Annotated in this window: 57 protein-coding genes and 5 tRNA genes (2 of these 62 only partly in view); 24 read left to right on the top strand and 38 right to left on the bottom strand. The window is 54.6% G+C overall.

Translation table 11 applies throughout. The features are described from left to right. The 15 genes from HF679_RS24345 to HF679_RS24275 all read right to left on the bottom strand — a co-directional run. Positions 1–86 carry the 5' end (the start) of a galactitol-1-phosphate 5-dehydrogenase gene (locus HF679_RS24345; RefSeq protein ID WP_222618213.1) on the bottom strand. It extends 961 nt beyond the left edge of the window, so 86 of the gene's 1,047 nt are visible here — the first part of the coding sequence; the start codon lies at positions 84–86; its stop codon lies beyond the left edge, outside the window. A gap of 77 nt (positions 87–163) precedes the next feature. Further along, entirely contained in the window at positions 164–958 is a 795-nt protein-coding gene (gene surE / locus HF679_RS24340) for a 5'/3'-nucleotidase SurE (RefSeq protein ID WP_261802972.1), read from the bottom strand. Positions 959–1,030: 72 nt separating this feature from the next. Next, a complete protein-coding gene (locus HF679_RS24335; protein ID WP_187042461.1) occupies positions 1,031–1,303 on the bottom strand; it encodes an HPr family phosphocarrier protein in 273 nt (90 codons plus the stop codon). Positions 1,304–1,347: 44 nt separating this feature from the next. Further along, a complete protein-coding gene (locus tag HF679_RS24330) occupies positions 1,348–2,187 on the bottom strand; it encodes a class II aldolase (RefSeq protein WP_187042460.1) in 840 nt (279 codons plus the stop codon). Between the two features lie 5 nt (positions 2,188–2,192). Continuing rightward, positions 2,193–2,936, bottom strand: coding sequence for a GntR family transcriptional regulator (locus tag HF679_RS24325; protein ID WP_187042459.1), 744 nt, complete (start codon positions 2,934–2,936; stop codon positions 2,193–2,195). A gap of 180 nt (positions 2,937–3,116) precedes the next feature. After that, a complete protein-coding gene (locus tag HF679_RS24320) occupies positions 3,117–4,151 on the bottom strand; it encodes a zinc-dependent dehydrogenase (protein WP_187042458.1) in 1,035 nt (344 codons plus the stop codon). Then, the gene (locus tag HF679_RS24315) at positions 4,151–5,662 is read right to left on the bottom strand and encodes an FGGY-family carbohydrate kinase (RefSeq protein ID WP_187042457.1); all 1,512 of its coding nucleotides are present in this window, start codon (positions 5,660–5,662) and stop codon (positions 4,151–4,153) included. Before HF679_RS24315 ends, HF679_RS24320 begins: the two co-directional genes overlap by 1 nt. Positions 5,663–5,741: 79 nt before the next feature. Then, entirely contained in the window at positions 5,742–7,136 is a 1,395-nt protein-coding gene (locus HF679_RS24310; protein ID WP_410003351.1) for a PTS galactitol transporter subunit IIC, read from the bottom strand. An 8-nt stretch (positions 7,137–7,144) separates the two neighbouring features. After that, a complete protein-coding gene (locus tag HF679_RS24305) occupies positions 7,145–7,426 on the bottom strand; it encodes a PTS sugar transporter subunit IIB (RefSeq protein ID WP_064372026.1) in 282 nt (93 codons plus the stop codon). A gap of 61 nt (positions 7,427–7,487) precedes the next feature. Further along, complete coding sequence (locus HF679_RS24300; RefSeq protein WP_187042456.1) at positions 7,488–7,952, bottom strand: PTS sugar transporter subunit IIA; 465 nt, start codon at positions 7,950–7,952, stop codon at positions 7,488–7,490. A 1,068-nt stretch (positions 7,953–9,020) separates the two neighbouring features. Then, positions 9,021–10,124, bottom strand: coding sequence for a fimbrial protein (locus tag HF679_RS24295; protein WP_154145252.1), 1,104 nt, complete (start codon positions 10,122–10,124; stop codon positions 9,021–9,023). Between the two features lie 17 nt (positions 10,125–10,141). After that, positions 10,142–12,607: a fimbria/pilus outer membrane usher protein gene (locus HF679_RS24290; protein ID WP_227540145.1), complete on the bottom strand. Its 2,466-nt coding sequence runs from the start codon at positions 12,605–12,607 to the stop codon at positions 10,142–10,144. 107 nt (positions 12,608–12,714) lie between these two features. Beyond that, a complete protein-coding gene (locus HF679_RS24285) occupies positions 12,715–13,383 on the bottom strand; it encodes a molecular chaperone (protein ID WP_187043085.1) in 669 nt (222 codons plus the stop codon). Between the two features lie 97 nt (positions 13,384–13,480). Further along, complete coding sequence (locus HF679_RS24280; RefSeq protein ID WP_123756836.1) at positions 13,481–14,077, bottom strand: fimbrial protein; 597 nt, start codon at positions 14,075–14,077, stop codon at positions 13,481–13,483. A gap of 741 nt (positions 14,078–14,818) precedes the next feature. Continuing rightward, the gene (locus HF679_RS24275) at positions 14,819–16,339 is read right to left on the bottom strand and encodes an aldehyde dehydrogenase family protein (RefSeq protein ID WP_123756835.1); all 1,521 of its coding nucleotides are present in this window, start codon (positions 16,337–16,339) and stop codon (positions 14,819–14,821) included. A 250-nt stretch (positions 16,340–16,589) separates the two neighbouring features. Between HF679_RS24275 and HF679_RS24270 the strand changes: the two genes are divergently transcribed. From HF679_RS24270 to HF679_RS24255, 4 genes are all read left to right on the top strand, one after another. Then, positions 16,590–18,389: a sigma-54-dependent Fis family transcriptional regulator gene (locus HF679_RS24270; RefSeq protein WP_187042454.1), complete on the top strand. Its 1,800-nt coding sequence runs from the start codon at positions 16,590–16,592 to the stop codon at positions 18,387–18,389. Between the two features lie 98 nt (positions 18,390–18,487). Continuing rightward, positions 18,488–18,787, top strand: coding sequence for an ArsR/SmtB family transcription factor (locus HF679_RS24265; RefSeq protein ID WP_123756833.1), 300 nt, complete (start codon positions 18,488–18,490; stop codon positions 18,785–18,787). Between the two features lie 9 nt (positions 18,788–18,796). Then, positions 18,797–19,324: a rhodanese family protein gene (locus tag HF679_RS24260; protein ID WP_123756832.1), complete on the top strand. Its 528-nt coding sequence runs from the start codon at positions 18,797–18,799 to the stop codon at positions 19,322–19,324. A 39-nt stretch (positions 19,325–19,363) separates the two neighbouring features. Beyond that, entirely contained in the window at positions 19,364–19,543 is a 180-nt protein-coding gene (locus HF679_RS24255) for a hypothetical protein (RefSeq protein ID WP_123756831.1), read from the top strand. Between the two features lie 93 nt (positions 19,544–19,636). On the opposite strand, the gene stpA is transcribed toward HF679_RS24255, so the two are convergent. Next, the gene (stpA, locus tag HF679_RS24250) at positions 19,637–20,038 is read right to left on the bottom strand and encodes a DNA-binding protein StpA (protein WP_123756830.1); all 402 of its coding nucleotides are present in this window, start codon (positions 20,036–20,038) and stop codon (positions 19,637–19,639) included. 716 nt (positions 20,039–20,754) lie between these two features. Between stpA and alaE the strand changes: the two genes are divergently transcribed. Beyond that, positions 20,755–21,204: an L-alanine exporter AlaE gene (gene alaE, locus HF679_RS24245; RefSeq protein WP_123756828.1), complete on the top strand. Its 450-nt coding sequence runs from the start codon at positions 20,755–20,757 to the stop codon at positions 21,202–21,204. A 78-nt stretch (positions 21,205–21,282) separates the two neighbouring features. On the opposite strand, the gene HF679_RS24240 is transcribed toward alaE, so the two are convergent. Next, on the bottom strand, positions 21,283–21,645 hold the full coding sequence (locus HF679_RS24240; RefSeq protein WP_123756827.1) for a DUF2002 family protein: 363 nt from the start codon (positions 21,643–21,645) through the stop codon (positions 21,283–21,285). Between the two features lie 151 nt (positions 21,646–21,796). Between HF679_RS24240 and HF679_RS24235 the strand changes: the two genes are divergently transcribed. Further along, complete coding sequence (locus HF679_RS24235; protein ID WP_123756826.1) at positions 21,797–22,123, top strand: DUF883 family protein; 327 nt, start codon at positions 21,797–21,799, stop codon at positions 22,121–22,123. A gap of 620 nt (positions 22,124–22,743) precedes the next feature. Here the strand turns inward: HF679_RS24235 and HF679_RS24230 are convergent. After that, entirely contained in the window at positions 22,744–24,099 is a 1,356-nt protein-coding gene (locus tag HF679_RS24230) for a PLP-dependent aminotransferase family protein (RefSeq protein ID WP_123756824.1), read from the bottom strand. Between the two features lie 89 nt (positions 24,100–24,188). On the opposite strand from HF679_RS24230, the gene HF679_RS24225 reads away from it, so the two are divergent. The 14 genes from HF679_RS24225 (at position 24,189) to leuA (ending at position 38,857) form a co-directional block, all read left to right on the top strand. Continuing rightward, on the top strand, positions 24,189–24,620 hold the full coding sequence (locus HF679_RS24225; RefSeq protein WP_123756823.1) for a carboxymuconolactone decarboxylase family protein: 432 nt from the start codon (positions 24,189–24,191) through the stop codon (positions 24,618–24,620). A gap of 183 nt (positions 24,621–24,803) precedes the next feature. Then, a complete protein-coding gene (nrdH, locus tag HF679_RS24220; protein WP_123756822.1) occupies positions 24,804–25,046 on the top strand; it encodes a glutaredoxin-like protein NrdH in 243 nt (80 codons plus the stop codon). Continuing rightward, positions 25,043–25,444: a class Ib ribonucleoside-diphosphate reductase assembly flavoprotein NrdI gene (gene nrdI, locus HF679_RS24215; RefSeq protein ID WP_123756821.1), complete on the top strand. Its 402-nt coding sequence runs from the start codon at positions 25,043–25,045 to the stop codon at positions 25,442–25,444. The genes nrdH and nrdI overlap by 4 nt, the downstream gene beginning before the upstream one ends. After that, the gene (nrdE, locus tag HF679_RS24210; RefSeq protein WP_187042453.1) at positions 25,426–27,570 is read left to right on the top strand and encodes a class 1b ribonucleoside-diphosphate reductase subunit alpha; all 2,145 of its coding nucleotides are present in this window, start codon (positions 25,426–25,428) and stop codon (positions 27,568–27,570) included. Before nrdI ends, nrdE begins: the two co-directional genes overlap by 19 nt. 10 nt (positions 27,571–27,580) lie before the next feature. Further along, on the top strand, positions 27,581–28,543 hold the full coding sequence (nrdF, locus tag HF679_RS24205) for a class 1b ribonucleoside-diphosphate reductase subunit beta (RefSeq protein ID WP_187042452.1): 963 nt from the start codon (positions 27,581–27,583) through the stop codon (positions 28,541–28,543). Positions 28,544–28,898: 355 nt separating this feature from the next. After that, positions 28,899–30,101 carry a glycine betaine/L-proline ABC transporter ATP-binding protein ProV gene (gene proV / locus HF679_RS24200; protein ID WP_123756818.1) on the top strand — a complete coding sequence of 401 codons (1,203 nt, stop codon included), beginning with the start codon at positions 28,899–28,901 and terminating at the stop codon, positions 30,099–30,101. Beyond that, positions 30,094–31,158 carry a glycine betaine/L-proline ABC transporter permease ProW gene (proW, locus tag HF679_RS24195; protein WP_123756817.1) on the top strand — a complete coding sequence of 355 codons (1,065 nt, stop codon included), beginning with the start codon at positions 30,094–30,096 and terminating at the stop codon, positions 31,156–31,158. The genes proV and proW overlap by 8 nt, the downstream gene beginning before the upstream one ends. 81 nt (positions 31,159–31,239) lie before the next feature. Further along, positions 31,240–32,238, top strand: a complete 999-nt coding sequence (gene proX, locus HF679_RS24190) for a glycine betaine/L-proline ABC transporter substrate-binding protein ProX (protein WP_123756816.1) — start codon at positions 31,240–31,242, stop codon at positions 32,236–32,238. Between the two features lie 236 nt (positions 32,239–32,474). Beyond that, positions 32,475–33,221, top strand: a complete 747-nt coding sequence (locus HF679_RS24185; RefSeq protein WP_123756815.1) for an AzlC family ABC transporter permease — start codon at positions 32,475–32,477, stop codon at positions 33,219–33,221. Then, complete coding sequence (gene ygaH / locus HF679_RS24180) at positions 33,211–33,546, top strand: L-valine transporter subunit YgaH (RefSeq protein WP_187042451.1); 336 nt, start codon at positions 33,211–33,213, stop codon at positions 33,544–33,546. The genes HF679_RS24185 and ygaH overlap by 11 nt, the downstream gene beginning before the upstream one ends. 90 nt (positions 33,547–33,636) lie before the next feature. Continuing rightward, positions 33,637–34,167 carry a transcriptional repressor MprA gene (mprA, locus tag HF679_RS24175; protein WP_123756813.1) on the top strand — a complete coding sequence of 177 codons (531 nt, stop codon included), beginning with the start codon at positions 33,637–33,639 and terminating at the stop codon, positions 34,165–34,167. 130 nt (positions 34,168–34,297) lie between these two features. After that, positions 34,298–35,470: a multidrug efflux MFS transporter periplasmic adaptor subunit EmrA gene (gene emrA / locus HF679_RS24170; RefSeq protein ID WP_123756812.1), complete on the top strand. Its 1,173-nt coding sequence runs from the start codon at positions 34,298–34,300 to the stop codon at positions 35,468–35,470. A gap of 15 nt (positions 35,471–35,485) precedes the next feature. Beyond that, positions 35,486–37,024 carry a multidrug efflux MFS transporter permease subunit EmrB gene (gene emrB / locus HF679_RS24165; protein ID WP_123756811.1) on the top strand — a complete coding sequence of 513 codons (1,539 nt, stop codon included), beginning with the start codon at positions 35,486–35,488 and terminating at the stop codon, positions 37,022–37,024. Positions 37,025–37,180: 156 nt separating this feature from the next. Continuing rightward, positions 37,181–38,857, top strand: coding sequence for a 2-isopropylmalate synthase (gene leuA / locus HF679_RS24160; protein WP_187042450.1), 1,677 nt, complete (start codon positions 37,181–37,183; stop codon positions 38,855–38,857). On the opposite strand, the gene HF679_RS24155 is transcribed toward leuA, so the two are convergent. The 20 genes from HF679_RS24155 to mltB form a co-directional block, all read right to left on the bottom strand. Further along, positions 38,836–39,603: an AraC family transcriptional regulator gene (locus HF679_RS24155; protein WP_123756809.1), complete on the bottom strand. Its 768-nt coding sequence runs from the start codon at positions 39,601–39,603 to the stop codon at positions 38,836–38,838. The genes leuA and HF679_RS24155 overlap by 22 nt on opposite strands. A gap of 56 nt (positions 39,604–39,659) precedes the next feature. Then, the gene (gene luxS, locus HF679_RS24150; RefSeq protein WP_123756808.1) at positions 39,660–40,175 is read right to left on the bottom strand and encodes an S-ribosylhomocysteine lyase; all 516 of its coding nucleotides are present in this window, start codon (positions 40,173–40,175) and stop codon (positions 39,660–39,662) included. Positions 40,176–40,339: 164 nt separating this feature from the next. Beyond that, positions 40,340–41,896, bottom strand: a complete 1,557-nt coding sequence (gene gshA / locus HF679_RS24145; protein ID WP_187042449.1) for a glutamate--cysteine ligase — start codon at positions 41,894–41,896, stop codon at positions 40,340–40,342. Positions 41,897–42,083: 187 nt separating this feature from the next. Next, a complete protein-coding gene (locus tag HF679_RS24140; protein WP_123756807.1) occupies positions 42,084–42,512 on the bottom strand; it encodes a YqaA family protein in 429 nt (142 codons plus the stop codon). Beyond that, entirely contained in the window at positions 42,509–43,075 is a 567-nt protein-coding gene (gene yqaB, locus HF679_RS24135) for a fructose-1-phosphate/6-phosphogluconate phosphatase (protein ID WP_123756946.1), read from the bottom strand. The genes HF679_RS24140 and yqaB overlap by 4 nt, the downstream gene beginning before the upstream one ends. Before the next feature lie 120 nt (positions 43,076–43,195). Next, positions 43,196–43,510 (bottom strand): BON domain-containing protein, encoded by a 315-nt coding sequence (locus HF679_RS24130; protein WP_123756806.1) that lies wholly within the window; start codon positions 43,508–43,510, stop codon positions 43,196–43,198. A 366-nt stretch (positions 43,511–43,876) separates the two neighbouring features. Further along, a tRNA-Arg gene (locus tag HF679_RS24125) sits at positions 43,877–43,953 on the bottom strand. A gap of 223 nt (positions 43,954–44,176) precedes the next feature. After that, positions 44,177–44,253 (bottom strand) — tRNA-Arg (locus HF679_RS24120). A gap of 227 nt (positions 44,254–44,480) precedes the next feature. Next, positions 44,481–44,557 (bottom strand) — tRNA-Arg (locus HF679_RS24115). 195 nt (positions 44,558–44,752) lie between these two features. Continuing rightward, positions 44,753–44,829: transfer RNA gene (locus HF679_RS24110), tRNA-Arg, on the bottom strand. 4 nt (positions 44,830–44,833) lie between these two features. After that, positions 44,834–44,926 (bottom strand) — tRNA-Ser (locus HF679_RS24105). Positions 44,927–45,267: 341 nt separating this feature from the next. Further along, positions 45,268–45,453 (bottom strand): carbon storage regulator CsrA, encoded by a 186-nt coding sequence (csrA, locus tag HF679_RS24100; protein ID WP_000906486.1) that lies wholly within the window; start codon positions 45,451–45,453, stop codon positions 45,268–45,270. 362 nt (positions 45,454–45,815) lie between these two features. Beyond that, positions 45,816–48,443, bottom strand: coding sequence for an alanine--tRNA ligase (gene alaS, locus HF679_RS24095; protein ID WP_123756805.1), 2,628 nt, complete (start codon positions 48,441–48,443; stop codon positions 45,816–45,818). A gap of 254 nt (positions 48,444–48,697) precedes the next feature. Then, on the bottom strand, positions 48,698–49,198 hold the full coding sequence (recX, locus tag HF679_RS24090; RefSeq protein WP_123756945.1) for a recombination regulator RecX: 501 nt from the start codon (positions 49,196–49,198) through the stop codon (positions 48,698–48,700). 125 nt (positions 49,199–49,323) lie between these two features. Continuing rightward, positions 49,324–50,388: a recombinase RecA gene (gene recA, locus HF679_RS24085; protein WP_123756804.1), complete on the bottom strand. Its 1,065-nt coding sequence runs from the start codon at positions 50,386–50,388 to the stop codon at positions 49,324–49,326. An 80-nt stretch (positions 50,389–50,468) separates the two neighbouring features. Next, positions 50,469–50,966, bottom strand: coding sequence for a nicotinamide-nucleotide amidase (gene pncC / locus HF679_RS24080; RefSeq protein WP_123756803.1), 498 nt, complete (start codon positions 50,964–50,966; stop codon positions 50,469–50,471). 138 nt (positions 50,967–51,104) lie between these two features. After that, a complete protein-coding gene (locus HF679_RS24075) occupies positions 51,105–51,986 on the bottom strand; it encodes a metal ABC transporter substrate-binding protein (protein WP_187042448.1) in 882 nt (293 codons plus the stop codon). Between the two features lie 7 nt (positions 51,987–51,993). Beyond that, entirely contained in the window at positions 51,994–52,857 is an 864-nt protein-coding gene (locus HF679_RS24070; protein ID WP_187042447.1) for a metal ABC transporter permease, read from the bottom strand. Then, complete coding sequence (locus tag HF679_RS24065) at positions 52,854–53,564, bottom strand: metal ABC transporter ATP-binding protein (protein WP_187042446.1); 711 nt, start codon at positions 53,562–53,564, stop codon at positions 52,854–52,856. Before HF679_RS24065 ends, HF679_RS24070 begins: the two co-directional genes overlap by 4 nt. Positions 53,565–53,765: 201 nt before the next feature. Continuing rightward, positions 53,766–54,842, bottom strand: coding sequence for a lytic murein transglycosylase B (mltB, locus tag HF679_RS24060; RefSeq protein ID WP_174509803.1), 1,077 nt, complete (start codon positions 54,840–54,842; stop codon positions 53,766–53,768). 298 nt (positions 54,843–55,140) lie between these two features. Here mltB and srlA point away from each other — a divergent pair, with 298 nt between their 5' ends. The 4 genes in view from srlA to srlD are tightly spaced (at most 17 nt apart) and all read left to right on the top strand, a layout consistent with a single transcriptional unit that may run on beyond the window. Continuing rightward, positions 55,141–55,704: a PTS glucitol/sorbitol transporter subunit IIC gene (gene srlA / locus HF679_RS24055; RefSeq protein WP_154143960.1), complete on the top strand. Its 564-nt coding sequence runs from the start codon at positions 55,141–55,143 to the stop codon at positions 55,702–55,704. After that, positions 55,701–56,678 carry a PTS glucitol/sorbitol transporter subunit IIB gene (locus HF679_RS24050; protein WP_123756797.1) on the top strand — a complete coding sequence of 326 codons (978 nt, stop codon included), beginning with the start codon at positions 55,701–55,703 and terminating at the stop codon, positions 56,676–56,678. The genes srlA and HF679_RS24050 overlap by 4 nt, the downstream gene beginning before the upstream one ends. 13 nt (positions 56,679–56,691) lie before the next feature. Next, the gene (gene srlB / locus HF679_RS24045; protein WP_123756796.1) at positions 56,692–57,054 is read left to right on the top strand and encodes a PTS glucitol/sorbitol transporter subunit IIA; all 363 of its coding nucleotides are present in this window, start codon (positions 56,692–56,694) and stop codon (positions 57,052–57,054) included. A gap of 17 nt (positions 57,055–57,071) precedes the next feature. Continuing rightward, positions 57,072–57,481, top strand: partial view of a sorbitol-6-phosphate dehydrogenase gene (gene srlD, locus HF679_RS24040; protein ID WP_123756795.1) — the 5' portion only. The gene runs 370 nt beyond the window's last position; only the first 410 of its 780 coding nucleotides appear in the window; it begins with the start codon at positions 57,072–57,074; its stop codon lies beyond the right edge, outside the window.

The following is a 57,481-nucleotide window of genomic DNA, read 5'->3' as shown; positions in this document are numbered from 1 at the left end:
ACATCAGTGGTGTTTTCAATTTCAGGTTTCCGCACGTCTTCATAGCGGACATCCTGTACACCATACAAATTCAATGCCTTCATCATGACCTCACTCATTGGTCTAAGGGTAAAACACGTAAATCTAAAAAATGCCGCCCTCACAAGGGCGACAACCGTATCTACTATGTCAAAGACTCGTGTGGCGAATTCAGGATCACGGAAAGCTGGTGCCAGCTTTCCGTGGCCGTTCTTTCAAACATTAAAGGCGTGACAGAGATATATCCTTCAGAAACCGCCCCAGCCTCACTGTACGAGGGAAATGCTGTGAGTCCATGCTCTACCCGGATCCAGAAGTAATTTTCTCCGTGTGGATCTGTCGTGGGAACAACCTGTAATCCTTTCACTTTGCCGATACCCTGGCGTGTGGCTTTAATTCCCCTGACCTTTTCCGCAGGCAGGTCTGGGAAATTAATGCTCAGGAAACAGTCCGCTGGCAATCCCCGGCTAAGTAACGTTTCCAGAACAGGGAAACAAAAGGCAGCTGCAGTACGCCAGTTAATAACATCCTCAGGTCGTTTGTCCTGACTTAATGCGATCGACGGAACGCCGAACAGAAGGCCTGTAGTGGCCGCACCGACCGTGCCGGAAAGTACGGTTTCAAAACCGATATTGGAGCCATTGTTAATACCTGATAGCAACAGTTGCGGAGGCTGTTCTTTCATCAACTGCCGGACAGCCACCGTGACACAATCAGCCGGAGTACCATGTACGGCAAACCGGTGCTCTCCACGTTGCTCTACTCGGACAGGCTCCCTCAGACTGACAGAGTTAGCCACACCGCTTTTATCGGTTGCAGGCGCCACGACCCAGACTTCATCCGCAAACTGTTCTGCCACACCTTCAAGCAATTTAATTCCCGGCGCATCAATACCGTCATCATTGACAAGTAAGATACGTTGTAAGCATTTTTGAGCCACAGCATTACCTCCCATTCAGGGATAAATAGAGATCAGTCTGGGATATAAAAACTTCCCCGGGAATAAAATATATTACTCTTCTTTCTCGCCAAATCCGCTGGCAAATAATCCTTTAATTTCATCCATCAGAGCCTGCTCATCAGGTCCTTCACAGATTATCTCGATGCTGGATTTACCTTTCACACCCGCACCTAATACGCTCATGAGCCCTTTGATAGCCGTTTCCTTTCCGTTATTTACCAGAGTCACTGAAGACTCATATTTCTTCAGTGTTTTGACAATGGTCGCTGCCGGACGTGCGTGTAGGCCCGTGCTGTTAACAACACGAATATTTTCTCTGATCATGATTTACTTCCAACTCTGCTAGCTAAATTCAGAATAATTATTTATCAGGAAGCACGATTCATCATCAGTATTTTGCTATAAACATCAGCTTCTACAGCTACTTTAGCCCCTGACATCACTTTAGCAAGATTCGCTTCGTTATTATTTTGCGTCCAGGCCTGACCCACGGTAGTAATAAATGCCTTACGCAAATCGCTAGCAATATTCAACTTAACAACATTATATTTTACAAAACTACGGATGATATCTTCATCAATCCCAGAACCACCATGAATAACCAGTGGACACGGGCAAACTGCGGCAATTTGTTGTAGCAGTGGAATATCGATACGCGGAATATCTTCCAGACCATGAACGTTACCGACTGAAACTGCCAGCATGCTGCATCCGGTTTCTTCTACAAAGCGAACAACCTGATTAACATCCGTCTTGCAGTCTGCTTCACTGACGTGGTCATCTTCTTTACCCAGAATCGCGCCGAGTTCCGCTTCAACAGGTACGCCAAAAGATTTACAGAAATCCACGGCTTCTTTAGTAAACGCAATATTGTCTTCATACGGCAGTTCCGCCCCGTCAATCATCACGGAGGTAAAGCCTGCGCGGACGGCCTGCTTAACATCATTCAGCTCTTTACCATGGTCAAGGTGAAGACTAACCGGTACATCCATGGTCGCAGCCCGTTTTCTCACGATTTCATAGATATAGTCATAGCCCGACAATTTTGCGTTTGTCGGTGCAATCTGAATAAAGTTAGGTAACCCTGAACGCTCAATTGCGTCCAGGATGGAAATGGTGGTTTCCAGGTTGGTGGTATTGAATGCACCCGCCAGGATACGCTTTTCACGGATACGATCGAGCAGGATATTACCGTTTACTAATGGCATGATATTTACCTCTTTCTTCGTTGAAGTACAGTACCTAAATAATATTTATCTGATTTTAACCAGACATTTCCGAAATCAAATGGCATGTGATTATCAAGGAAAACAAGCTGTTCCAGATGAAGAACTGGTGCTTCTTCATTCACTTCCAGATAGTGTCCTCTTTCGCTACCCACTATTTTTGCTGCGTAGCGACTTTCAGAATATTCAATTTTTCGGCCCGTCATAGCCTCGACAGTCTCAAACAGGTTTTGTTTATTGAAATCAACATCAGTTATTGCTGGGCACAGCGAAATATTGATCCTGTTTTCAATTAACATAACCCTTTCCCCATCCACGCTACGGATCCGTTTAAGATAGAAAATAGGGGTACCTGGCTCTATTTGTAGTTTAGCTGCCACGCCTTTTGAGGCCTTCTCTATGTACGAGTCAATGACCTCGGTTGTAAAAGATAAATGTTGGCTTTCGAGCGATTCTGCGAACGAGAGCAATCCTTCGCCCAGAGAGTAGGAGATATTTTCTTTCTTAACGAATGTCCCCTTTCCCTGTACCTGAACCAGTAAACCTTCATTTACCAGCATAGTGACACCTTTCTTTACCGTGCCCCGACTGACCTGAAGTATTTCCATGATCTGATTTTCGGATGGGATCCGATCCCCCTTACCCAGCTCACCCTTATAAATTTTTCCGCGGATCCATTCAGAAACCTGCATATACAATGGAATTTCAGAGTCTTGCAGTATGGTACTCATGTGGTGTTTCTCCTGTGTAGATCGTCTGTATACAAGTATGAACAACTACTGATAATACAGCGTTTTTTAAAATTTAACTACATGACCGACTTCACAGTTTCAACCCAACATAAATATACTGGTACGACTATGCCTCCCATTCTATGGGTGCCCCCGCATATGATCGCGGGGGCACACCTGTCATGCGTCTGCTTTAATAATGACTTTCAGCACGTCATTATTAGGATTGGAAGCAAACTCAATCGCTTCAGGTATACGTGAAAGCGGCCAGGTATGGGTGATCATATCCTTCGTATTGATTTTGTCTTTTTCCACAATCTCAATCGCTTCTTTCATGTCGTAAGGTGTCAGCGAATAGGTACCAACGATTGAAATTTCATCCCGGAACAACCTGCCGGCATCAATCTCGACGACCGGATTCTTATCAAATGGTGAGAACACGACAATTCTTCCCCCACGGCGTACTACATCGACTGCCTGAGAAACCAGAGAAGACACCCCAGCAGCGATGATCACCACATCCGGACCTTTTCCCTGAGTAATTTCTGCCACACGGGCTTCAACATCTTCGTTTGCCGGGTCGATCGCATGAGTTACCCCCACCTTTAGCGCCAGTTCACGTTTGAAACGAGAAAGGTCGGAAACAATGACGGTAGAGGCGCCTTTCAACGCTGCCAGTTGTGCGCTGACAAGGCCTATCGTGCCTGAGCCCAAAACCAGAACAGTATCTTTTGGATGGATATTGGAAGATTTCAGCCCATGCAAACAGCACGCGACAGGCTCAATCATCGCCGCACGATCCCAGTCAAGACTGTCGATAATCCGGTGAGTCAGGTGTTCAACGTGTTGGCGCGGAATACGAATAAACTCGCTGAATCCACCGGGTTCCAGATTCGTTTTCTTGAACTGGTCGCACAGTGTAAAAAAGCCCCTGTCACAGTAATGACAGTTAAAGCAGGGAACATGAATAGCGGTCACCACGCGCTCTCCAACGCGGTAGCGTGTGACATCTTTGCCAACTTTCACCACTTCACCCGATACTTCATGACCGAGGATCACCGGGCCGGTAACTGTCTGGTGTTGCGCTTTATGAATGTCTGTTCCACACAGGCCGCAGGAATGCATTTTAATGAGCATATCGCCGTCACCAATTTCTGGTACATCGACATCTTCATATCGGATATCATTTTTACTGTAGTAAACGCTGGCTTTCATTAGTTAACTCCATTACAGAGACGCTCAGTAAGCATCTTGGATTCATAAAGCGGCTTGTAAACCTGGGTGTAAATTGTCTGATAGTGGGCCACCGCATCACTTTCCGGCAGATAACGTCGGGCCTGTTCCTCACCAGCCCATGACAGGCACTCCACTTCCACACCTGCAGCTTTAGCTGCCAGTATGGCCGCCCCTTTACTGACGGCCTCATTGACATTACAGGCCACAATTTCCCGGTTAAGAATGTTAGCCTTAAGCTGCAACCAGTATGGATTCTTGCAGGCAGCCCCAATAACATTCACGACGTGATAATTTTTTCCGGTCAGAGTTTCGTATAGATCGAGCAGGTTTCGGAGTTCAAAACACAGCCCCTGAAACACAAAACGCAGCACATCTTCAGGTCGTGATTTATCATCAAGACCGTAAATTAATGCCCGAGACCAGGTGTTTCTGTCCGGAGGACCGCTGCCACGCAAATGAGGAATAAAAATACCGTCAAGTGCGCCAGCCATAGCCATGTCCTGCTCGTTGCGTAGCGTTTCCACCATTCTCAGGAAGGCAGGCATATCGAGTTCGAAGAGGTTTTTGAACCATTCAATGGCATATCCGGCAGAAGGTAGTGAGGCATACAGGGAATGAAGCCCCGGAAGCACATGCACACCATTAGACACCCGGGCACGGAAGAAACGGCCGGTGTTATTGACCGCTTCGGTCACAACCAGTAATCCCTCTGTCGTTCCTGTGGAATTCAGAATCTGGTCTTCACTGGTTAAACCGACAGCCACGGAACCACACATATGATCATGCCCGGCGATGGCTACACGGGTTTTCGTCGACAACCCAATCAGATCAGAAACCTCAGACGTGACCGTGCCAATTGCCACCCCGGCATGGACTAGCGGACTGAATAAAGAAGATGAAAGTTCAGCTGCATTAATGAGCTGTTCATCCCAGTTCATCTCGGAGATATTTAATGCCATCGTTCTTGATGCCAGGGAATATTCCGAACGTTTCACACCTGATAATTTGAAGGCAATATATTCCGCCAGGCATAGCCATTTACGACCGTCCAGGGCACTGCTGACATTATCCTGCAGCCACTTAATCTTATTGATACTGTAATTTGAATGTGCAGGAATACCAGTTATTTCATAGATATGTTCAATATCCATTGCTGAAATAATTTTTTCCAGTTGCCGTTTTGGCCGGGTGTCATACCAGGTTAATGTAGGCCCAACTACATTGTCACTTTCATCAAGCAACACGCCTGCCTCACCTACACTGGCAACCGCAACTGCACTGATCTCTTCTGTTGTATTCAGGGTGTTTGTTATTGTTTTAAGGCCGTGTAATACACCTTCCCAGATAAGACGAACATCAAAATCAGTATTTTCTCCATCAACAATTTTTGGTGTTCTGAAACTGTACTGATTAACTAATTCGAGAGAAGGAATTTGAAACAAACACACCTTACAATTTGTCGTACCAACATCGATTCCGATCGTATACATCACTCTCCCCTTTTATTTGCAAGGGACATCGTTTGTTTTCATTCTGAAGCAGGTTCCCTCTGCTTCAGAATAGGCAGGTTTATTTTGTTACCGGAATGCCGTCAGAAGATGCTTCATTTTCTGCCACTTCCTCTGCTTTCAGCTGTTTTTTAGTAACACGATATAACCACAAGCACAGCAGGAAAATAACGGGAATGAGTACCAAGGCAATGGTATTCCCTTCGAAGATTTTGACCGCCCAGAAACGATATGGGTTACCGCCATCCAGCAGACTGGAGATTTCACCATCCGTTTTCATCGGGAAATTCATATCCCGGGCAATTTTGGTCAGGATTGGCGCGGCTGCCGATGCAACATACAGGTTTACCGCCAGGCATGGGATGCCAATAATAAACGCCCTGACAATATTCCCGCGACAGGCTAGCACCACCATAGAAATCGGTACCCAAATATTCGCGAGGTCACCCAGTGGCAACAATCGGTTACCCGGTAGAACTACCGCCAGCAATACCCCTACCGGAATCAGCAGCAGCGCGGTTGAGAGTACTGACGGATGCCCGACGGCCACTGCAATATCAAGCCCGATATACAAGTCATGACGGTCAGGGTAACGTTTCTTAAGAAAACTACGCACTGCATCTGACAACGGTAGCAGGCCTTCCATAAGCAACTTAACCATACGGGGCATAATCAACATTACTGCACCGAGGCTCATTGCCAGATTAAGGACACCTTTTACATCATATTCTGCCAGCAGGCCAATACCTGCCCCCAGAATCACCCCTAACATCATCGGCTCGCCAAAGACGCCAAAGCGTTTCTGGATCTGATCCGGATCGGCGTTAAGTTTGTTAATACCCGGGATTTTATCGAGCACCATATTCCCCAGCACGCCAATCGGAAAGAAAATCACCGATGACAGTGTTGGTAGTGAAATGCCCGGCAAATTAAAATACTTCTGAATCATCGGTGCACACCAGTCAGCCATCACGAACGTAATAGCTGCTGTGACGCCGGCAATAAGCAGGCCAAAGAAGAAGCTACCGGTCACCCCATAAACCATCGCGCCAACCATCGAGAAATGCCAAAAGTTCCAGACATCGATATCGACCGTTTTGGTCCAGTTCAGGGTCAGCATCAAAACGTTAATACCAATAGTCATTGGTACAACGAATGGTGCAACCTGAGAAGCCCATGCGATCGCTGCCAACGGAGTCCAGCCCAGGTCAACAACCGGTAAATCGATCCCGGTGTGGCTGACCATTTCTTTGGCTGCCGGCCCCAGACTGTCGACCAGTAATCCGAAAACCAGAAAAATACCGATGAAGCCCATGCCGATGGTCAGCGCCGAGCGTAATGCCCGGCTAAAACCGGTCTGAAGACACATTGCCATGATAAATATAATTATTGGCAACATGACTGTCGGACCAAGCCCCAGAATATACTGGACGGCGGAAAATACTTTATCCATCATGCTCACCTTTACTGTTTAAGGATGGCTACGATTTTTTCCAGTAATTCTTCTTCGCCAAATCCGGTCAGCAAAGGAAGGCCATTCAGGACCGGGGTCTTCAGTTCCGTCTTAACTGCTGATGTCACGATAATTAAATCAGCCATACCATCTTGTTTGCCAATGGTGCCAATATTGGACTGTATGGGTTCAACGTTAATGCCCTGGCTTTTGCAGTACTGAACCACTTTTTCAGTTGCTACCGCAGATGTCGCAATACCGCTGGTACAGGCGAAGATAATTTTCTTGTTCATTTCAGACTCCAGATATAGTAATAAGAATAACGAGGTAATAAGAACAAATGATTAAGACGATTTAATACAGATTTTTTGCCAGAAGCTCCATAACATCATCCTTTGATTTCGCCCAAAGGATCTGATCCATTTCATTGCTGCGCTGAAAAAGCGAAATTAGCTTCATCAGGAATTCGAGATGTGCATCTTTTTCCTTCAGCAGTAAAAAGAAAATAACATTCACCTTCATGGTAGAGTCCGGGTCCTCTGCCTGATTAAACACGATCCCCTCAGGGCACGTGACTACCACCAGTTTCTCTTCCCTAATATGCTCGGTATCGACATGAGGGATAGCGACCCCCATCCTTTCCAGTTGCATTGCCGTCGGATGATCCTCTTCCCTGGCAATCAATGCGCCCGGATAGCTTGACTCAACAAACCCATTTGAAAGCAATATGTTACTAACAAATCCGAACAGGTTGTTTCTGTCCTGGGGGGGCTCATTCAGGATGATGAGCTCGGGTTCAAGTCTGGAATTTAAAGACATATCGCTTGGCCTCATAATGACGATCATTGTTTCAGAGTTCAGAACAATGACAGGTATACTTGTCTATGTACAACTATGTTCAACCTGCTCAAACGTTAATCCGGCAACGTCAACCACGCAATAGTAGTTGTTTATATTTGTGTATTAGTTCACAAAAAATCAGTAGCCTCGGATACAAAAACCCGACAACACAAAGTAACAAATTGATATTTAAAGAAATTATATCATTGAGCGTTTCATTTTTTAGAAGAACAGCGACTTCTTCCTTATCTCCGTAGCCAGGTTTAGGTGAACATCGTCGTTTAAGAAAACGAATCAAAAATTAGTGAGCAAGTGCGCGTTTAAATAGCCTGCTATATCAACACAGGACGATGTTTTCATATTCAACATAACATCCTGAAATATCAGTGAAAGCGGGGATGGCGATGTCAGCTATACATTATCGTTCGGTAGACAAAAGTGCATATTCAGTTCGGTACGGACTACAAGCTGCTGACATTAGTTATGTCGGCCGGGTACTACTGTAGCCAGTTTAAAAAAGGTCAGGCATGTCATTGGGATACATTCTCTGATGTCTTATGGTGGATGCCAGAAACTACCATACACGCGCTTTTCTTCATTTGACCAACCGAAGATAAGTTAAAGAGCTTCATACCGTTGCAGGTGACGGATGTGTTCTGACTAAAGTTCTTGCTGCAGATACAGAATCTGCTGGAAAATTTTCTGATGGAAATTCAAAGTGCGGCTGGGGTGCGAATGGTGCGAAGTTGCTTTGTACTGTCCATCTTTTTAGAGTGATGGCCGTCTCCTGACTGAATAACTGGCTGGACAATTCAATCATATTTATTATTGCCATTTCGAAATAAGATGCGCAGAAATGGTTACCTAAGAATAAGTCCGAGAAAACCATCCCTACCTGAGAAAAATAGAACTATTGCATACTCTTTTTCGATATTTACGACAAAGCGTCTGACCGAAGTTTTTTCAAGCCTGCGTGCACCTCCGTACTGGTCTGTAGCAATGTCCCCTCAGCTGCAAGGACTGACACTGGATTGACCATGACATTATTTAGTTATATTCGATCGCGAAAGTGACCTGGCCGTTCGCCCGTCCGGGGGTGACGACAGTGCTGGTCTGCACGTACTGGGCGGTGTAATTGATGTTCTCCGCGCCGGCGGCATTGCTGGCAGGCATATGTTTGAGCACCGGCAGGTTGCTGGACTCATTGATTTTTACCGCGGTCCCGGCAGAGGGCGCCGGCGCCGGATTATTGCCGTAGCTCAGTTTGATGCCGACGCCGCTGGCAGCCCCGTCAACCTTTGCCAGCGCCAGGGTATCGTTGAGACTGGGGTCGGCGGTGACGCCAAAAAAGCCAATGCGGATATCGGTCGGGGTGGTGCAATAGACCGGAATACTGAAGGTCTGCGCCGTTCCGGCGGTGGTGGTCTGGCCTTTGAACGCCGCTTTATTCACGGTCCCCAGATTCACGTTGATGGTCGGGCGGGTCACCTGGCAGCTGCCGCTGGAGCCAATGTCAACGTTGAGCGCGCCAAGGTCGATACTCACCGGCGCGCTGGCGGTGTGGCTCCCGCCGCTGACGTCCTGCTTCTCGATGGTTAAATTACCGACCTGCGGCTGCGCCGGGACGCTGGCATGGTTGCCGCTCACCAGCGCCACATCGCCGGTTTTGTAAAAAGTAATATAGGCTTTGACCACGGTTTCGCGTTGGTTCAGCAACGCCGACAGTTGTGAACTGTCGCAGACCGTCATGGACTCGCTGCCGGCTGGCGCATTGCTGCCGTCGATGTAGCGCACCGGGCCGCCGCTGCACTGGAATCCCAGCGAATAACCGATACCGCTGAGCGCCGTGGGATAGACATGCTGGCCGTTAATCACCAGCGGCGTCCCGGTGCTGTTTTGCCGATAGACAATCTGTTTCCAGACCGCGGTGGGCAGTTGCAGATCGCAGACAAAATGAATGCCGCTACCGTTATCCGCCATGGCGTTGGTCATCTGCGTGTTGGCGGGCATAGTGGGCAGATAGCGAATATTCGGCACGTTAATGGTCATCTGCCCGACGCTGCCGCTGCAGCTCTCACTCCAGCCATAGTGGCTGTAAATCCCCGCCATCAGCAGGAACACAAACTGCATTATTCGAAGGCCGCGATGCATGGCTGCTACTCCTCAACTCACTGGCAAAAACCGCTGAAGGTTTTTACGCTGTTCTGCTGTTGCTCACTGGAAAGATGGAAATGCAGGGTGCATTTCCGCGCGAGGTTGTCCTGGGTCCAGCTCGCCTCAAGCGTGCCTTCATCCGGGATACCGCTGAGGTACACCTGGCCGCTATCGGCGACCATCCCCTGCGGCGCCGCGCCCGTGTCGTCCTGCTCCTGGCGCAGCTGGACGCTGGCGCCAAACGGGATCGCCCCGTCGTGATTGCGCAGGGTGAACAGCACGCGATTGCCGATGTGCGTCTGGTAGTTCGCCATCACCACCGCGCCACCGCCGGGGATCACCGTCTGTCCCTGTAATTCGACATCGGTGTCGTTGGTCATCGATTCGGTATCCAGGGTGATGGTGTTTTTGCGATAGACCGTTAACGTCGGCACGACCGCATAACCACGCCCGTCGGTATGGACGTTGCTGCCGTTCTGAATCGCCACATCCGCAGCGCCAGGTGCCCGCACGATGGCAAAGCTGTCGCCGACGGGTTGCCCCAACGTGACGCCATGGGGGTGCGCCACGATAGAACCGGAAGCGCCCCAGGTCAGCTGATTGCTTTCACTGTCATGGCGATAGCCCAGCTGGGCGCTGCCGTAGCCGCCGTGGTAATCCAGCGCGGCGCTGCTGTTACTCCCCTGCCCGGCGTTGGCGTAGCCTTGCTGCACCGAGTAATAGAGGTTCTGACTGTGCGGCATCACGCCGTACATCGAAACCTGCTGCGAGGAGTGACCATTGTTGTCGGAGGTGGTGCTGTAGCTCACCGAACTTTCCGCCAGCCAGCCGCTGAGTGGAATATTCAGGTTTAATGACCAGGAGCGGTCCGCGCGCTCCCGGTCGGAAGATTGGGTGTAGTAGTAGCCGACGCCCCAGGAGATGCCTTTCCAGGCGCTATAGAAACCGAGATGTATCGTTTCATCGCGGCTGTTGCTGTGCCAGTAATCCTGCGAATAGGCGGACAACGCCAGACTGCTGGCGGTACCAAAGGACTGGGCAATCGAGAGCTCTTCCCGGCTGCGTTTGTTATCGACCATCTGGCTCTGGCTTTCGAGCGCATTCGCTTCGCTGAAGTCGTAATAGCCGCTCGAAGAGTAACGATAGCTGGCGAGGCTGAACGAGGTTCCGGTGCGGGCAAAATCTTTCTGGTACTGCACGCGGAACGAATGGCCGGCAAAATGTTTATCCGACGGCGTGGCGGTGTTGGCCCAGGTCAGGTCGCCGCCGAGCGATCCCAGTTCGCCAAAGCCGCGCCCGATACCCATCGCCCAGGCCTGATAATCCTGCGCCAGCTGCGTGCCGCCGTACAGGGTGACCGACGCGGGCAGCCCATAGAACAACGTGCCCTGAATAAACTCCGGTGAGCGAACGTCGTTCTGGTCGGAGTGATAGCGCCCGCCGCTGAGGCTGAATTTGGCCCGCCCTTCACGCAGCATAAACGGCACCGCGGAATAGGGTTGGGTAAACGAGCGCACCGAGCCATCGCTCTCTTTCACCTGCACTTCAAGGTCGCCGCTTTGTGCCGTCGGGTAGAGATCTTTAATCGCAAAGGCCCCCGGCGAGACGAAGGTTTCGTAGATCACATAACCATGCTGCAATACCGTCACTTTGGCGTTGCTGTGCGCCATCCCGCGGATCACCGGGGCAAAGCCGCGCTGGCTGTCCGGCAACATTTCGTCATCGGACATCAGTTGCACGCCACGAAACGGCACGCTATCGAAGACTTCGCCGGTCGTGAAGGTATCGCCCATGCGCAGCAGGCTTTTGAGCGGCGCCACGTCGCGCTGCACATAGGTACTTTGTGAATGCCAGCGGTAATGCTGGTCATACTGCATTGAGGAGATATTGCGCAGTCGCCAGGCGCCAAAATTAGCCCCGCTGCGTAAATTCAGATAGCTGGAGCGGCTTTGTTCTTCAGACTGCCGGGTCTGCGCCCCGGTCAGGTTATAGTTGACGAACGCCGCCGGCACGCCCTCATCCCAACGTGACGGGTCGACATAGCCGCGACTCTGGGTGTTCATCGCCGCCTGCGGAATGCTTAAATTCAGCCGCTGGGTGGCAAAATCAAACTGGCTGCTGGCATTCGGAATGTAGTGTTCAATCCGGGTGAAGGTCTCACCTTCATGCAAGGTGTTAAAGGATGAGAAAGCGCTGACGTTGACCCCGAAATCTGCCAGCTGCGCCGGGGTCAATACCGGTTGCAAGGCCCCGTGGTCTTCAACAAAGGTGACCGACCCCTGGCCGATTTCCTGATTGTTGACCCAGATACTCACCGGATAGGTTCCGGGCTGCTGCCCGCCGGATTTGGCGAAATAGTGTAAGTCCGCCATTTTTTGCTGCGGATTGGCAAACTCGAGGGCCGCGGGGTCGAAATAATCATCGGCCCAAACCACCGCGCTGTGGCACAACAAACACAGCAGCGGCGGCACGCTGGCGATGAACCGGGCATCCCCACACGGGGACGCCTTCACAGCATCGCCGTGAACGGTAACAAAGGATTTTTTTTTCACAATAGCTGACCTGGCGATGCTAAGCGCAAAAATGACTACTGGGCGTAATCCGTAATCCCGCCAAAATCATTAATGGCGCGCCATTTCACGACTCCGGAACCGCTAACCGGCCACGTTTTGCTGGCTAACGGGGCAATCATTCCCGGTTCTTCGATCTCTTTGCCACCCACCGAAATCGTAAAAAAGGAGACAAAGTATGGCGTCGGGTTCTGCGCCACCAGTCGGTTACCGATCACTTTAAAAATCAACGATTGCCAGGCTTTGGCCGGATCGCCCACCAGGCCATTTGGTCGATAGAAAATTTTAAACTTCGACTTAATATTGACCTGTAATTTATTGCTGTCCCCTTGCTGCGTCGGGGAAATACTTTTCACATTTAACCAAAATACCGATTCGCGATCGCGGGGCAGCGTTTTGCCAATGAAATTAATTCGCAATACGTTTTCTTGTTCAGGGTCGAGGCGAAATAATGGCGGCGTCACGATAAAAGGCACCGGGCTGGTATCTTTTGCCGCATAGTTTTCCACCCACGATTGCACCAGATAAGGTGAATGGGTATCAGCATTCGTCACGGACAGTGAGGCTTCGCGCTTTCCTTCTGGATAAATAACCCGCGTCCCTCCCATCACAATACCGGCCTGAGCCGTGGTGGAGACCAACAGAATAAAAGCAGCGGTGATGCCAGCCAGAGTATATTTCATCATCACAATCATCAAATAACGGTTTAAATACAACCGCAAAACACAACAAACAGCCAAAATACAAAAAGAAAATGAGCAGGTATTCCTGCTCATTGCTTTCTTAGTTGTACACCATATTGAAGTTAGCGGTTCCGTTTGCCGCACCGGCGGTCACCGCACTGGTGGAGATATAATCGGCAAAGAATTCCAGATCGGCCGTACCGGTGCTGGCGCCGCTGGTCCCGGCAACCACGTTCTGGTCACGAGAGACGGTGCCGAGATTAATCGGCGTGGATTTGTCATCTTCGTACAGTTTGATCGCTACACCCTGCGCGCCGCCGTTCACCGCCAGCAGGTCGCTGTTGTTGGTATCCCGGGTGCCATCGAACAGCACCGAGACTTTGGTGACCGAGGTCGGGCAATCTTTGACTTTAATATGGAAGGCGGTTTTGGTGGTTTCAGAGCCGGCGCCAGCAAAGTAACTGCTCGCCCACTTGCCCAGGTCGACGACCTGATTGGCGCTGGTGCTCTCAATATTACAGGAGGTGTCGGTAATGGAGCCGGTGAACTCGACCTGACCACCCGTACCTTGCGTACCGCTATTTGAGCCCGGATTGACGGTCACTGCGGAACGTGCAGGCTGTGCGGGACTTGCCATTACAACGCCGGATACCAGAGCACCAACCATCGTTGCCATAATACAAAATTTGGTTTTCATTTTTTATCTCATTGCTAACAGATCTTTATGACAGATACAGCTCAGAAACAGTATGTTTGAGCAACTCTGCTTTCCGTTTCTCCATGTTAAGAATATGCGCGTTCCATCAGCGGGATATTAAACGCTCGACAACAGGTCCCGTTCGATTTATTGCACCAGAATGGCGAAATAGACCGCAAACAGGAAAAATAAAACCAGGCATTTAATATTAAGAGAAATACTATTCTTGCGATAAATAAAACGCAATATTTTGTTATGTTAATGAAATGATGTTTTATTTTACCAATGAAATAAAAATCCTATAGCTCATCAGGATTGTTAATTTTAGAACCCAAAAAACCCAACAGCATAACAGGACAATGCAACAACTTGCCGCGTCAGTTAACAACATCAACAAAAAGAGGCCCTGTTTTGCTGCGTTATTTCTGTGAACCCGCAGGAGACAATCGCTGTTTTAAGATTATTCTTAGTTACAGTCACCTTCTCATATTTGTCACATTGGCAATCATAATTGCACTAATAAATACCTGTTATAACTATCCTGAAGCCTTATATTTCATATGAAACTTCAAACTGAATAAATCTCATTCATTAGCCTTGATATTATTTCAGTGTGCTTAATTCTCAAGCGCCGTGAAATAAAGAAAAACGGCGTCTCCCGATAAAAAAACCCGCCACGGCAAACGCCGGTGACGGGTTGTATCGAACATCAGGTGGGTAAATGCGCGGTTAAATTCTCAATTAAAACAGTCCTAACGGCGCGGTACCGTAGCTGACCAGCAGGTTTTTGGTCTGCTGATAGGCTTCAAGCGCCATTTTGTGAGTTTCGCGGCCAACCCCTGACTGCTTGTACCCGCCGAACGCCGCATGCGCCGGATAGACGTGATAGCAGTTGGTCCAGACGCGACCGGCCTTGATCCCGCGCCCCATGCGGTAAGCCAGGTTGGTGTCCCGGGTCCAGACGCCGGCGCCGAGGCCAAACTGGGTCTGGTTAGCGATGGCCAGCGCTTCCGCTTCATCTTTAAAGGTGGTCACGCCAATCACCGGGCCAAAAATTTCTTCCTGGAAGCTGCGCATCTCATTGCGCCCCTTAATCAGGGTCGGCTGGATGTAGTAGCCATTGTCCAGCTCGGCGGCAATGCTGGCGCGCTCGCCACCGGTCAGGATCTGGCCGCCCTCGTCACGGGCAATCTTGATGTACGACAGGATCTTATCGAACTGCTGACGAGACGCCTGCGCGCCAATCATTGTATCGGTGTCAAAGGGGTCGCCGCGACGGATCTGCGCCACTTTGGCCATCACCCGCTCCATGAACGGCTCGTAGATCGATTCATGGATCAGCGCCCGCGACGGACAGGTACAGACTTCGCCCTGGTTAAAGAAGCCCAGAACCAGCCCTTCCACCGCCTTCTCAATAAACTCTTCTTCGCCATCCATCACGTCGGCGAAGTAGATATTCGGCGACTTGCCGCCCAGTTCAACGGTACACGGAATAATATTCTCCGCCGCGCAGGCCAGAATATGCCGCCCGACCGGAGTGGAGCCGGTAAAGGCGATCTTGGCAATGCGCTTGCTGGTCGCCAGCGCTTCACCGGCTTCTTTACCGAAGCCCTGCACCACGTTCAGCACGCCCGCCGGGAAGATATCGCCAATCAGCTCCATCAGCAGGGTGATGCTCAGCGGCGTTTGCTCTGCCGGTTTGAGGACCACGCAGTTACCGGCCGCCAGCGCCGGCGCCAGCTTCCACGCCGCCATCAGCAGCGGGAAGTTCCACGGAATAATTTGCCCGACCACCCCCAGCGGCTCATGGAAATGGTAGGCCACGGTCGTTTCATCGATCTCCGCGGTGCTCCCTTCCTGCGCGCGCAGGCAGCCAGCAAAATAGCGGAAGTGGTCGACCGCCAGCGGCAGGTCGGCATTCAGCGTTTCACGCACCGGCTTACCGTTGTCCCAGCTCTCGGCAATCGCCAGATACTCGAGGTTTTGCTGGATGCGATCGGCCACCTGCAGCAGCAGATTCGAACGCTGCTGGACCGAGGTTTTGCCCCAGGCTTCTGCGGCGCGGTGCGCGGCATCGAGTGCAAAGTCGATATCTTTGGCATCCGAGCGGGGGAATTGTGCAATGTCGCTCCCGTCCACCGGCGAGGTATTCATAAAGAATTCGCCGCCGATCGGCTCGACAAATTTGCCGTCTATATAGTTACCGTAAGCGGACTTAAATGACACTAAGGCGCCCGGCTTGCCAGGATGTGCATAACGCATTGCAATCTCCTTCTGTAGGGTTGAGGCGCAGCGGCGTATTGGTTTTGTGCTGTTGCCTGCTGCATGAGGAGTAATGCAGGGGTTATGCCAGAGTTTTATGACTATGAAATCATCATGTTATTCATTGAGTTACACGAATACCTTTGGCGGGTGTCGCACTGATTTCTGCTTCTGTGTCGCAAATCGCAACACATGAGAAACCATAAAGCTACAATGTTGCAACATTACTTAAGCGGCCATGAGGTGCTCCGTGCAAGGCAATTCGTTTACCCTCGACCCCGAGGCGAAAACCAACCCGTTGCTCAGCGATTCCTGGTTTCGTAGCCAGCAGTATGGTCTGGAGCCGACGACGGATGATTTTCCGCGCCTGCGATCCAACGAGCTGGCGGATGTGCTGGCCAGCCATACCCGGCTACAGCAGCTCACTCAGCCGGTGGTGAACACGCTGTCGCGAAAAGTGGCTGACCTGCAGTCGGTGGTGATCCTCTCTGACGCCAGCGGCCTGGTGCTGCAAACCTTCGGCAACCTGCACGCCATGGAGAAAGCGCAGAGCTTCGCCCTTGCGCCGGGAAATTTGTGGAGTGAAAGCGGTCGCGGGACTAACGCCATCGGCACCGCGCTGGCCATCGACGACAGTTGTGAAATCGATGGTCGCCAGCACTTTCTCACCAGCAACCAGGACCTCTATTGTGCCGCCATGCCGGTGCAGAGCCCCGACGGAAAAATAGCCGGAGTGCTGGATATTTCCGGCCCGGCGCAGGTGCCGCATCCGCATACCCTGGCGTGGGTGAAAGCGGCGGCCAAACAGATTGAGTACCTGTGGGTTAAGCAGAGTCTGCACCCGCAGCAGTGGCTGATGAGCCTGCATGCCGATCCCCACAAGCTCGATAGTGTCGAAGAGCTGCTGCTGGTCTTCTCCGATAACGTGCTGACCGCCGGCAATCGCCTGGCGATGCGCGATCTGGGCCTCGATCCCGAGCAGTTCGGCCAGGTCACCTTCCAGCAGCTGTTCCCGCAGCTGACGCAAACCGCCGTGAGCATCCCGCTGCCGGTCACCCTCCAGCAGCACACCTGTTATTACCGTTTACGCGCCCCGGCCCGCAGCGGCGTGGCGGTGGTGGCCCCGCCCCCGGCACCTGAGCCTGAACCTCTCCATCTGCCATTCACCAGCCCGCAGGAAGGGGAAAAGCTGTTACGTCTGCTGAATGCCGGTATTGCGTTATGCATTGAAGGGGAAACAGGATGCGGGAAAGAGTTTGTCAGCCGGACGCTGCACCAGCATAGCCGCTGGCGCAACGGTAAATTCGTCGCCATCAACTGCGCCGCCATTCCCGAATCGCTGATTGAATCTGAACTGTTTGGCTACCAGCCGGGGGCCTTTACCGGCGCCAGTAAAAACGGCTATATCGGTAAAATCCGCGAGGCCGACGGCGGGGTGCTGTTCCTCGATGAGATTGGCGATATGCCGATGCTGCTCCAGACCCGCCTGCTGCGGGTGCTGCAAGAAAAAGAGGTGACTCCGCTCGGCGCCAGCCGGAGCGCGGCGGTCAGCTTTGCGGTGATTTGCGCCACCCACCGCAACCTGGCGCAGCACGTGACCGAAGGGACTTTCCGCGAAGACCTGCTGTATCGCCTGCGTGAATTTGCCCTCACCATCCCCCCTTTGCGCGAGTGGACGACGCTGCCGGCCTTTATCCAGCAGCTCTGGCACGACCTCGGCGCCACGGCCCGCCATGTGCAACTCTCACCGCCGTTGCTGACGCATCTGGCGAGCCTCCCCTGGCCGGGTAACGTCCGCCAGTTGCAAAGCCTGATGAAAGTGTTGCTGGCGCTGGCTGACGAGGGAGATGAGCTGACGGTGGCGGATCTGCCCGCCGAGTACCAGACTGCACCGCCGCCGCTGCCATCGCGTGGGCTTCAGCAGCACGATGCCCAGCTGATCGCCCAGACGCTGAGCACCTTCAACGGTAACGTCAGTAAAGCGGCGCAGGCGCTGGGCGTTGCCCGCAGCACGCTCTATCGCCGCGCGGCGCGTCACGGAAAAAATTAACCCGCTGCGGGGCGGGCTGCCCCGCGACCGCACTTTCTCACTGGCGTCATGCGTTTGTTTATTTTAGAATTATCTAAATTTAGAAAAAGCTAAAATAGATGAATACACCCGAACAGTTACAGTCAGCCGCCGGCGAGGCCGCCGCTCTGCTCAAAGCGATGAGCCACCCCAAGCGGCTGGTGATCCTCTGCATGCTCTGCGAAACGCCGCGCGCCAGCGCCGGCGAACTGGCCCGCATCACCGGCCTGAGTCCTTCTGCCACTTCGCAACATCTGGCACGCATGCGTGAAGAAGGCCTCATCGGCTGCGAGCGCGAGGCGCAGCGTATCCATTACTTCATCACTCATCCTGCGGTTCAGCAAATTATCTCCACGCTGAAGACCCTCTATTGCCCTTAAGGAACAATCATGACTATCGCCACCCTTTCCCCCGAAGACGTCCGGGCTCAGATTGCACAAGGCGCCAGATTAATCGATATTCGCGATGCCGATGAATATGCCCGCGAGCATATTCCTGATGCCGAACTGGTACCGCTGGCGACGCTCACCAACGGCGCCACGCTGCGTACCACGGCGGACGACACGGTTATCTTCCATTGCCAGGCGGGCTCGCGGACGCAAAATAACGCCATTCGACTGGTCGCCGCCGCGGCCCCCGCGCAGGTGAAGCTGATGAGCGGCGGTATTCAGGCGTGGAAAGCGGCAGGTCTGCCGGTCATAGAGGACAAAACGCAGCCTCTGCCGCTGATGCGTCAGGTGCAAATCGCCGCTGGCGGACTCATTTTGCTGGGGGTAGTGCTAGGATATAGCGTGAGTAGCGGATTTTTCCTGCTCAGCGCGTTCGTCGGAGCCGGGCTAACCCTGGCCGGCCTAACCGGATTTTGCGGGATGGCGCGTCTGCTGGCTGTGATGCCATGGAACCGACGTGCGCAGTGAACCTGAGCACAATGTTGATCGACAGATGAGGAGAACGCGATGTATTCAGTGGGTGATCTGGTACAGCCACGCATGGGCGGGCCAAAACTGAAAATTGTAGCCGTCAACGAAGAGCATATCGTTGCCGTGCAGGCCAGTAACGAACAGGGCGAGCAATATACGCTGAAGCCTGCTGACGTTTCGCCTTATACCGAAGAGGGTGATTTTGGCGTTTGTTAATATTAACGGTGGGTCACCCCACCGTTATTTCTGCTGGTTCCGCTCCCATCCCACCCGCGTTTATCGCCGGTCGAACGTCGTTAGCCATAACGATTAGATCAGAAAACTTTCCAGGGTTTCACCTGCGGCGATGGCGTTAGCAATCGGCTTCGGCATACGTCCCTGACCAGTCCATGTTTTCTGCTCGCCATTAAGGTCGGTAAAACGATATTTTTCCGGACGCGGCTGACGTTTTTTGCTGCCTTGCTGGGGAGCGACATCCAGTGAAACCAGCTCGTCAGGGGTAATACCGTCGGCGATCATCAGCTCCAGCCAGGTCTGTACTTTTTCCTGGTATTCAGCGTGTTGCTCGCTGGCAGCCAGCTGCTCTGCCCGTTTTTCTTCAGTGACGACCCTGAGTTTTTCCAGCATTTCTTCAAGCACGTCAATGGAGAATTCACGCGACATCGCCCGCAGCGAACGGATATTATTCAATTTCTGTAACATTAAAGACATAAATTACCAAACAATCCTAAATTTCAAATAAGACAATACTACCGGGATACTTTAATATATTGGGCTATTTATTACCACCTTTAATCCCTGCGAATAAATATATCCCGAAGACACTTGCTCAATTCAATTTTAAACGGCAGGGATTATTGCCAAATTAAAAAATAAGCGGATGATGTCACCCCGCTGAATAGAATAAAAAAGCCACACTGATAGCACCAGTAGATATATTATCTGGCGTCTCAGCAGGTTATCCGCATCAATACGGCGACTGTCTTATACAACTTCAGCTCGCCAGTGAATAAGTATGCTTTAAATCAGAATGAAAATCGCAATTAACAAACAGAACACCATGCCATAAATTACGGCACGAATGAGAGAATTACTCCAAAAGTGATAGCCATCACACTGAAACGTGACATCAGGCGCCATCCGGGCCGTTCGTCTCCCCACACGCGCAACGCCCCTTCAGCCAGTAAAAAACCAACCATTTGATATTAATACAAAAAATACAAACCCAGGACAAAAGTAGCGCAACGCTTATAAAACGAACTCTTACAGAGTATTTTATCGACAAAACGCCACTAAATAAAAATTTATAGCTAGTTGCCAGTTTTAAGGCAGAGAGATAATCTACGCACACAAAACGACACAACCCAAAACGCTGCAAATGAACGCGTTTTGTGGCGTAACAGACTTCATTTTCGAGGAGCACCCCGATGTTCTCTGCGCAGTCCCGCTTGCGTCATGCGGTAGCAGACACCTTTGCGATGGTGGTGTACTGCACCGTTGTAAACATGATGATCGAAATATTCCTCTCTGGAATGACTTTTGAGCAGTCGCTTTCCTCACGACTGGTCGCCATTCCGGTGAACATTATTATTGCGGTACCTTATGGCTTTTATCGTGACCGCGCCATGCGTCTGGCACGCCATATCAGCCCCTCAGGCTGGATGAAGAATATTGCCGATGTCGTGGCATATGTGACCTTTCAGTCACCGGTATACGTCGCGATTTTATTTGCGGTCGGTGCGGACTGGCATCAGATTGCGGCAGCAGTGAGTTCAAACATTGCGGTATCGATGATGATGGGGGCGGTTTACGGTTACTTTCTCGATTACTGCCGCCGCCTGTTCCGCGTCAGCGCGTACCAACAGATTAAGGCCTGATCCTTTCAGTTCAACGACTCAGCGACTGACCTTTGTCAGTCGCTTCCCGGATACATCCCCACCCTTGCTGCTCTGTGCTTAGCTGTGAGACAGGCTCGGCGTCACTTCGCCAAATAACCCACTGATAAAGCGCTCAAGCGCCATTCGCGAACTGAACCCGTGTGGAATACCATAATGCTGCTGCACTTCCCCGGCCAAATACAGCGGGAACTGCTCATAATGATCGCAGGTTTTGATATCCGACGCGGGCTCCGCCAGCGAATTACTGCGTTCTTTTAACGCAGGGTGAATAATTAAAGCCGTGCGTCCCATGCGCGCTTCGCGGTTCACATAGACATAATTATCACCGCGGCGATAGCCATACGCTTTTTGGGTTACCGCATCCATGGTGAAGCCGGCCTTTTCAAGAACGCGCGCCACCTCATCGGGTCTTAAATACATACTCATTCCTCATTATCTTTTACCGCACATTGAACCTTACCTTATTCAGCATTGATAACGCTTTCGGAAAATTCCAGAAACCGAACACTATCAGCATAATTCAAAATCTTGTTCTACACTTAATCACTCAACGGAATTAAGGGAGAACGCAATGGCGAACCGAGCAAACCGCAACAATATCGATGAAAGCGCTGAGGATATTCATAGCGATGTCAGCCAATTAGCGGATACGCTGGAAGAAGTGCTGAAATCATGGGGCAGCGATGCCAAAGATGAAGCAGACGCCGCGCGGAAAAAAGCACAGGCATTGCTGAAAGAGACACGTGCCCGCCTGAATGGCAATAACCGTGTGCAGCAGGCTGCCCGCGATGCCGCAGGCTGTGCCGATACCTACGTGCGGGATAAACCCTGGCAGAGTGTGGGTGCCGCCGCCGCCGTTGGGTTATTTATTGGCGTATTATTGAATTTGCGTCGATAATATAAACGATAAATGAAGATAACAAATACGCGTCCGCCCCTGCGAGCCTCTGGTCCGCAGGGGCTTTTTGTTGTCTGATTGCTTGCCATCCGATGTGGACATGATTGTCGTTACAGGGTGGTTTGGGTGAAAGTGGTTTTTAGCGTGGGCTCCGTGGACAATTCCGTTTGCTTTCGTGGAATGTTCCGTTCACGGTGAATCCAGTACTTTTCTCACGCCCTCAGCGGGTGAACGGCATGGGGGGCGTTTCGCTCGCCCCCCATGACCCCCGGCATTGCGCTGAAAACGGCCGCTGCGCGGTATGCTCCACTCCGGCTTCATCTGGCGGACCGGGCCGGACTCAACATCCCTGTCTCGACCTGCCCTCTGACGGCCGTCCAGGCCGTCAGTCCTGGATGCGCGCCTGCGTTCCCGCCCGTTTTCTTGATGCGCCTTAACCCCCGCGCTGCCATCCCGAGGCTGTCCCGTCGCAATATCATGGCTGAAGGTTTTTTCAGCGACCAAAATGCAAGCATGGAATATAGCGACATGCTGCAAGGAAGTTGGAGCGGCTAAAAACCACTTTCGCGCAAACCACCGTTTACCTGAATCCTCCTGAGCCTCAATAACCAGCGTTACCCCTAAGAAGAAAACAGCGCCTGCCTGAGCCGCCGCACCACCTCTGTCGCCATCTCCATCGACGTCACATTCGTAAAACTCACCAACAGCCCTCCCGCCCCGCGGCTTACCATTCGCCAGTCGCTTAACGCCTGGGCGGCCAGCCCGGCCTGCTGCGCTTTGCGAGCCAGCGCCCGGTCGTCACCGCTTACCGTTATCACCAGCTGAATCCCTCCCAGCTGCGGCACCACGCCAAACCCCTGCTGCTGCAGCGCCGACTCCAGCCACTGCCGACGCTGGGCGTAGCTGGCGCGCATCTTCTTCAGGTGCCGCCAGAAATGGCCCTCAAGGATAAAATCGGCCAGCGTCTGCTGCCACAGCGTCGGGACGCTACAGCTCAACATCTGCGCCTGCTCGCGAAATGCAGCCACCTGCGGCAGCGGCACCACCAGCCAGGCAGCATGCAACGCCGGGAACAGCGATTTACTGAAGGTGCCGGCATAAATCACCCGCTGCGGGGCATCGAGGCTTTTCAGCGGCGGCAGCGGCTTCCCCTGGTAGCGAAATTCACTATCGTAATCATCTTCGATGATCCAGGCATCGCGCTGTGCCGCCCAGGCCAGCAGCTGCCGGCGTCGGCTCAGCGACAACGCCACGCCCAGCGGGCTCTGATGCGCCGGCGTCAATAGCGCGAAATGGGCTTCCGGGTAGTCTTGCTGCGCCTGGGTTACATCCATCCCTTCGTCATCGACCGCCACCGGGTCGATAATCACCCCGTGGCGGGTAATCACCGGTCGAATCAACGGAAAGCCGGGGTCTTCCATCCACATATGCTGGCCGGGTTGCGCCAGAGTGCGGAGGAGCAACTGCATCGAGGCGGCGTAGCTCCCGGTCACCAGCACCTGTTCAGGCAGGCATTCAATACTGCGGGAAAGCCGCAAATAATCGGCGATCGCGCGGCGCAGGATCGCCTCCCCGCACGGATCTCCCGGCGCCAAATCAAACCGCGTTTGGGTGCGCAGCCGACGCCCCATCACCCGTGCCCACAGGCCGCGAGGAAAGAGATCCAGCGCCGGCAGCCCCATCTGAAACGGCTGCGGCGCCGTCGGTTCACTGCTGAGCGGCTCACGCGCCGGGGCTTGCTGCTGCGGGCTTAGCCTGTCGCTGACGAACGTCCCGGCCTGCCCCCGTCGCTCGAGCCAGCCCTGAGCCACCAGCTCGCCCCAGGCATTTTCCACGGTGGCCCGGGAGACGCCGAGCGCCTGGGCATACACCCGGCTGGCGGGCAGGCGGCTGCCGGGCGCCAGTTCGCCACCTTCGATCGCCGATTTAAGCTGGCGGGCAATGCGCTGATAGTGCGGTACTTTTTTGACGTCCATTATGGTCTGCTTTTTTGATTACAATATGGCTATCTTTTGCAGTCCATTATAGTGCTATTTTGCAGCGGTTCTTAATTGAGGAAAACACCATGAGCCAACTACGTCAGCCCTACAATCAACTGAGCCCGGAAGTCTATAACGGTCTGCTGCAAGCCAAGATGGCGCTGGATAAAAGCGAACTGGACAGCACCCTGGTGGAGCTGGTGTACCTGCGGGTGTCACAAATTAACGGCTGTGCCTTCTGCCTGGAAATGCACAGTAAGGCGCTGCGTCACTCCGGCGTAGCGCAGAATAAGCTGGATGCACTGGCAGGCTGGCGAGTCAGCGGGCATTTCAGCGCTGCGGAACAGGCGGCGCTGGCATGGGCGGAATCCGTGACCGATATCGCCACCAGCCATGCGGAAGATGATGTTTACCTGCCGCTGCTGGACCATTTCAGCGCGCGCCAGATCAGCGATTTGACCTTCGCCATCAGCCTGATGAACGCCTTTAACCGCCTGGCCGTCAGCATGCGTCAGTAATTTCAGAGCACACGTCCCCACCCTCGCGGGTTCCACACGCGAGGGCACCTCTTATCTAAAAACGCTATATATTGCGTGGTTGAACTTTTAGATAACTACATCTAGTATTTCCTGAACAGTTAACCGATACCGAACATCACGCCTTTTTGCGCCGTTCTGTTATCATAAATGGAAATACGAATCATGCGCATTACTATTTACACTAAAGATGACTGCGTCCAGTGCCACGCCACCAAACGCGCGATGGAAAGCCGCGGCGTCACCTTCGAGATGGTGAATGTCGAGCATCACCCGGATGCCGCCGATATGCTGCGCGAGCAGGGTTTTCGCCAGCTGCCGGTGGTGATGGCCGGCGAAACCCAGTGGTCCGGATTCCGCCCGGATATGATTAACCGCCTGCGCCCGCAACCGGTAGCCAGCGCATGAGCCTGATCGTCTACTTCTCCAGCAGTTCCGAAAATACGCACCGGTTCGTCCAGCGTCTGGGGCTGCCCGCGGTGCGCATTCCGCTGAACGAGCGCCAGCGCATCCAGGTAGACGAGCCCTACATTCTGATTGTCCCCAGCTATGGCGGCGGCGGTACGGCGGGCGCGGTGCCCCGCCAGGCGATCCGCTTTCTCAACGATCCCCATAACCGCCAGCAGATACGCGGCGTGATTGCCGCGGGCAACCGCAACTTCGGCGATGCCTACGGCCGGGCCGGCGATGTCATCGCCCAAAAGTGTGGCGTCCCGTACCTGTATCGCTTTGAGCTGATGGGCACCCCAACCGATGTCGATAACGTGCGTAAAGGAGTGAGCGAATTTTGGCAACGACAACCGTAGAAGCGAAAACGACCGGGGCATCCGATTTCCATGCCCTCAATGCCATGCTGAATCTATACGACAGCAATGGCCGCATTCCCTTTGACAAGGACCGCCAGGCGGTGGACGCCTTTATGGCAACCCACGTGCAGCCCAATACGGTCAGCTTCGTCTCGCAGAACGACAAGCTGGAGTGGCTTATCGCCGAAGGCTATTACGATGCCAGCGTACTGGCCCGCTACGATCGCCAGTTTGTGCTGGCGCTGTTTGCCGAGGCCCAGGGTTATGGCTTTCGCTTTCAGACCTTCCTCGGCGCGTGGAAGTTTTATACCAGCTATACGCTGAAGACCTTCGACGGCAAACGCTATCTCGAACATTTCACCGACCGGACCTGCATGGTCGCCCTGAACCTGGCGCAAGGCGATGAAAACCTCGCCCGTCAGTTGACCGAGGAGATCCTCAGCGGGCGCTTCCAGCCGGCAACGCCCACCTTCCTCAACGCCGGAAAACAGCAGCGCGGCGAGCTGGTGTCCTGCTTCCTGTTGCGTATTGAGGACAACATGGAGTCGATTGGCCGGGCGGTGAATTCAGCCCTGCAGCTCTCCAAACGCGGCGGCGGCGTGGCGTTTTTGCTCTCCAACCTGCGTGAAGCCGGCGCGCCGATTAAGCGTATTGAAAACCAGTCCTCCGGCGTGGTGCCGGTGATGAAAATGCTGGAAGATGCGTTCTCCTACGCCAATCAGCTCGGCGCTCGCCAGGGAGCCGGAGCGGTCTATCTGCACGCCCATCACCCGGATATTCTGCGTTTCCTGGATACCAAACGGGAAAACGCCGACGAAAAAATCCGCATCAAAACCTTATCCCTTGGCGTGGTGATCGCCGATATCACCTTCCAGCTGGCGAAAGAGGATGCGCAGATGGCGCTGTTCTCGCCTTATGACGTTGAGCGTCTGTACGGCAAGCCGTTTGGCGATATCGCCATCAGCGAAATGTACGCCGAGCTGGTTGCCGACGAGCGGGTCAGCAAGCGCTGGATCCGAGCCCGGGATCTGTTCCAGCGGCTGGCGGAGATCCAGTTTGAGTCTGGTTACCCGTACATCATGTTCGAAGATACCGTGAACCGGGCCAACCCGATTGCCGGGCGCATTAACATGAGCAACCTGTGCTCGGAAATTTTGCAGGTCAACACCCCGTCAACCTTTGATGAAAACCTCGATTACGCCCACGTGGGCCACGATATCTCCTGTAATCTGGGGTCGCTTAACATCGCCCACACCATGGACTCACCGGATTTCGCCCGGACCATCGCCGTCGCGGTTCGTGGCCTGACGGCGGTATCAGATATGAGCGATATCCGTTCGGTGCCATCGGTAGCGGCGGGCAATGCCGCTTCCCATGCCATCGGTCTTGGGCAGATGAACCTGCATGGCTACCTGGCCCGGGAAGGCATCGCCTACGGCAGTCCGGAAGGGCTGGACTTTACCAACTTCTATTTCTATACCGTCACCTGGCACGCGCTGCACACCTCGATGCAGATGGCCCGCGAGCGCGGTCAGCATTTTGCCGGGTTTGCCCAATCGCGTTACGCCAGCGGCGAGTACTTCGGGCAGTATCTCGAGGGCGACTGGCAGCCGAAAACCGCCACCGTCCGTCACCTGTTCGCCCGTGCCGGCATCACGCTGCCCGACCGCGCCATGTGGCAGCAGCTGCGTGACGATGTGATGCGCTATGGCATCTACAACCGCAATTTGCAGGCGGTGCCGCCAACCGGTTCAATCTCCTATATCAACCATGCGACCTCGAGCATCCACCCGATCGTCTCGAAGATAGAGATCCGCAAAGAGGGCAAAACCGGCCGGGTTTATTACCCCGCGCCGTTTATGACCAATGAAAATCTGGCGCTTTATCAGGACGCCTGGGAAATTGGCCCGCAGAAGATTATCGACACCTATGCCGAAGCGACGCGGCACGTCGACCAGGGGCTGTCGCTGACGCTCTTTTTCCCCGATACCGCCACCACGCGCGATATCAACAAAGCGCAAATCTACGCGTGGAAAAAAGGCATCAAGACGCTGTATTACATCCGCCTGCGCCAGCTGGCGCTGGAAGGCACTGAAATCGAAGGCTGCGTATCCTGCGCGCTATAAGGAGAACAGGATGACCCATTTATCGCGTATTCGCGCCATTAACTGGAACAACATCGAGGACGATAAGGACCTGGAGGTTTGGAACCGCTTGACCAGCAACTTCTGGCTGCCGGAAAAGGTGCCGCTGTCCAACGATATTCCCGCCTGGCAGGGGCTGACGGCGGTGGAGCAGCAGCTGACCATTCGCGTGTTCACCGGGCTGACGCTGCTCGATACGATCCAGAACACCACCGGCGCGCCGGCGCTGATGGCAGATGCGATCACCCCGCATGAAGAGGCGGTGCTCTCTAACATCAGCTTTATGGAAGCGGTGCATGCCCGCTCCTACAGCTCGATTTTCTCGACCTTATGCCAGACCAAAGATGTTGATGCCGCCTACGCCTGGAGCGAAGAAAGCGTTTCGCTCCAGCATAAAGCCCGCCTGATGCTCGAGTACTATCAGGCGGATAACCCGCTGAAGAAAAAAATCGCCAGCGTGTTTCTCGAATCGTTCCTCTTCTATTCCGGTTTCTGGCTGCCGATGTACTTTTCCAGCCGCGGCAAGATGACCAATACCGCCGACCTGATTCGCTTAATTATTCGCGATGAGGCGGTACACGGGTATTACATCGGCTATAAGTACCAAAAAGGGCTGGAGAGCGTCGATGCGCAAACCCGCGAGCAGCTGAAGCAGTTCGCCCTCGACCTGCTGATGGATTTGTATGAAAACGAGCTGGCCTATACCCAGGAGCTGTACGCCGACAGCGGCTGGGGCGAGGAGGTCAACGCCTTCCTGTGCTACAACGCCAATAAAGCGCTGATGAACCTCGGCTATGAGGCGTTATTCCCGGCGGAGATGGCCGCAGTTAACCCGGCAATTCTGGCGGCCCTTTCGCCAAACGCCGATGAAAACCACGACTTTTTCTCCGGTTCCGGCTCCTCCTATGTCATGGGAAAAACCGAAGAAACCGCCGACGACGATTGGGATTTTTAACCTTTATTTCACCAGGGAATTAGCGTTTATTCCCTGGTGATCTATTTCACATAATTACCTTTCATCACACAAAATAATCCACGTGATATTTGACTGAAACATTGCCGCAATATTCAGCAGGAATCATGTGGTTTACCAATTATTATCCAGCCATCGTCAAAAAATATTACCTTTTGTGAATCAACGCTCAGCCCTTATGTCACGGGGAATTCGCGGAACTCTGCCCGCCCAATTTCAGCCTCCGCGGGACATTGAGGGTTGTCACAGAATCTGAGTATGTTAGGGTGTAAAAAGGTCATCATCTCCATCAGGTACTATATTGATATAATACAAATAACAGGAAACTCTTTATTGCATGGCAATTAAATTAGAAATTAAGAATCTCTATAAGATATTTGGCGAGCACCCACAGCGAGCGTTCAAATATATTGAAAAAGGATTTACCAAAGAGCAACTACTGGAAAAAACGGGACTTTCGCTTGGCGTAAAAGACGCCAGTCTGACCATTGAAGAAGGCGAGATATTCGTCATCATGGGGCTTTCCGGCTCAGGAAAATCCACCATGGTTCGCCTTCTCAATCGCCTGATTGAACCTACCCGCGGACAGGTGCTGATTGACGGCGTCGATATCGCCAAAATCTCAGAAGCCGAACTTCGCGAGGTGCGCAGAAAAAAGATCGCTATGGTATTTCAGTCATTTGCGCTGATGCCGCACATGACGGTTCTGGACAATGCCGCCTTCGGCATGGAGCTGGCCGGGGTTCCAACCCAGCAACGCCAGCAGAACGCGCTGGACGCGCTGCGCCAGGTCGGTCTGGAAAACTATGCTCACGCCTACCCGGATGAACTGTCCGGCGGGATGCGCCAGCGCGTCGGTCTCGCCCGCGCCCTGGCTATCAACCCCGATATACTATTAATGGATGAAGCCTTCTCGGCTCTCGACCCATTAATTCGTACTGAAATGCAGGATGAGCTGACAAAATTACAGGCGAAACATCAACGTACCGTGGTCTTTATTTCCCACGATCTTGATGAGGCTATGCGCATTGGCGATCGTATTGCCATCATGCAAAATGGCGAAGTGATTCAGGTCGGTACCCCGGATGAAATTCTCAATAATCCTGCCAATGATTATGTGAAAACCTTCTTCCGTGGCGTCGATATTAGCCAGGTATTTAGCGCCAAAGATATTGCACGTCGTAGCCCCGTCGGATTAATTCGTAAAACGCCGGGCATCGGTCCTCGCTCTGCAATGAAATTATTGCAGGACCAGGACCGTGAATATGGTTATGTGATTGAACGCGGTAATAAGTTTGTCGGCATTGTCTCTATTGATTCACTGAAATCCGCATTGAGCGAAGGTCAGGGAATTGACGCGGCGTTACTCGAATCCCCGCAGGCGGTGGATGCACAAACGTCGCTGAGCGACCTGCTCTCCCACGTCGGCCAGGCACCGTGCGCGGTTCCGGTGGTGGATGAAGGGCAACAGTACATCGGCATTATTTCGAAAGGAATGTTGCTGAAAGCTTTAGATCGCGAGGGGGCAAACAATGGCTGATCAATCGAATCCGTGGGACACCACACCGGCGGCGGACAGCGCCGCACAATCTGCCGATGCCTGGGGCACGCCGGCAGCCGCACCGACCGATGGCGGCGGTGCAGACTGGCTCAATAGCGCACCCGCGCCGCAGCCGGAACACTTTAATATTATGGACCCGTTCCACCATACCCTGATCCCGCTCGACAGCTGGGTCACCCACGGGATTGACTGGATCGTGGTCCACTTCCGCCCGGTATTCCAGGGCATCCGCGTACCGGTGGACTATATCCTCAGCGCCTTCCAGCAACTGCTGTTAGGGATGCCGGCACCGGTAGCCATCGTGCTGTTCGCCCTGATCGCCTGGCAAATCTCCAGCGTCGGCATGGGCGTGGCAACGCTGATTTCCCTGGTGGCGATCGGCGCTATCGGTGCCTGGTCGCAGGCCATGGTAACGCTGGCGCTGGTTCTGACCGCCCTGCTGTTCTGTATGCTGATAGGACTCCCGTTGGGGATCTGGCTGGCGCGCAGCCCGCGGGCGGCCAAAATTATCCGCCCCATGCTGGATGCCATGCAGACCACGCCGGCGTTCGTCTACCTGGTGCCGATTGTCATGCTGTTCGGTATCGGCAACGTGCCGGGAGTGGTGGTGACGATTATCTTCGCCCTGCCGCCGATCGTCCGTTTGACGATCCTCGGGATTAACCAGGTGCCTGCCGACCTGATTGAAGCGTCACGCTCGTTCGGTGCCAGCCCGCGCCAGCTGCTGTTCAAGGTCCAGCTGCCGCTGGCCATGCCGACCATTATGGCCGGGGTTAACCAGACCCTGATGCTGGCGCTGTCGATGGTGGTTATCGCCTCGATGATCGCCGTCGGGGGCCTGGGCCAGATGGTACTGCGCGGGATCGGCCGTCTTGATATGGGACTGGCGAGCGTCGGCGGCGTTGGGATCGTCATTCTGGCGATTATTCTCGACCGCCTGACCCAGGCCGTAGGCCGCGATTCCCGTAGCCGGGGCAACCGCCGCTGGTACGCGACCGGTCCTCTGGGGCTGATTACTCGTCCTTTCCGTCAGTAACTTCTGATTGAACTTCTCATTGCCCGGCCGTATCACGCCGGCCGGGCCTGCAGTTTTCCTCTCTTTAAATAAGGAATAACGATGCGACATAACACGATTATTACTACCGCACTTGCCACTCTGCTTGCCACCAGCGCCGCCTGGGCGGCCGACCTGCCGGGGAAAGGCATCACCGTTAAACCGATCCAGAGCACCATTTCGGAAGAGACCTTCCAGACGCTGTTAGTCAGCCGTGCCCTGGAAAAACTGGGCTACACCGTCGATAAGCCGAGCGAAGTTGACTATAACGTTGGCTACACCTCACTTGCCTCCGGGGATGCGACCTTTACCGCCGTTAACTGGCAGCCGCTGCATGACGACATGTACGCCGCCGCTGGCGGTGACAAAAGCTTCTATCGCGAAGGCGTGTATGTGAACGGTGCGGCACAGGGCTACCTGATCGATAAAAAGACCGCCGAGCAGTACCACATCAAATCTATCGATCAGCTCAAAGACCCGAAAATCGCCAAACTGTTTGATACCAACGGCGATGGCAAAGCCGATCTCACCGGCTGTACTCCTGGCTGGGGCTGCGAAGCGGTGATCAACCACCAGATTGATGCCTATGGTCTGAGCAAGACGGTGGTACACAATCAGGGGAACTACGCGGCGATGATGGCCGACACCATCGCCCGCTATAAAGAAGGGAAACCGGTCATCTACTACACCTGGACGCCGTACTGGGTCAGCGACGTGCTGAAACCGGGTAAAGATGTGGTCTGGCTGCAGGTGCCGTTCTCTTCCCTGCCGGGCGTGCAGAAAAATATCGACACCAAGCTGGCGAACGGTGCCAACTACGGCTTCCCGGTCAGCACCATGCATATCGTAGCCAATAAAGCCTGGGCTGAGAAAAACCCGGCGGCGGCGAAACTGTTCAGCATCATGAAGCTGCCGATTAGCGACATTAACGCCGAAAACGCGATGATGCATGAAGGTCACTCGTCAGAAGCCGATATCCAGGGTCACGTTGACGGCTGGATCAAAGCCCACCAGCAGCAGTTTGACGGCTGGGTAAAAGAAGCGCTGGCAGCGCAGAAGTAATCACGATCCTGACCCGGAGCGCCACACGCGCTTCGGGTCTGTCGTCACGTCACGCGATTGCCCCCGCCCATCAAGGTATATACCCCAAAAAATTCGCGTTGAGCCGAATAACGGGTACAGCCAACACCCAAACAACTTGAAGGATGAAGGGTATAAATGCACCCAGCTCTCTGCTAAGGTAGTCCGACCTGTTCAATCATGTGACATTCACGTGAGTTATCAATAAATAACGCTAAATGGAAAAACCCGCCGCAGTGACGCCCGCCTCCACGGCCAGCGAAGCCACGCTTTCTGAAGGGATTAAAGACAGCCTGCCGATCGTGATCAGCTATATTCCTGTCGCTTTTGCCTTTGGTCTGAATGCCACCCGACTCGGCTTTACGCCGCTGGAAAGCCTGTTCTTTTCCTGCATTATCTACGCTGGCGCCAGCCAGTTTGTCATCACCGCAATGATTGCCGCCGGCAGTTCGCTCTGGGTGGCCGCCCTTACCGTGATGGCGATGGATGTGCGCCATGTCCTGTACGGTCCTTCTCTGCGTAGCCGCATTCACCGCGCGCTCGATAAGCGGAAAACCGCGCTTTGGGCCTTTGGTCTGACGGATGAGGTTTTCGCCGCCGCCACCGCGAAGCTGGTGCGCGACAACCGTCGCTGGAGCGAAAACTGGATGCTGGGGATCGCCTTCACCTCCTGGATATCCTGGGTATTCGGCACGCTGCTCGGGGCTTACTCCGGTAGCGGCCTGCTGGCTGGTTATCCGGCGGTAGAAGCGGCGCTCGGCTTTATGCTCCCGGCGCTGTTTTTGAGCTTCCTGCTCGCCTCCTTCCAGCGCAAACAGTCCCTCAGCGTGCTGGCGGCACTGGTGGGTGCGATGGGCGGCATTATTCTGTTTTCTATTCCGGCGGCTATCCTCGCCGGGATCGTCTGCGGCTGTCTGGTCGCGCTGATTCAGGCCAGTATTCAGGGGATGCCCGATGAACAGTGACGTCCTGATTATCGGCATCGTGGTCGGCTGCGTGAACTATCTGTTCCGCTACCTGCCCCTACGCCTGCGGGCGAATAACGCACGGCCTACGCGCCGTGGTCCGGTCAGCGTCCTGCTCGATACCATCGGTATCGCCTCTATCTGCGCCCTGCTGGTCGTCTCCAGCGTCCCGGAGATCCTCAGCGACGCCCGGCGGTTGCTGCCGACCCTGGTGGGATTTGCGGTGCTGGGGCTGGCGTTCTGGAAGACGCGAAGCATCATTTTTCCGACGCTGCTCAGCGCGTTAGCCTACGGAATAGCATGGAAAATCACGACGTTGATTTGAGTTTAACGTATCAATTTTAGTCAATAATTCATTTGATTTATTTGTCACAATAGTTATTATATCGGCTGTAATTAATGAGGTCATACCCTAATGGATAGTTCGTTTACTCCCATTGAGCAAATGCTCAAGTTCCGCGCCAGCCGCCACGAAGATTTCCCCTTCCAGGAGATTTTACTCACTCGCCTCTGCATGCACATGCAAGGTAAGTTGTTGGAAAATCGTAATAAGATGCTGAAAGCGCAGGGAATTAACGAGACATTATTTATGGCGTTGATAACCCTTGAGTCTCAGGAAAACCACAGCATTCAGCCTTCCGAGCTGAGCTGTGCGCTGGGTTCTTCACGTACCAACGCCACGCGTATTGCCGATGAACTGGAAAAGCGCGGCTGGATTGAACGCCGTGAAAGCGATAACGATCGCCGCTGCCTGCATCTGCAACTGACCGATAAAGGTCATCAGTTTTTACGCGAAGTCTTACCGCCGCAGCACAACTGCCTGCATCAGCTCTGGTCTTCTTTAAGCACCAGCGAGAAAGATCAGCTCGAACACATCACCCGCAAACTGTTAGGTCGCCTTGACCAGATGGAAGAGGATGGCGTGGTTGCGGAGTCACTGCGCTAAGCGCGGGAACCGCTCAAAAATTTTTCTGGATTGACAAGGAAAAACAGACAGGCCAGCAGATTATCTGCTGGCCTGTCTGATAAACAGGTCGGCTCAGCCGATGTGAAATAATAAGATCGTGGAGAATAACATGAGCGCAAATGCGGAGAGCCCAATCCCGCAGCAACCGAACAGCAAGAAAGGCAAGCGCAAGGGTGCCCTTTTATTGCTGACATTGCTCTTTATTATTGTTGCCGTGGCATACGGTATTTATTGGTTTTTGGTACTGCGTCATTATGAAGAAACCGATGATGCATACGTGGCAGGGAACCAGGTTCAAATCATGGCGCAGGTGTCCGGCAGCGTGACGAAAGTCTGGGCCGACAACACCGATTTCGTGCAAAAAGGCGATACCCTGGTCACCCTTGACCAGACCGACGCCCAACAAGCCTTTGAAAAAGCGCAAACTCAGCTGGCCGCCAGCGTGCGTCAGACCCGCCAGCAGATGATCAACAGCAAGCAGCTACAGGCCAGTATCGACGTTAAGAAAACCGCGCTGTCTCAGGCACAGGCTGACCTTAACCGTCGAATCCCGCTGGGCGCCGCCAACCTGATTGGCCGTGAAGAGCTGCAGCACTCCCGCGATACCGTCGCCAGCGCACAAGCTGAACTGGACGTCGCTATCCAGCAATTCAACGCCAACCAGGCCATCGTACTGGGCACCCGCCTGGAACAACAGCCTGCGGTTCTCCAGGCGGCAACTGACGTCCGTAACGCCTGGCTTGCGCTGCAACGTACACAGATCGTCAGCCCTATCAGCGGTTATGTTTCTCGTCGTTCCGTACAGCCGGGGGCGCAAATCAGCCCGACTACGCCGCTGATGGCCGTAGTACCTGCGACCAATCTGTGGATCGACGCTAACTTTAAAGAGACCCAGCTGGCGCATATGCGCATCGGCCAGCAAGCCACCGTCATCAGCGACATCTATGGCGATGACGTGAAATACACCGGCAAGGTCATCGGGCTGGATATGGGCACCGGTAGCGCGTTCTCACTGCTGCCGGCGCAGAACGCCACCGGGAACTGGATCAAAGTCGTCCAGCGTCTGCCGGTACGTATCGAGCTGGATGCCAAACAGCTGGCGGAACACCCGCTGCGCATTGGTCTCTCCACGCTGGTTGAGGTCAACACCACCGACCGCGGCGGCGAGATGCTGTCGAACCAGACCCGTAAATCTCCGGTTTATGAAAGTAACGCCCGTGAAATCGGCCTGGCGCCGGTGAACAAACTGATCGACGGTATCATCCAGGCGAACGCGGGATAATTCGGGGTGAGCGTAATGCAACAGCAAAAACCGCTGGAAGGCGCGCAACTGGTCATCATGACCATTGCGCTGTCGCTTGCGACCTTCATGCAGGTGCTGGACTCCACCATCGCCAACGTGGCAATTCCAACCATTGCCGGTAATCTCGGTTCATCGTTGAGCCAGGGAACCTGGGTGATTACCTCGTTCGGGGTGGCGAACGCGATCTCCATTCCGATCACCGGCTGGCTGGCCAAGCGCGTCGGGGAAGTAAAGCTGTTCATGTGGTCTACGGTGGCATTTGCTATCGCCTCCTGGGCCTGCGGGATGTCCAACAGCCTGTCGATGCTGATTTTCTTTCGCGTTATTCAGGGGATCGTCGCCGGTCCGCTGATTCCGCTTTCGCAAAGTCTGCTGCTCAGCAACTACCCGCCGGCAAAACGCTCCATTGCGCTGGCGCTGTGGTCGATGACGGTGATCGTCGCGCCAATCTGCGGGCCAATTCTCGGCGGCTACATCAGCGATAACTACCACTGGGGCTGGATATTCTTTATCAACGTCCCGATTGGCGTCGCGGTGGTCGTCATGACGCTGCAGACGCTGCGTAGCCGCGAAACCAGAACCGAACAGCGGCGGATTGACGGCGTGGGTCTGGCGCTGCTGGTGATTGGTATCGGTAGCCTGCAGGTGATGCTCGACCGCGGCAAGGAGCTGGACTGGTTCGCCTCAAACGAGATTATCATTCTGACGATTGTGGCGGTGGTCGCCATCAGCTTCCTGATTGTCTGGGAGCTGACCGACGACAACCCGATAGTGGATCTCTCGCTCTTTAAATCGAGAAACTTCACCATCGGCTGCCTGTGTATCAGTCTCGCCTACATGCTCTACTTCGGCGCCATCGTGCTGCTGCCGCAGCTGCTGCAGGAGGTCTACGGTTATACCGCCACCTGGGCAGGGCTGGCCTCCGCGCCGGTAGGGATTATCCCGGTCATCCTGTCGCCGATTATCGGCCGCTTCGCCCATAAGCTGGATATGCGCCGGCTGGTGACCTTCAGCTTTATCATGTACGCAGTCTGCTTCTACTGGCGCGCGTGGACCTTCGAGCCCGGGATGGACTTCGGCGCATCGGCCTGGCCGCAGTTTATCCAGGGCTTTGCGGTGGCCTGCTTCTTTATGCCACTGACCACCATCACGTTGTCCGGCCTGCCGCCGGAGCGGCTGGCGGCGGCATCGAGCCTGTCGAACTTCACCCGTACGCTGGCGGGGTCAATCGGAACCTCGATCACCACCACCATGTGGACCAACCGCGAGGCGCTGCACCATGCGCAGCTTACCGAATCGGTGACGCCATATAACCCCAACGCCCAGCAGATGTACGATCAGCTGCAGGGACTTGGGTTAAGCCAACAGCAGGCATCAGGCTGGATAGCCCAGCAGATCACCAACCAGGGGCTGATTATTTCCGCCAACGAAATTTTCTGGTTCTCGGCGGCGATCTTTATCCTCCTGCTCGGTCTGGTGTGGTTTGCGAAACCGCCGTTTAGCGCCGGCGGCGGCGGTGGTGGCGCGCATTAGCGGCCAACATCTGTCATCAAAAGGGATCTGCGGATCCCTTTTTTTATGGCGCGCGATAAAGCCACATTGTCCAGTTCTCGCTAGTTTCTGTCCGCTTTGATAAAGCGCCCTTCCCGGTGTTTCTGCAGGATAAAGAACCGACACAAGGAGAGCATCATGCTGACAAACCCTGGCGAAAAATATCGTCCCTGGCCGCCGATTTCCCTGCCCGACCGCCGCTGGCCGGACAACCCCATCACCCGCGCGCCGCGCTGGCTGTCCACCGACCTGCGCGACGGCAACCAGGCGCTGGCCGAACCGATGGACGGCGCCCGCAAACTGCAGTTCTGGAATCTGCTGCTGGAGTGCGGATTTAAAGAAATTGAAGTGGCGTTTCCGTCGGCTTCGCAGACCGATTTCAACTTCGTCCGCCAGCTGATCGACGAACAACGTATTCCGCAGGATGTCACGATCCAGGTCCTGACCCAGGCGCGTGAAGACCTGATCCTGCGGACCTTTGAATCGCTGCGCGGCGCCCATCGCGCCACCGTCCATCTGTATAACGCCACCGCGCCGCTGTTCCGCAAGCTGGTATTTGGCATGGATAAAGCGCAGGTGGTGGCCCTCGCCACCCGTGCCACCCGCCTGATCCGCGAGCAGTGCGAAGCGCAGCCGGACACCCGCTGGCAATATGAATATTCGCCGGAAACCTTCTGCTTTACCGAAGCCGACTTTGCGCTGGAAATCTGTGAAGCGGTGGCGGAGATCTGGCAGCCCTGCGCGGAACGGCCGATGATCATCAACCTGCCCGCCACCGTCGAGGTCAATACCCCGAACGTTTACGCCGACCAGATCGAGTATTTCTGCCGCCACTTCTCCCGTCGCGCCGAGGTCTGCATCAGCGTTCACCCCCATAACGACCGCGGGACCGGCGTTGCCAGCGCCGAGCTGGCGGTGATGGCCGGGGCGGACCGCGTCGAAGGCTGTCTGTTCGGTAACGGCGAGCGCACCGGTAACGTCTGCCTGGTCACGCTGGCGATGAATCTCTACAGCCAGGGCATTGCCCCGCAGCTTACCTTCCCGGAGATGAACCGGGTGGTGGAAGTGGTCGAGCATTGTAATCAGCTGCCGGTGCATCCGCGCCATCCGTGGGCCGGCAGTCTCGCCTACACCGCCTTCTCCGGTTCGCATCAGGACGCCATTAAGAAAGGATTCGATGCCCGTAAACCCGGCGAGCACTGGGAAATGCCCTACCTGCCCGTCGATCCGCAGGACATTGGCTGTAGCTATGAAGCGGTTATCCGCGTCAACAGCCAGTCCGGCAAGAGCGGCAGCGCCTGGCTGATCGAACAGAATCATGGGCTGAAGCTGCCCCGGGCGTTACAGCAAGATTTCAGCCTCCACGTGCAGCAGGAAACCGATAGCCACGGTAAAGAGATGACCCAGAATGCGCTGTGGCAGCTGTTCCGCTCCCGTTACGGGCTGCTCGAGGGATCGCCGCTGATGCTGCTGGACTATCAAAGCGACAGCCAGCAGGACGGCCAGCTTTCCTTACAGGCTACGCTGCGGGTCAATGGCGAGACGCGACGGCTTCAGGGGCGCGGCAACGGCCTGCTCTCTGCCGCCGCCAGCGGCCTCAGCGCGTTGCTGAAGCAACCGTTCGTGATCAAGGATTACCATGAGCATACCCTCGGCGAACGCAGCGACAGCCGTTCGGTGGCCTATATCCGCTGCATCTTCCCCAACGGCGTCAGCCGCTGGGGCGTGGGCATCGATAATGACGTGGCGCGCGCCTCACTACAGGCGTTGTGCAATGCGCTCAGCGCAGGCGATCACGCCGGCGGGCGGAAATAGTCGCTGGGGGCGACGCCCATTACCCGACGAAACATGGCGCTGAAGGCACTGTGGCTGCCATAGCCCAGATCCAGCGCCACGCGTAACACCGACTGCCCCTGCGCCAGGCGAACCAGCGCTTCCATTAGCTTCGCCCGGCGCACCCATTCACTCCAGGTCAGCGTGGTCTGCTGCTGAAAGTGGCGGTTCAGCGTTCGTTCGCTCATGTTGCTCTCTTTCGCCGCCTGCTGGCTGCTCCAGGCTTCCCCCGGCATCTCGCGGACCTTCTGACACAAACGGCGCAGGGCCTCGCTCTGAGGCTCCACGAGGCCAAACGGCAGCACCGTCATGCCGCGGATCTCATCGAGAATTAATTCATATATCCGTTCGTCACGGCTGCCGGGTTCATAACGCTCGCCCAGCGCCAGCGAACTGACGATCAGTTCACGCAGCAGCGGGGTGATCTGCACGATCTGGCACGTGGACGGGAGATCGGCTCGCGCCAGGGGATCGATAAACAGCGTTCGGGCCGCGACTTTACCGGTGATCCGCAACGCATGGGGCGTCCCCGCCGGTAGCCAGACGCCGCGTCCGGGCGGTACCACCCAGTAGCCCACCGGCGTATCGACTCGTACCACGCCGCAGAGGATATGCAGCAGCTGGGCGCAGTCATGCTGATGCCACGGTTCGCTATCGCCGTGGGCGTAATCATGGGCAAACGGCACCAGAGCGCGGTGCTGAAAAGAGAAGGTTGAGGTCGTCGACATGGATGGCGGCGCAGGAATAGCGGCCCGGCGAAGAACGCCGGACCGACACAGAAGCACTAGATATGCAGTTCTTGCAGTGTTTCTTTCGGCAGAGCCAGGTCATCGTTGCTGTTGATGCGCACGTCGCGCTCGATGATATGACGCGCAATGTCCTGAGCTTCTTCCAGCGAGTGCATGGTATAGGTGCCGCACTGGTAAACGTTCAGTTCAGGAATTTGATTCTGCTCTTTAACTTTCAGCACGTCGGCCATCGCCGCTTTCCAGGCATCCGCTACGCGCTGCTCGTCTGGTGTACCGATCAGGCTCATATAGAAGCCGGTGCGGCAGCCCATCGGAGAGATATCGATAATTTCCACACCATTGCCGTTCAGGTGATCGCGCATGAAGCCCGCGAACAGGTGCTCAAGAGTATGGATCCCTCTTTCCGGCATAACTTCCTGGTTTGGCACGCAGAAACGCAGGTCAAAAACGGTAATTTCATCGCCGTGTGGCGTGTTCATTTTCTTCGCAACGCGCACCGCCGGTGCTTCCATGCGGGTATGGTCGACTGTGAAACTATCTAACAACGGCATTCTTCACCTCCGATAGTGATTTTTTTTTAAAATAAAATGAACTCTTTGTACACCCGCAAGTCTGAGTATATGAAAGACGCGCATTTATTATCATCATCATCCCTGAATCAGAGATGAAAGTTTGGCCACATTGATGTGGCCTTTTTCTTTTGTACTGCTTTTTGCTACGCGTGTCGCGCTAACAGGGCTGAAAACGGCTCACTATCTTCCGCTTCCATCTTCTGCTGACGTACCACCGAAGCTTCACGTTCAGTGATAAAATCCTCTTCACGCAAAATTTCCAGCGGCTCTTCACGCAGCATCGTCCGGTATTGATCGGCCAGCGCCCGACCGGTGCCGCCAATTCCTTCTTCAAGCATAGAACGCAGGACGCGTGCTGAGAAGGTTAATTCCGGATCGTCAAAGCTGGCAACCAGCTCATCGCACACCTGCTGGTAGGCTTCACCACCGTGAATGCTATCTAAGGTCTGCGCGACGCGACGCAAATCGCGGAACAGGTCTTTGCCCACTTTAGCCAGCGGGAACTGCGCGCTTTCGCAGCCGATGCCCAAGGTCAGGCCCGGTTTACGCCCTTCCAGAATCACGCGATTCCAGTTAGTACGCGTGCACAACAGCTCATCGCTGCTCATTTCCGGCGCATCAGCCAGTACGCACCAGACCATAAACAGATCGAGGAAACGCACCTGCTGCTCATCGACGCCAATCGGTGAGAACGGGTTAATATCGAGCGAACGCACTTCGATATATTCAATGCCACCGCGCAGCAGGGCATCAGATGGCGTTTCTCCGCTGCGGGTGACCCGCTTCGGACGAATAGGCGCGTACAGCTCGTTCTCAATCTGCAGAATATTGCTGTTGATTTGCAGGTGCTTGCCGTCTTTCTCAAGGCCAATCCGGGCATACTCTTCCGACGGCGTTTTAATCGCCCGCTTCAATCCTGCCACATACTCATGCAGATCGTTAAACGTAATACCGAGATTGCTTTGCGACTTATTGGTATAACCCAGGTCGCTCAGGCGCAGCGAGGTGGCGTACGGCAAGTAGTACATGCCGTTCTTCGCTTCCTCAAACGGGAGCGTCGTCGGTTTGCCCTGCAGGAATGATGAGCAGATAGCCGGCGATGCGCCGAACAGGTACGGAATCACCCAGCCGAAGCGGTAGTAGTTACGGATAGAACGGAAATAGCCTGCAGAGATCGCCTCTTTGCCGCTTTCCGCATCCACAACGCCGCACTTCGCCTGCCAGAATGCCATCGGCAGCGAGAAGTTGTAGTGGACGCCGGAGATGGTTTGCATCAGCGCCCCATAGCGGTTCTTCAGCCCTTCGCGATACAGCGTTTTCAGACGGCCAATATTCGAAGTCCCGTACTGCGCCAGTTCAATATCCTGACCTGGGGCAATATAGCAAGGCATGCTCAGCGGCCACATCCGCTCATCGCCGATGTGGCGTGCGGTGTAGCGATGCACATCGCGCATAAAGGTAAGCATATGCTGAATATCGCCATCAACTGGCGTAATAAATTCCAGCAACGCTTCGGCAAAATCGGTGGTAATCCATTTGTGGGTCAGCGCTGCGCCCAGCTCCTGAGGGTGACCGGTGGTTGCCAGTGAACCATCGGCATTGACGCGCAATGTTTCGCGCTCAAGACCACGCTGAATACCCTGCAGGGCCTGTGGATTTTTTTCCAGCCAGGCCAGCGCCTGTGATACGTCCGGGATCAATTTGACCTCCCGCCTGTCGAAATCGTTTGAATAAGCATAATTGTAATGGTGACCATACAGGCTATCCCAGAAGATATTATTGTTACCGCCAGTTCGCATGCGAGTGCCGAAGTCTGGCGATGTCGGGCTTAGCAGCGCGACAAAATAGCCAGTAAAATGGCCTGCCGGGATAGTCTTAGTTCCACAATTAGTGCCACCACGTCATACCCTGAAGCGTTACCACCGCAATGACGATGTAGCGTAGCGCTTTACCAAGGCATAAGAAAAAAAGTACCGGTCCCCACGAGATGCGCATCCATCCCGCCAGCAGACACAGCAAATCACCGATAACCGGTGCCCAGCTTAATAATAATGTGACCGCGCCGTAGCGCTTTAGCCAGCCGGATGCTTTTTCCTGCCAGCGCGATGTTTTGCGCAGCGGAAACAAGCGCCCCAGAATAACGTTAGTTACCCCTCCAAGGCTATTGCCGATTGTTGCTATTAAAACCAGAGCCCACGGTTGACTTGCTCCCGTAAGTAGCATAGCAATCAGCACCACTTCTGAGTTGCCGGGCAGTAATGTCGCGCTCAAAAAGCTACTGGCAAACAGCGAGGCTAACGACAGCGCGTCGCTCACAGCAAGCGCACGTCCACAGCATCCATCCCCGCGCGCTTCGCCGCCTGCAGACCAAAATCCGCATCTTCAAAGACAACGCATTTTTCCGCTGCCACGCCCATGCGTTCAGCGCACAGCAGGAAGGTATCAGGGGCGGGTTTATGATGTTCGACATGATCGGCGGCAACAACTGCCGAAAAATAGTGACGCAGGCCGAGATGTGCCAGTAGTGCCTCTGCGACAGCGCTTTCGCTGCCGGTGCCTACCGACATCGGGCGACGCCCGTGCCATTCCTTGACCACTTCAATCAGCGGTAAGGGACGCACGCTGTCCAGCAGCATGCTCTTCACGGCATCGGTTTTTTCCCGCGCCAGCTCATGAGGGTTTAAATCCGCGCTATTCAGCTCGATAATCGCCTGGGCAATACGCCAGGTCGGAGAACCGTTGAGTGCGACCATCGCTTGCTCGTCGAAACGCATGCCATACCGGCCCAACACCTCGCGCCACGCTTTACGATGCGTTGGTTCGGTATCGAGAATGGTACCATCCATATCAAAGATCAGTCCTGCGTAACGTTCGTACATCGTGTTCTCACAAACCGGATAAGAAAACGTTACTTTATCGCAAAAGGCGCAGGTTGTCGCGGCCGGCACTTTACGCCATAAAGGCGCCATCAGGCGCCTTTATCGTATCAATGTCGTGGCTTATTTGATTTTTAAATCATTCTCAACCAAACGAACGCCCTGCACCCGACGGGTCACTTCCACCGCACGGCTGGCATCTTTCGTTGATGAAACAAAGCCGCTCAGCTGAACGCGTCCTTTAAAGGTCTGCACGCTGATTTCAGAGGACTTAATGTCCTTTTCATTAAACAGTGCGGTTTTGACTTTCGTTGTCACGACGGTATCGTCGATATAGCCACCGGTACTTTCCTTTGTGGACGATCCCGCACAGCCAGCTAACGATACGGCCACCAGAAGCGTCGCGCAAAACGCAGGTATTGCTTTGAACCATTTCATGGATTTCTCTCCTTGCACTTATCTCACCTAAATCAGGTCGATATATTCAGGTAAATTATAGTGGAAAGAGTCACTTGCCAATGAAAAAAATTTAAAAACGGAGTTTGAAGGATAATCAGTGCTGATGATAGCCAGAAAAGGCAAACAGAGAACGGATGAATGATTTGGGGTTGGGCGGTGCTGACGATGATTTCGCAGACCATGAAGCGACAGTACAGGTGTAAATCGGGAGAAGATGGTGCATCCGGGAGGATGACTCACTGTATTCGCCCTACGGGCCGTTGCTAAAGCAACGTTATCCTCCCTGGTGCTGGCGATAATTTCGCAGACCATGAAGCGATAGTACAGGTGTAAATCGGGAGAATATGGTGCATCCGGGAGGATTCGAACCTCCGACCGCTCGGTTCGTAGCCGAGTACTCTATCCAGCTGAGCTACGGATGCATCAGGGGGAACTTCTTTACTACATTAACTTCTCTGGTGCTGGCGATAATTTCGCAGACCATGAAACAACAAGCTGTTATTTCGAAGAAGATGGTGCATCCGGGAGGATGACTCACTTCGTTCGCCCTACGGGCCGTTGCTAAAGCAACGTTATCCCCCCTGGTGCAAACGGTTATTACCGTTACCCCAGCCACTTCTTCATCGATGAAGACGTAGGAGAATATGGTGCATCCGGGAGGATTCGAACCTCCGACCGCTCGGTTCGTAGCCGAGTACTCTATCCAGCTGAGCTACGGATGCATCAGGGAGAACTTCTTTACTACATTAACTTCTCTGGTGCTGGCGATAATTTCGCAGACCATGAAACAACAAACAAGCTGTTATTTCGAAGAAGATGGTGCATCCGGGAGGATGACTCACTGCCTTCGCCCTACGGGCCGTTGCTAAAGCAACGTTATCCTCCCTGGTGCAGACGGTTATTACCGCTACCCCAGCCACTTCTTCATCGCTGAAGATATGGGAGAATATGGTGCATCCGGGAGGATTCGAACCTCCGACCGCTCGGTTCGTAGCCGAGTACTCTATCCAGCTGAGCTACGGATGCATCAGGGAGAACTTCTTTACTGCATGTCAGTGCCACAACTAACACTTGCCACACTGATTAAGATGGTGCATCCGGAAGGATGACTCACTGCCTTCGCCCTACGGGCCGTTGCTAAAGCAACGTTATCCTCCCTGGTGCAGACGGTTATTACCGCTACCCCAGCCACTTCTTCATCGCTGAAGATATGGGAGAATATGGTGCATCCGGGAGGATTCGAACCTCCGACCGCTCGGTTCGTAGCCGAGTACTCTATCCAGCTGAGCTACGGATGCAAAATGGCGGTGAGGCGGGGATTCGAACCCCGGATGCAGCTTTTGACCGCATACTCCCTTAGCAGGGGAGCGCCTTCAGCCTCTCGGCCACCTCACCACAACGCCTCTTGCGAGTGCTTCGAAGAACTTGTTTCTGCTCTTCGTCGCTGCGTTGGCGCACATATTACTTTCTGGTACTTATAAGTCAAACAATTTTTCGAACGCTTTTTCCGTTTGCACACTTACCGCGCAATTAGACTGCAAAAACGGCGAAAAGAGTGTTTTATCAACAGGAATTCAGTGGGTTCGCCTCGCTGATGCTAAAAGATAACTGTTGAGAATAATGGGCAGTGAACGAAAAAAGTGACGACAGAAAAGATAACAGAGAAGAAAAACAGAAGAAAAGAGAGCGAAAGCCGAATGGGGATGCGCCTCACGGAACCGCGAGGCGCGAAAACCTTAGTAACTGGACTGCTGGGATTTTTCAGCCTGGATACGCTGGTAGATCTCTTCACGATGCACGGAGACTTCTTTAGGGGCATTAACGCCAATACGTACCTGGTTACCCTTAACCCCTAAAACTGTCACAGTGACCTCATCTCCAATCATGAGGGTCTCACCAACTCGACGAGTCAGAATCAGCATTCTTTGCTCCTTGAAAGATTAAAAGAGTCGGGTCTCTCGTATCCCGGCATTATCCATCATATAACGCCAAAAAGTAAGCGATGACAAACACCATACGGTGTAAGCAGTCACGGCATCACATTCTGTTAAACCTAAGTTTAGCCGATATACACAACTTCAACCCGACTTTATCGTTATCAGTGCTTCTCTCGCAAGATACCGTAATCCGAGAAAAACGGCATCTATACCCTTTATACTTCAAGCTACTTGGGTGTTGGCTGTCCTCGTTCACCCCAGTCACTTACCAGAGTAAGCTCCTGGGGATTCACTGCGTTGCCGCCGACAAGCAACTCGAATTATTTAGGGTTATGCATTTATAGTTATTACAGTTTTGCGCTGACCCAGCCTTTCACACTGGCTAACGCTGCAGGGAGAGCAGACGCATCGGTACCACCGGCCTGAGCCATATCCGGACGACCGCCTCCTTTGCCACCCACCTGCTGGGCGACCATACCAACCAGCTCCCCTGCTTTCACACGATCTGTCACATCCTTAGACACACCGGCAATCAGAGAAACCTTCCCATCCGCTACCGTGGCTAACACGACAACCGTTGAACCCAGTTGGTTCTTCAGATCGTCAACCATGGTACGCAGCATTTTCGGCTCAACGCCAGCCAGCTCGCTGACCAGCAGTTTAACGCCATTAATCTCTTCCGCTTTGCTGGAGAGGTTTGCGCTCTCCTGCGCTGCCGCCTGCTCTTTCAGCTGCTGCAGCTCTTTTTCCAGCTGGCGGGTACGTTCCAGCGCGGCACGCACTTTATCGCCGAGGTTGTGGCTATCGCCTTTCAGCAACTGTGCAATATCACCCAGCAGATCGCTCTGCGTATGCAGGTTAGCCATTGCGCCTTCACCAGTTACGGCTTCAATACGGCGAACACCTGCCGCAGTACCAGACTCGGACGTAATACGGAACAGGCCGATATCACCGGTACGTGAAGCGTGAGTACCGCCGCACAGCTCGGTAGAAAAATCACCCATGCTCAGAACGCGAACGCGATCGTCATACTTCTCGCCGAACAGCGCCATTGCGCCCTTCTCTCTTGCCGCGTCCAAATCCATGATGTTGGTTTCAACCGGCAGGTTACGACGGATCTGCGCGTTGACCAGATCTTCCACCGCACGGATCTCTTCCGGCTTCATGGCTTCGAAGTGAGAGAAGTCAAAGCGCAGCGCTTTGTCATTCACCAGAGAGCCTTTCTGCGCCACATGCGTACCCAGTACCTGGCGCAGTGCCGCGTGCATCAGGTGCGTCGCGGAGTGGTTCAGACGAATACGTTGACGGCGAGCCTGATCGACATCAGCCTGCACCGCGTCGCCGACTTTCAGCGCGCCGCTGGTCAGTTTACCGATATGACCAATAGCCTGGCCGTATTTCTGCGCATCGTTGACTACGAAGGAGAAACCAGCGCCTTTCAGTTCGCCCTTATCACCTACCTGGCCGCCGGATTCCGCATAGAACGGGGTTTGATCCAGAATGACAACCGCGTCCTGACCGGCCGCCACGCTATCAACGGCTTTACCGTCGATAAACAACGCGGTGACCCTGGCGTTCAGTTCCAGATGATCGTAGCCCTTAAATTCAGAAGCACCATCAACACGAATCATCGCGTTGTAGTCTGCGCCAAAACCGCTGGACTCACGCGCACGACGGCGCTGCTCTTCCATCGCGGCTTCAAAGCCAGCTTCGTCAACTTTGATGTTGCGCTCACGGCAAACGTCAGCCGTCAGGTCAACCGGGAAACCGTAGGTATCGTACAGGCGGAAAGCGGTTTCGCCATCCAGCGTGTCGCCCTTGAGCTTAGCCAGCTCTTCATCCAGCAGCGCCAGACCGCGCTCCAGAGTACGAGCGAACTGCTCTTCTTCGGTTTTCAGTACCTGCTCAACCTGCGCCTGCTGCTGCTTGAGCTCATCACCCGCAGCGCCCATCACGTCGATCAGCGGAGCAACCAGTTTCCAGAAGAAGGTATCTTTCGCCCCAACCATGTTGCCATGACGGACCGCACGGCGAATGATACGACGCAGCACGTAGCCACGGTTTTCATTCGATGGGATCACGCCGTCTGCAACCAGGAAGGCACAGGAACGAATGTGGTCAGCAATAACGCGCAGCGATTTGTTGGTCAGATCGGTGGCGCCTGTCACTTTAGCGACGTTTTCAATCAGCTTGCTGAACAGGTCAATATCGTAGTTGGAGTTCACGTGCTGCAGCACGGCAGCGATACGCTCCAGACCCATACCGGTATCGACGGACGGCTTCGGCAGCGGCTCCATGGTACCGTCAGCCTGACGGTTAAACTGCATGAAGACGATGTTCCAGATCTCAATGTAGCGATCGCCGTCTTCTTCCGGGCTTCCCGGAGGGCCGCCCCAGATGTGGTCGCCGTGGTCAAAGAAGATCTCGGTGCACGGACCGCACGGACCGGTATCGCCCATCTGCCAGAAGTTATCAGAAGCGAAGGCCGCGCCTTTATTGTCGCCAATGCGGATGATACGTTCGCGCGGAACACCGACTTCGTTTGCCCAGATATCGAAGGCTTCGTCATCGGTTTCGTAGACGGTTACCCACAGTTTATCTTTCGGCAGCGCGAACCAGTTTTCACCGGTCAGCAGTTCCCATGCGTACTGAATGGCATCATGCTTGAAGTAATCGCCGAAGCTGAAGTTACCCAGCATTTCAAAGAAAGTGTGGTGACGCGCGGTGTAACCGACGTTTTCCAGATCGTTGTGTTTACCACCCGCACGAACGCAACGCTGCGAGGTTGTCGCGCGAGAATAATTACGTTTGTCGAGACCCAGGAAAACATCCTTGAACTGGTTCATCCCGGCGTTGGTAAACAGCAGGGTCGGGTCGTTGTGCGGCACCAGGGAGCTGCTCGCAACTACCTGATGTCCCTTGCTATGGAAAAAATCGAGAAACGCCTGACGGATCTCAGCAGTGCTCTTGCTCATAATTATCCTGAAATCAAGCTATACACATCACCCTTCACGTCACCTCTTCGTTGGCTACGCTCGCTCCAGCAGGTGCGTACCAATGCACGCTCCAGAGGACTCACTCTCTTGCCACCTTGATGCAGCGTGAATGATTTTGTGTATAAGGAATAATCGTCGTGGACGCTGACTGCCTTTCCAGCACTCAGCGACCGGACGGAATAAAGTGGGAATAAGATAAGTTTTCTTCACGGGGAAGTAAAATACCCGATGGGTCAATCTGCAAAATTTCGCCAGATTTCCTGAATATCTTCCATCAAATAGCCGCGGTACAGTAAAAAACGCTGGATTTTAACTTTCTCGGCAAATGCTACAGGCAACGGTTCGCCATACTTTCGCTGCGCCTGCTCTTTCGCCAGCGCCGCCCAGTCGATATCACACTCGCGCATTGCGCTCTCGCTGACATCACGCGGGATCCCTTTCTGGTTGAGTTCCTGACGGATACGCGCCGGGCCATACCCTTTCCGGCTGCGGCTACCAATGAACTGGCGGACGAAGCGGCCATCGTCGAGGTAGCGGTTCTCGATACACCAGGCAATAACGGTATCGACCTCTTCCGGCGTGACGTCCAGCGTTTCGGGGCCATTTTTTCCCAGCACCGGGGCGGCAAGCTTGCGCCGCAGCTCCTGTTCGCTATGGTCACGCATGGCCAGAATGCGAATCGCACGGTCCAACAGCCGGGCGTAGCCGGAACGGCGGGATGAAGGTTCAGTCACAGGCACCTCGACAATCCTCAGCAAGACAATACAAAGTAAGGCAATCCAGAGTAAAACAAGCCGAGTAAAACAAACCAAAAGCAAAAGGGCTGCATGCGCAGCCCTTCGGGGTATTCAGAAGATTATCAGAAATCTTCGTGGGTTTCTTCAGCACCTGGACCGCTAGCGTCCACCACGAAATCCGGTTTGGAGTCCTGGTTGTTCAGCAGCAGTTCACGTACTTTTTTCTCAATCTCTTTCGCCGCAGCCGGGTTATCTTTCAGCCAGGAAATCGCATTCGCTTTACCCTGACCAATCTTATCGCCGTTGTAGCTGTACCACGCGCCCGCTTTCTCAATCAGCTTCTCTTTCACGCCCAGGTCAACCAGCTCACCGAAGAAGTTGATCCCTTCGCCGTAGAGAATCTGGAATTCAGCCTGTTTGAACGGCGCGGCAATTTTGTTTTTCACAACTTTCACGCGAGTTTCGCTGCCAACGACGTTGTCGCCATCTTTTACCGCACCGATACGACGGATATCCAGACGCACAGAGGCGTAGAATTTCAGCGCGTTACCGCCGGTGGTGGTTTCCGGGTTACCGAACATCACACCAATTTTCATACGAATCTGGTTGATGAAGATCAGCAGCGTATTGGACTGCTTCAGGTTACCGGCCAGCTTACGCATTGCCTGGCTCATCATACGAGCCGCCAGGCCCATGTGAGAGTCGCCGATTTCGCCTTCGATTTCCGCTTTCGGCGTCAGGGCCGCGACGGAGTCAACCACGATAACGTCGACCGCACCGGAACGTGCCAGCGCGTCACAGATTTCCAGCGCCTGCTCACCGGTGTCCGGCTGGGAGCACAGCAGGTTGTCGATATCAACGCCCAGCTTACGTGCATACACAGGGTCCAGCGCGTGTTCCGCATCGATAAACGCACAGGTTTTGCCTTCGCGCTGTGCAGCGGCGATGACCTGTAGAGTCAGCGTGGTTTTACCGGACGATTCTGGCCCGTAGATTTCGACGATACGGCCCATCGGCAAACCGCCGGCGCCGAGCGCGATATCCAGTGAAAGCGAACCGGTGGAGATCGTTTCAACATCCATGGAACGGTCTTCACCCAGGCGCATGATGGAGCCTTTGCCAAACTGCTTTTCAATCTGGCCCAGTGCTGCCGCCAACGCTTTCTGTTTGTTTTCGTCGATAGCCATTTTTACTCCTGTCATGCCGGGTGTAACCGGGTGATAAATTTTGTTCTGTTGAGGCAATTATACTGTATGGTCATACAGTATCAAGTGTTTTGTAGAAATTGTTGCCAGAGGAGTTTCAGCGCGTAAGCCGTTGCCTGACGGCGCACCGCTTCACGGTCTCCGGCGAAGCATTCACGCTGGGTAACGCCCTGCCCGTTGGCGCTGGCGACGCCAAACCACACCGTACCGACCGGCTTTTCGGCGCTGCCGCCATCCGGCCCGGCAATCCCGCTGACCGAGACAGCATAGGAGGCACGAGCCGCACGCAGCGCGCCCACCGCCATTTCAACCACCACCGGTTCGCTCACCGCACCATGCTCCAGCAGAGTCACCTCGCTGACGCCGATCATCTGCGATTTGGCTTCGTTGCTGTAGGTAACGAACCCCCGCTCAAACCATGCCGAACTGCCGGCAACATCCGTGAGCGTTTTCGCAACCCAGCCGCCGGTGCAGGACTCCGCGGTGGTAACCGTCGCACCGCGCGCTTTCAGCGCCTGCCCGACCTGCTCGCTCAGCTGCATTAATTCTGAATCAGTCATTATCGCCCCGCTTACGCCAGATAAAGAGGCCATCAAAGATAGCACTTTCGACACAGATATGGGGATGAGGTGATGAATTTACGAGGAGGCATCTAAAAATGAGCGGCCCCGGGGGACCCGGGACCGTTAATCAGGGTGTTATTTCATGCTGGCAGCGATCAGCTCCACGTTGTGGCGCAGCATTTTTACATAGCTGTCCGCCACGCCGCCCGGCTTAGAGAGCGCCTCCGGATAGAGTTCGCCGCCCGCCTGCGCCCCGGTCGCGCTGGCAATCTGTTTCACCAGACGCGGGTCAAGTTGGTTTTCCATAAACCAGGTGTGCACGCCATCAGCCTTAATCTGGGTAATCAGCGCCCCCACCTGCGCGGCGCTGGCTTCACTTTCCGAAGACAGCCCTTGCGGCGCCAGGAAGGTGACGCCATAGGCCCGGCCAAAATAGCCAAACGCGTCATGGCTGGTCAGCACTTTGCGTTTCTCCTGCGGTATCGTGCTGAACTGACTTTTGGCCCAGCTATCCAGCTCGTTGAGCTGGCCGATATAGCGCTGACCGGAGACCTCCAGCGCGGCTTTATCCTGCGGCGAGGCGGCAACCAGGCCATTGAGGATATTTTGCGCATACAGCGCACCATTCGCGGCGCTGTTCCATGCGTGCGGGTCGGTCACCGTTTTACCGTCTTCATCCAGCGTGTGGGTTTTCACCCCGGTGGACGCCACGACCAGTTCACCTTTAAAGCCCGAGGCTTTAATCAGCCTGTCGACCCAGCCCTCCAGCCCGAGGCCGTTAACCACCACCACGTCGGCCTTACTGAGCAACGCGCTATCCTGCGGCGAAGGTTCAAACGTATGCGGATCGCCGTCCGGGCCCACCAGCGTGGCGACCTTGACATGCTCGCCGCCAACCTGCTGCACCATATCCCCCAGCACCGAAAAACTGCTCACCACGTTGAGCGTTTTCGCCATCGCCCCCTGCACCGCCAGGCCAAAGGCCAGCATCAGGATTACTGCCGTTCTTTTCTTCATTTTGTCCTTACCCCATTAATTTACGCCAGCTGACGACCAGTCGGCTGCGTGTGCCAAAAAAGAGTGAAATAAAAAAGATCCCGCTGGCGGTCAGCACGATGGAGGGGCCGGCGGGCAAATTCGCCGCCCACGACAGGCTCAGCCCCATCCACGCGCAGAAAGCCCCGCTCAAGGCCGCCAGCAGTAATATCCCGGGTAACGTGCGCGCCCAGCAGCAAGCGGCAACCGCCGGCAGCATCATTACGCCAACGGCCATCAGGGTCCCCAGAACCTGAAAACCCGCCACCAGGTTGAGCACCAGCAGCGCCAGAAACAGGCCGTGCAGCAGCGCCGGCAGTCTCGGATGGTTCACCTGCAGCCAGGCGCTGTCGAAGGCCTCATTCACCAACCCGCGATAGAGCAACGCGATGCAGATCAACGTCAGGCTGGCGACCCCGGCGACAAACAGCGCGGCGTCGTTATCCACCGCCAGAATCGAGCCGAACAGCAGATGCAGCAGGTCAACGCTGGAACCGCGCAGTGAAATCATCGTCACCCCCAGCGCCAGCGACCCAAGGTAGAACCCGGCGAAGCTGGCATCTTCTTTTAACGGCGTGCGCCGGCTGACCCAGCCCGCCACCAGCGCCACCGCGATACCGGCGATAAAGCCGCCGATCGTCATTGCCAACAGCGACATGCCGCTCAGCAGGTAGCCCACCGCAACGCCGGGTAGGATCGCGTGCGACAGCGCATCGCCCATCAGGCTCATGCGCCGCAGCAGTAAGAATACGCCGAGCATGGTGGTGCTCAGTGAAAGCGCCAGGCACACCACCAGCGCACGGCGCATAAAGCCGAATTCGATAAACGGTTGGAAGAAGGTATGCCAGATCATGCCAGCCTCGCCGAATCAAAAGCCGGCAGCACCGCGTCCGTGGTGCCCCAGCGGGCGCGCTGTGGTTCGAGCAGCAGCGTTTCCGGGAAATAGTCGGCGACGCGCTGGTTATCGTGCAGTACCGCCAGCACCGTCTGCCCCTGCTGGTGCATCTCAAGAATCAGCGCCATCAGCTCGCGGCTGGTGGATTCATCGATGCCGGTAAATGGCTCATCCAGCATCACCAGCGGCGCCTGCTGCACGATGACCCGGGCAAACAGCATGCGCTGGAACTGCCCGCCGGAGAGCGCTTCAATGGGCGTTTTCGCCATTGCATCCAGCCCGACGCGCTCCAGCGCAGCACCGATACGCCGACGGAATTCCCCGCGTATGCCGCGCAATAAAGAGACGTGTGGCCAGGCGCCCTGGCTCACCACATCCTGCACCGTCAGCGGAAACTGCGATTCGAGGGCATGCCGCTGCGCCAGCCAGCCAATCACCGGGCGCGATGTCGTCCAGCCCAGCCTGCCGCTCACCGGCGGAATAAAACCGGCCAGGGTCTTCAGCAACGTGGATTTGCCGCAGCCGTTCAGCCCGACAATGGCCGTCATGCTGCCCGCGGCGATCGTGCCGCTCAGGGCGGGCGTAATCGCCAGCGCTTCGTAACCTGCCACCAGGTGATCCAGTTCAATCATGGCAGCGTGACCGCCCACCAGGTTGCCAGCCACAGTAGCGCCAGCAGCACGCAGGCCGCGGCGACACGCCGTATCGCGGAGGCCATAAAAAGAGACGTCATCATTCCACCAAATTAATATGTTATAACGTAACAATATTGCATCAGCAGAAAAATGTAAATCAACGTCAACGAGGGGAAATGCTGCGAAATGTAACAGACTCCCCTCAGGGCGAGGGGAGCCTCAGAGACAGGCTTACTGCCCGCGGGCCTGAGAAACCGCCAGCCCCAACTGCCAGACCGCCATGGCGTAGTGGGTGCTGTGGTTATAGCGGGTAATGGTGTAGAAGTTCGGCAGGCCGTACCAGTATTGATAACCGGTGCCGACATCGAGGCGCAACAGGCTGGCCTGCTGATGGTTACCCAGCGGCTGCGTTGGCGTCAGCCCCGCCGCCGTCAGTTGCGAAATGCTGTAGTTGGTTTTGAAGCCGTTCTCCAGGCCCGGCGCCTGGCCGAGCGCCTGGACCGCCACCTGGTCACCGCTCACCCAGCCGTGCTGTTTGAAGTAGTTCGCCACGCTGCCGATGGCATCCACCGGATCCCACAGGTTGATATGCCCGTCGCCATTAAAGTCGACCGCATACTGCTTATAAGAAGACGGCATAAACTGGCCGTAGCCCATCGCCCCGGCGAACGAGCCTTTGAGATCCAGCGGGTCATCTTTTTCACTGCGAGCCATCAGCAGGAAGGTTTCCAGTTCACCGGAGAAATACTCGGCGCGGCGCGGGTAATTAAACGACAGCGTCGCCAACGCGTCGAGGATGCGGGTTTTCCCCATCACGCGACCCCAGCGGGTTTCCACACCGATAATCCCGACGATGATTTCCGGCGGCACGCCGTAAACCTGCCACGCACGGTTCAGCGCATCCTGATACTGGTTCCAGAATACGACGCCGTTTTGCACGTTATCGGGGGTAATAAACTGTTTCTTGTAGCGCAGCCAGGCACCGTTAGGCCCTGACGGCGGCAGGCCGCTCGGCGCCTGGCGGTCCATCAGGCGCAGGACGTAATCCAGACGTTTTGCCTGGGAGAGGATCTCATGCAGTTGCTGTCTGTCGAAGCCATGCTTGCTCACCATTTTGTCGATGAACTGCTCCGCCGCTGGGTTGTTGGCGAAATCACCGCCCATCGCCATCACATTATGCTGCGGCTCCAGCAAAAAACCGCCCCCTCCTCCCGTCGTCTCCGCTTCTGGGGTGGCTTTAGGTTTGCTGCTACAGGCAGCAAGGAGAACACACAGGGGAAGTAGAGCCAGATAGCGACGCTTCAACATGGGACATCCATTTAACAAGTTTGGCAAAGGGTAATTATGGTAAAGCATGTGGCCGCCAACAAGAAAGCGGCAATGTATTTGCGGATAAAATAGTCCTGTTCATGCCGCCCGCTTTTCTCTTACCACCGGTCCGTTCTCCCTGCGTTTTCGGCGCTTCAAGCGTCATTCCTGACAAATAACTTTCACAATAAAATATTTATCTTTCATTTTGAGATCAAATTAACACTTTTTAACCTTTCAAAGTGATTAAAATCAGCTGCCAGTTAGCAAGAAAAATAACACTCTGAAGGAGAACACAATGATTGAAGTCATTACCCACGGTGCCGAATGGTTTATCGGCCTGTTTCAGAAGGGAGGCGAGGTATTTACCGGGATGGTCACCGGGATCCTGCCGCTTCTGATCAGTCTGCTGGTGATCATGAACGCGCTGATCAACTTCATCGGGCAGCGGCGGATCGAAAAGCTGGCGCAGCGTTGCGCAGGCAATCCGATCTCGCGCTATCTGCTGCTGCCCTGCATCGGCACCTTTGTTTTCTGTAACCCGATGACCCTGAGCCTGGGGCGCTTTATGCCTGAGAAGTACAAACCCAGCTACTACGCGGCGGCCTCTTACAGCTGCCACTCCATGAACGGCCTGTTTCCCCATATCAACCCCGGCGAACTATTCGTCTACCTCGGGATTGCCAGCGGACTGACCACCCTTGGGCTGCCGTTAGGGCCACTGGCGGTGAGCTATCTGCTGGTGGGTCTGGTCACTAACTTCTTCCGTGGCTGGGTCACCGACCTGACCACCTCAATCTTTGAGAAAAAAATGGGCATCCAGCTTGAACAGAAAGTCCATCTCTCCGGAGCTACCTCATGACCCGTATTCGTATTGAAAAAGGCGCCAGCGGCTGGGGCGGCCCGCTTGAGCTGGACATCGTTGCCGGCAAAAAAATCGTCTACATTACCGCCGGCACCCGCCCGACGATCGTCGACAAGATCGCCGACATCACCGGCTGGCAGGCCGTCGATGGTTTCAAAGAAGGGGAACCACCGGAGGAGGAGATTGGCGTCGCCATTATCGATTGTGGCGGCACATTACGCTGCGGCCTCTATCCGAAACGCCGCATCCCAACCGTCAATATCCACGCGACCGGCAAATCCGGCCCGCTGGCGCAGTATATCGTCGAAGATATTTACGTCTCCGGCGTGAAAGAAGAGAACATCCATCTGCTGAGCGATAGCGGCCCGGCGGCAACGACGCCGAAAACCAGCCAGCCCGCTCCGCGGGATTACGACACCAGCAAAAAAATTACCGAACAGAGCGACGGCCTGCTGGCCAAGGTCGGCATGGGGATGGGTTCCGTGGTGGCGGTGCTGTTCCAGTCCGGGCGCGACACCATCGACACGGTGCTGAAAACAATCCTGCCGTTTATGGCCTTCGTGTCGGCGCTGATCGGCATCATTATGGCTTCCGGCATCGGCGACTGGATTGCCCACGGTCTGGCCCCGCTTGCCAGCAATCCGCTCGGGCTGGTGACCCTGGCGCTTATCTGCTCATTCCCGCTGCTGTCGCCGTTCCTCGGCCCAGGTGCGGTTATCGCTCAGGTTATTGGCGTGCTGATCGGCGTGCAGATTGGCCTCGGCAATATTCCCCCTCACCTTGCGCTTCCCGCGCTGTTCGCCATTAACGCCCAGGCCGCCTGCGACTTTATCCCGGTGGGGCTGTCGCTGGCCGAAGCGCGTCAGGACACGGTTCGTGTCGGGGTTCCTTCAGTGCTGGTGGGACGTTTTCTGACCGGCGCGCCGACGGTGCTGATCGCCTGGTTTGTTTCCGGATTTATTTATCAATAAGAGGTGCCTGACGATGACCGTGATTTACCAGACCACCATTACCCGTATCGGCGCCAGCGCGACGATGGCGCTCGAAGAGCAGATGTTAATTACCTTCCGCGAAGGGGCGCCGGCGGATATCGAAGAGTATTGCTTTATTCACAACCACGGCGAGTTATCCGGCGCGCTGGCGGCGGGTGCCGAGCTCCTGCTGGGTGAACAGCGCTATCCGGTGACCGCCGTTGGCGAGGTTGCCGAACAGAATCTACGCGAACTGGGCCATATCACGCTGCGCTTTGATGGCCATCGCGAGGCGGAGTTTCCGGGGACGGTGCACGTTGCCGGCCCCGTACCGGAAGCGCTGGCTCCCGGTTGCATACTGAAATTTGTTGCTTAAGCAGGAAGGAGAACATTATGAATCAGGTTGCTGTTGTCATCGGCGGTGGACAAACCTTAGGTGAGTTTTTGTGTCGTGGCCTTGCCGCTCAGGGCTACCGTGTCGCGGTTGTGGATATCCAAAGCGATAAAGCCACGCGCGTCGCCCAGGCCATCAACGAGGAATATGGTGAAGGGAAGGCATACGGCTTTGGCGCCGACGCCACCAGCGAGGCCAGCGTAATGGCCCTCGCCCGTGGGGTGGACGAAATTTTCGCCCGCGTGGATCTGCTGGTTTACAGCGCCGGGATCGCCAAAGCGGCCTTTATCAGCGATTTTGCCCTCGGTGATTTTGACCGCTCATTGCAGGTGAATCTGGTGGGCTATTTCCTCTGCGCTCGCGAGTTTTCACGGCTGATGATCCGCGATGGCATCAAGGGGCGAATTAT

This window comes from Enterobacter sp. JUb54, from assembly GCF_014298075.1.
In the GTDB taxonomy this organism is placed as follows: Bacteria; Pseudomonadota; Gammaproteobacteria; order Enterobacterales; family Enterobacteriaceae; genus Klebsiella; species Klebsiella lignicola.
Note: the sequence above shows the minus strand (reverse complement) of the source record. Positions and strands in the feature narration are given on the sequence as shown.

Coding starts and splice junctions, on each gene's coding strand:
- HF679_RS24285 (WP_187043085.1), bottom strand. CDS start 13,383: ATGATGAAATATACTCTGGCTGGCATCACCGCTGCTTTTATTCTGTTG.
- HF679_RS24185 (WP_123756815.1), top strand. CDS start 32,475: ATGGAAAAACCCGCCGCAGTGACGCCCGCCTCCACGGCCAGCGAAGCC.
- HF679_RS24225 (WP_123756823.1), top strand. CDS start 24,189: ATGAGCCAACTACGTCAGCCCTACAATCAACTGAGCCCGGAAGTCTAT.
- HF679_RS24315 (WP_187042457.1), bottom strand. CDS start 5,662: ATGTATACGATCGGAATCGATGTTGGTACGACAAATTGTAAGGTGTGT.
- recA (WP_123756804.1), bottom strand. CDS start 50,388: ATGGCTATCGACGAAAACAAACAGAAAGCGTTGGCGGCAGCACTGGGC.
- HF679_RS24280 (WP_123756836.1), bottom strand. CDS start 14,077: ATGAAAACCAAATTTTGTATTATGGCAACGATGGTTGGTGCTCTGGTA.
- HF679_RS24300 (WP_187042456.1), bottom strand. CDS start 7,952: ATGTCTTTAAATTCCAGACTTGAACCCGAGCTCATCATCCTGAATGAG.
- srlA (WP_154143960.1), top strand. CDS start 55,141: ATGATTGAAGTCATTACCCACGGTGCCGAATGGTTTATCGGCCTGTTT.
- proV (WP_123756818.1), top strand. CDS start 28,899: ATGGCAATTAAATTAGAAATTAAGAATCTCTATAAGATATTTGGCGAG.
- HF679_RS24230 (WP_123756824.1), bottom strand. CDS start 24,099: ATGGACGTCAAAAAAGTACCGCACTATCAGCGCATTGCCCGCCAGCTT.
- emrA (WP_123756812.1), top strand. CDS start 34,298: ATGAGCGCAAATGCGGAGAGCCCAATCCCGCAGCAACCGAACAGCAAG.
- nrdI (WP_123756821.1), top strand. CDS start 25,043: ATGAGCCTGATCGTCTACTTCTCCAGCAGTTCCGAAAATACGCACCGG.
- HF679_RS24265 (WP_123756833.1), top strand. CDS start 18,488: ATGAATACACCCGAACAGTTACAGTCAGCCGCCGGCGAGGCCGCCGCT.
- HF679_RS24310 (WP_410003351.1), bottom strand. CDS start 7,136: ATGATGGATAAAGTATTTTCCGCCGTCCAGTATATTCTGGGGCTTGGT.
- HF679_RS24295 (WP_154145252.1), bottom strand. CDS start 10,124: ATGCATCGCGGCCTTCGAATAATGCAGTTTGTGTTCCTGCTGATGGCG.
- alaS (WP_123756805.1), bottom strand. CDS start 48,443: ATGAGCAAGAGCACTGCTGAGATCCGTCAGGCGTTTCTCGATTTTTTC.
- HF679_RS24275 (WP_123756835.1), bottom strand. CDS start 16,339: ATGCGTTATGCACATCCTGGCAAGCCGGGCGCCTTAGTGTCATTTAAG.
- HF679_RS24255 (WP_123756831.1), top strand. CDS start 19,364: ATGTATTCAGTGGGTGATCTGGTACAGCCACGCATGGGCGGGCCAAAA.
- HF679_RS24050 (WP_123756797.1), top strand. CDS start 55,701: ATGACCCGTATTCGTATTGAAAAAGGCGCCAGCGGCTGGGGCGGCCCG.
- HF679_RS24240 (WP_123756827.1), bottom strand. CDS start 21,645: ATGTATTTAAGACCCGATGAGGTGGCGCGCGTTCTTGAAAAGGCCGGC.
- HF679_RS24075 (WP_187042448.1), bottom strand. CDS start 51,986: ATGAAGAAAAGAACGGCAGTAATCCTGATGCTGGCCTTTGGCCTGGCG.
- yqaB (WP_123756946.1), bottom strand. CDS start 43,075: ATGTACGAACGTTACGCAGGACTGATCTTTGATATGGATGGTACCATT.
- luxS (WP_123756808.1), bottom strand. CDS start 40,175: ATGCCGTTGTTAGATAGTTTCACAGTCGACCATACCCGCATGGAAGCA.
- HF679_RS24320 (WP_187042458.1), bottom strand. CDS start 4,151: ATGAAAGCCAGCGTTTACTACAGTAAAAATGATATCCGATATGAAGAT.
- HF679_RS24130 (WP_123756806.1), bottom strand. CDS start 43,510: ATGAAATGGTTCAAAGCAATACCTGCGTTTTGCGCGACGCTTCTGGTG.
- leuA (WP_187042450.1), top strand. CDS start 37,181: ATGCTGACAAACCCTGGCGAAAAATATCGTCCCTGGCCGCCGATTTCC.
- nrdH (WP_123756822.1), top strand. CDS start 24,804: ATGCGCATTACTATTTACACTAAAGATGACTGCGTCCAGTGCCACGCC.
- HF679_RS24305 (WP_064372026.1), bottom strand. CDS start 7,426: ATGAACAAGAAAATTATCTTCGCCTGTACCAGCGGTATTGCGACATCT.
- srlB (WP_123756796.1), top strand. CDS start 56,692: ATGACCGTGATTTACCAGACCACCATTACCCGTATCGGCGCCAGCGCG.
- HF679_RS24330 (WP_187042460.1), bottom strand. CDS start 2,187: ATGCCATTAGTAAACGGTAATATCCTGCTCGATCGTATCCGTGAAAAG.
- HF679_RS24235 (WP_123756826.1), top strand. CDS start 21,797: ATGGCGAACCGAGCAAACCGCAACAATATCGATGAAAGCGCTGAGGAT.
- stpA (WP_123756830.1), bottom strand. CDS start 20,038: ATGTCTTTAATGTTACAGAAATTGAATAATATCCGTTCGCTGCGGGCG.
- HF679_RS24260 (WP_123756832.1), top strand. CDS start 18,797: ATGACTATCGCCACCCTTTCCCCCGAAGACGTCCGGGCTCAGATTGCA.
- HF679_RS24070 (WP_187042447.1), bottom strand. CDS start 52,857: ATGATCTGGCATACCTTCTTCCAACCGTTTATCGAATTCGGCTTTATG.
- proX (WP_123756816.1), top strand. CDS start 31,240: ATGCGACATAACACGATTATTACTACCGCACTTGCCACTCTGCTTGCC.
- HF679_RS24325 (WP_187042459.1), bottom strand. CDS start 2,936: ATGAGTACCATACTGCAAGACTCTGAAATTCCATTGTATATGCAGGTT.
- alaE (WP_123756828.1), top strand. CDS start 20,755: ATGTTCTCTGCGCAGTCCCGCTTGCGTCATGCGGTAGCAGACACCTTT.
- mprA (WP_123756813.1), top strand. CDS start 33,637: ATGGATAGTTCGTTTACTCCCATTGAGCAAATGCTCAAGTTCCGCGCC.
- HF679_RS24155 (WP_123756809.1), bottom strand. CDS start 39,603: ATGTCGACGACCTCAACCTTCTCTTTTCAGCACCGCGCTCTGGTGCCG.
- csrA (WP_000906486.1), bottom strand. CDS start 45,453: ATGCTGATTCTGACTCGTCGAGTTGGTGAGACCCTCATGATTGGAGAT.
- ygaH (WP_187042451.1), top strand. CDS start 33,211: ATGAACAGTGACGTCCTGATTATCGGCATCGTGGTCGGCTGCGTGAAC.
- emrB (WP_123756811.1), top strand. CDS start 35,486: ATGCAACAGCAAAAACCGCTGGAAGGCGCGCAACTGGTCATCATGACC.
- pncC (WP_123756803.1), bottom strand. CDS start 50,966: ATGACTGATTCAGAATTAATGCAGCTGAGCGAGCAGGTCGGGCAGGCG.
- HF679_RS24335 (WP_187042461.1), bottom strand. CDS start 1,303: ATGATCAGAGAAAATATTCGTGTTGTTAACAGCACGGGCCTACACGCA.
- nrdF (WP_187042452.1), top strand. CDS start 27,581: ATGACCCATTTATCGCGTATTCGCGCCATTAACTGGAACAACATCGAG.
- mltB (WP_174509803.1), bottom strand. CDS start 54,842: ATGTTGAAGCGTCGCTATCTGGCTCTACTTCCCCTGTGTGTTCTCCTT.
- proW (WP_123756817.1), top strand. CDS start 30,094: ATGGCTGATCAATCGAATCCGTGGGACACCACACCGGCGGCGGACAGC.